The sequence below is a fragment of the Sorangium sp. So ce590 genome, assembly GCF_051521365.1.
Taxonomy (GTDB): Bacteria; Myxococcota_A; Polyangia; order Polyangiales; family Polyangiaceae; genus Sorangium.
Genome location: NZ_CP150346.1, coordinates 4,240,588 through 4,298,258 on the forward strand (window position 1 = coordinate 4,240,588; position 57,671 = coordinate 4,298,258).

A 57,671-nucleotide genomic window follows, 5' to 3' on the forward strand; every position below is an offset into this window, starting at 1 on the left:
ACGGTCTTCCGGACCCGCCGGCCAAAGGCGTCGTACGTGAAGCGCACCCGCCTGCCGTCGGGGAGGACGACCTCCCTGAGCCGATCCTTTGTGTCCCAACCGTAGATCGTCACCTTCTCTCCGCCGCCTCCGGCCCCGCCTTTCTCGATGCGCTGGATACGCCGGCCGCGGCCGTCGTGAAGATAGCGGGCGTTGCCCGCCGCTCTCAGCACGTTCCCCGGGCCGAGCGACCAGCGTTGCGCGAGATCCGGTGATCCTACGCCGCGCACCGCGCCGACGAGAGAGCCCGTGGGGTCGTACGCGAACACCTCCCGGCGCTTGCCGCTCGCCGCCTCCAGCAGCTGATCCGCGCGATCGTAGCGGTACGTCGTGGTGGTGCCGCCCGGGCCGTCGGGCCCATCGCTCACCGACGTCAGGCGACCTGCCGTGTCGTGGCCATACCGCCGCCTCACGGCCAGCCTCGCGGCGCCCGCCGCCCCCGCGGAGATCACCTGCTGCTGCACGAGCCGCCCAAGGACGTCGTGGTCCTGTTCCAGTCGCCAGGCGCCGAAGTCGCGGAGCCGCTCCCGGCCCTCCCCGTCGCGCTGGATGGATACCGCTCGTCCCTCGTGCGTGATCCCCACGAGCAGATCGTCGTCGTCATGGCGGTACTCCGTCCGCTCGCCTCCCGGCGCGACGCGTGCCGTGCGCCGGCCGCAGGCGTCGTACTCGTAGCGGACGGTGCGCCCGTCCTGGCGCTCGGCGATGACCTGTCCCAGCCTGTCCCGCTCGAACTCCGTCACCACCTTCGCCGTCGCGTCGGTGCAGACCGCGCGCACGATCCGCCCGAGCGCGTCCCGCTCGAACGTGATCTGGACGTCGGGCCCGCGGTCCTCCACGAGATTCCCGAGCTTATCGTACGCGAACTCCCGCCATTCGCCGTCGGGATGGTCGATCCGCGTGACCCGCCCCCCGCGATCGCGGCGGTACGTGATCAGCCGGCCATCGAAGGTCCGCTCCGCTACAACGCGATCGGCGCGGTCGTACTCCAGGCGATAGCGCTCGAGCAGCGCATTGATGATCTCGACCGGGCGCTCGTCGGCGTCGTGCAGGAGGGCGACCACCTGCCCATCCGGCGGGACGATCTTCGCCAGGTGCCCTGTTCCGCTGTACTCGAAGCGGGTGGTCCTGCCCGCCGCGTCGGTCGTGCTTGTGACGTTTCCCACCGGATCATACGTCATCGCCAGGCGCGTCCCGTCGGCCCGCACCCTGGCCAGCACCTGGCCGAGCCGATCGTGCTCGGTGTGCGTGACATGGCCCGACGCCTCGACCCGCGCCACGGGCCTGCCGAGCGCGTCGTGGCGGAACCAGGTCGTCTCGCCGCGCCCCGAGGTCTCGGACGCGACGTTCCCGTGCTCGTCGTACGTGAACGTCGCGAGCGCGCCGTTCGGGCCGAAGGCGCCGGCGACGCGCCCGTCCGTGTCGCGCGCCAGGCTGAAGGACGCGCCGGTCGGGAGGGTGACGCTCACCAGCGCGCCGCGGGCGTCGTACTGGTAGCGCGTCTCGAGGCCCGCCGCGTCGACCCGCCGCACCGGCGCGTCGCCCTCGATCTCCCACGCGGTGACGTTGCCCGCGGGGTCGGTCTCCTTCACAAGGTTCCCGCGCGCGTCGTACGCATACTCCATCGCTTCGCCGGCGGCGTTGCCCCGGCGGATCAGGAGTCCATCCTCGTCGCGCCCGCGCTCCGACGCCCAGCCGCCGTCGAACGTCTCCTCGCGCAGCACGATGCCGTCCTTCACGTGATATCGCCGCGCGCGGCTCGTGCCGTGGGTCCGCACCTCGCCCGTGTCGTCGTCGGTCGTCAGGCGGACGTCGTGCAGGCCCCCGTCGCCCCAGGTCCGCACGCACCGGCCGGTCTCCTCGTCGTACTCGTACTGGAACGAGATGCCGTTGCGCGCGGTCGTCTTCACCATCCGGTGCAGGCCGTCGTATTCCCATCGCTTGATGTGCGAGAGCGCATTTGTATGCGAGGCGAGCGTGCCCTCGACATGATAATCGTAATCGAACCAGGTCTGCAGCGCGGGCGCCTCCTCGCTCCCCGGGGCGCGCGCCCAGACCTCGACCCGGACCACCCGGCCTCTCTCGTCGCTCATCACGCGGACCTCGCGACCGCAGCTGTCCGAGATGCGCACGAGCACGCTCCCGCTGTACTCGAGCTCGATCCTGTGGCCGTACGGGTCGGTGATCGAGGCGAGCGCGAACCGGCCGTCCGGCAGCGCGCTGAACTCGCGGACGAGCCGGTCGTCCAGGCTCCGGATCAGGTAACGCTTGCCGGCCGCGCGGAGCTCGAGCCGCCGGCCGCGGTGGAAGCTGACCTCGTCCGGCGCGGGGACCGCGAAGTCGACGGGCAGCCCCTCGTCGTCGTGGAGCCGGATCACCTGCTCGCCCGGCTGCACCCACTGCTCGAAGGAGTGTATCCAGCCGCCCTTGCCGAGCGCCGTCGTCCTCCGCTTGTGATAGCCGGACGAGTAGGTCCGCCGCCATACGAGCTCGATCGGGCCCGGCAAGGTCAGGTCGGTGCCGTCGTCGACGACGAAGCCGGTGCCGACGTCGATCGGATCGCCGACGTTCGTCTGGTTCGCGCGCTCCGGGTGGAACGCTCGATAGTACTCCTCGTTGACCGCGTGCGCCTTCGCGGCCGATTTCGACGCTCGCGCGAAATCGACCTTGTTCAGCAGGGGCACGACCATCTGCGCGATCTGCTGCTGGGCGGTCAGGACGTTCATGTTCACGAGATCGCCCGTGCCGCACACGTTCTTGCCGGCCGCCTTCACGACCATCGAGCCGGTCCGCATGACGGCGATCTTCGTGTCGGCGTGCGTCACGAGGTCGCCGCCGGCGGTCTTCGACGGCGCGTTCGCGGGCGGGTCGACGTCCATCTGGCTGCCCTCGACAAGCGCCTGCGTGTCCCAGATCCAGTAGCTGGAGTTGTGCTCGGTCCCGCTCTTGTTGGCGGTGCGCGCCGTGTACACGAAGGGCGTCGGGACGGGGGGCGCGGGCGGGCTGACCGGGCTGATCGCGCCGGGGGCGACCGCGCCGTGGCCGCTCTTCTTTGTGGCGATCTCCTTCTTGCCGACGCTGCTCATGGTCGCTCCGGTGGGCTCATCTAGGGGATCTCGACGTGCGCGCTCGCCAGCCGCACCTCGCGCGGGGCGTCCACCGTCACGGCGTCGGCCGACAGCTTCACGCGGCCGTCGGCCGACAGCTCCAGCCGCGATTTGCCCGCCCGGAGCACAAGCCGCCGCGGCGCCTCCACGACGACCTCCTCCGTCCTGCGCTCCCTCGTCTGGAGCGCGCCGAAGATGACCGCGTCGCCGCCCGCCATGCCCACGAGGACGATGCTCTGCTCGGCGAGGCACCTGTCGGCGAGCTCGAGATCCACGTCGGGCAGGACGCCCACCTCGATGGGCTCGCTGCCGAAGAGCGAGGCCTCGTACCGCCCTTCGGCGAGCTTCCTCAGCAGCTTCGCGAAATGGGCGCCGCCTCCCAGCGGCGGCGGTGCCTCCGTGCGGCGGCCCAGATTCACCACCTTGCCGGCCCGCTTCATCGTCCTCGCAGAGCTCATTTGACCTCTTCCTTCGTCGTCACGACGCTCGTCGAGTCGCCCTTGAGCTTTCCCTTCACCGTGATCGACGCCGGCGTGATCGTGACCGTGACGCCGCCCGCCTTGAGCACGATCCTCGTCTTCGCCTTGAAGGACACATCGGCGCCCTTGGCCCGGATGGCCCCGCCCGCCTTGAGCTTGATGACAGGTGCCCCCACCGTGAAATCGGCGCCGGCGTGCGCCCGGTACAGCCCCGCGTACTTCTCCGAGAGCACCGACGCGTTGATCGACACATTCTTCGCGCTCACGCTGAGCGGGCCGCCGGCGGTCAGCGTGCTGGCGCCGAGCACGCCCATCGACGCCGTGAGGCCGCCTATCTCGGTCCACGTGCCGCCCACGGCGATGGTCGAGGCGCCGGTCACATGCCGGTTCGTGCTCTGGATCGCGACGACGTTCTCCGCGGCCCCGACGATGCGGCTCAGCGTCGCCGCCTTCATCTCGTAGTCGCCCCCCACCGTCAGCTTCCGCGTGGCGCCCACGCTGACGCTCTCGCTCGCGGCGAAGATCCCGAGCACGCCCGTGGTCGTCACGTCGCGATTGCCGCCCACCGAGTACGTCTGCCCGGACGTGACCGTCGTCACCTGCTGCAACGTCACCGTGCTCGTGTGGTTGCCCCCGACGATGTTCTCCTCGTCCGCCGTCACGCGGACGACCTTGTCGTTCTCGGTCCTCTCGGTCGCGTCCTTCGACGCGGCGAAGTGCATTCCCTCGTTGCCCGCGGCGTCGTCGAACCGGATCTGGTTCTGCTTGCCGCTCCCCCCGGTGCTCTGCGTCCCCCAGTTGGACCGCACCTTCTGGCCCGGCAGGCTCTCGGCCGGGGGCGCTTGCCCGTTGTCGAGGCGCCCTAGCTCCAGCGGGGTATCCCCCGTCGGCGCAGGATCGTTCATGAACCCGACAAGCACCTCCCAGCCGGCCCGCGGCAGGAAGAACCCGCCGCTCAGCGGCGGCTGCACCGGCCGGATCCACGCGCTCGCCGTGTCGTCCTCCGGCGAGAGGCGATCCCAGCGGAAGCGCGCCTTGACCCGCCCCTGCGCGTCGGTGTGCATCTCGGCGCCCGGCGGCCCCATGATCGTCATCGTCTGCAGCCCGCCCAGCCCCTTCGCCGGCTGCCGCCTCGGCCGCGCGGGCCGCGCCGCGGGGACCGCCACGAGCTCGGCCTCGTAGCGCAGATCGCCCGGGCCGTTCGCGGCGAAATCGCTGCCCCGGTGCCGCACCTCCAGGATCCGGAAGCGCCCGTTCTCGTCGTCCCGCGGCGCGTCCTCGAGCTCCACGATGAACCCCACCGCGACGTGCCGGCAGGTCGTGCGCGCCCGGAGGACCACGCCCTCGGTCTGCTCCTCCTCCAGGAGGAGCCGCGCCCGCGCCGCGCCCGCCTCGGGCGACCGATGGCGCCCCGGATACGCGAACCGCTGAAAGCGCTGCTCGCCCACCGACGCCGCCTGATCGACGGTGGGTCGGTCGGGATCGTAATCGGAGACCGCCACCCCGTCGTGCGTCACCCGATGGATCAACCGCACCTCGGTGACCACCTCGCCGGTCGCCATCCCGCCGTCCTGCACCACCCGGAGGCGCGCGCCGCCCGGGAGATCGTGGCAGGCCGACGTGTCCTGACCGAGCACCACGACGTCCTCGGACTCCTGGTGCTCGACCCAGAGCGATATCCCCTCTTCGGCGAGGATCCGCCGCACGAACGCGAGCACCGACTCGAACGCCTGGACGCACTGGATCCGTGGCTCCGGCCGGGCCGGCACGCGGATGTCGAGGGTGAGGCCCGCCTCGAGCAGCAGCTCCTCGGCGATGGTCACCGCGTCCTTCTCCAGGAAGATGCGGTGATCCGACCCGTCCTCGAGCGGCATGAGGCGCGGGACGATCGTCAAGAGCGCGCCGACCCCCGAGCCCTCGATGGCATCGACGACCCCGTGGAACCGCCGCGCCACGTCGCGCAGCGCGTCCTTCGGCGTGATCTCGAGCGTCGCCTTCTTGCCGAGCAGCTCGTCGGGGACGAGCGCCTCGTCCCGCCCGGGAGCGACGCGCGCGAGGACACGCACGCTGCCGCCGACGTGGGTCCGCTCGAAGGCGTCGAACGACTGGACCGCGAGCGGCGGGGCGCCCTCGACGGTCAGCTCGAAGGCGGCCCTCACGGCCCCACCTTGACCTTGTCGTTCTTCTTGACCGACGGCGCGTCGAGCTTGACCGTGGACGACGACTTCAGCGCTCCCGCGAGCTTCATCGTGCTCCCCCCGTTCGCCGTGAGCGTCGCCGCCTTGACCGAGATCGTGCCCGCCTCGAACACGACCTTGCCCCCGCCCTCGATCGACAGGACACCGCCCGCCTGGAGGGTCGCGCGGGCGCCCGCGTTGAAGGCCACCTTGGCGTTCGCGCTCTCGTTCGCGGCCGCGGCGGTGATGCTCTTTCGACCCGTGGTCCCGTCGGCGTAGGCGAGGGCGGCCGTGAAGCTGCGGACGCCGCTCACGAGCTCGGTCCGCGCGCCCGCCACCGACTGGTTGCTCCCGAGCCCCGCGGTCGTGGAGAGCGCCGCGCCGATGACCTGCGTGAAGGCCCCCTGGACCTTCGCGTTGTACTCGTTGCAGCGCAGACTGTAGAGGGCGCCTATCTGCTCGACGTACGCGCCGTCCACGGCCGTCTTGTAGGTGCCTGTCACGCCGATGGTCTCGTTTCCGCCGATGCTCTCCGAGCGCGCCCCCTTGACGACGAGGTTCCCGTCCGCGCCCACGATGATCGATTGATTGCCCCCGATCGTCGTCGTCTGCCCGCCGTCGACGAGGAGCTGCTGCCCTTTCTGGACGGTATCCAGCCGGTTCGCCCCGACCTCGATCGAATGCGAGCCGCCGACCGATACCGTCTGATCCTTCGTCGCATGAACGAAGGTCTGCTCGCTCCCGCCGTCGTCGCCCAGCCGGATCTCGTTCGTCGTCCCGCCGCCCGGCGAGGTCGCCGATTGCAGCGTGCTCGTCGCGCACCGGTCGGGCAGCGCGTAGGGCGGGGCGGCCCCGCCGTTGTAGATGCGCCCGAGGACGAACGGCCGATCGGGGTCGCCGTTCTCGTACACAACGGGGACCTCCCATCCGACGCGGGGCAACATCTGCGGCGCCGTCAGGTTCATCTGCAGCGTCCGCACCCAGCGCGAGCTCTTGTCGTCGCCGACGCCCGAGCGATCCCAGAAGAAGCGCACCTTGATCCGGCCGAGGTCGTCGACGTGGATCTCGTCCCCCGCGGGGCCGGTGACGATCGCGCTCTCGATCCCCGCCACGACGGGGCGCGAGCGCGGGATCTCGGGCCGATACGGGGCCTCCGGGGCGAAGGGGACAAGGGTGGCGCGGCTCTTGTACGGCGCGCCGCGGGGCTGCTCCCGCGACGCCTGAACGAGCTCGTGCTCCACGGCGGTGATCAGGAACCGCCCCGAGAAGCACGCGTCCGCGGCGCCGGTGATCTGCACGACCCGCCCGGCGCGGAGGCGCGCGGTGCCGCTCTCGCCCACGAGCGTCGAGCGATGGCGGCGGAGCTGCTCGAGACGCACCTGGGCCCGCGCGGCCGCCGCCTTCGGGTTCACGAGGCCCGACGGGTACTCGAAGACCTCCAGCGCGCCTTCGCCCGCGTCGCCGTCCACGGGGACATCGGGGTTCTGCACGTTGATGTCGCGCAGGCTCGCCCGGGTCGAGGTGATCGACCAGCTCCGCCGCAGCGCGTGGAAGGACAGCGCCATCGTGGTCCTGCCGCTCGCGTCCTCGAACGGCACGACGGGGCTCGGCCCCTCGATCCCCTCATGGGAGCTCGGGTGATCCCCGAAGACGAGGAGCGGCGTGTCGTCGTCGCGATCGAACCAGCCGTTGATCCCCTCGTCGGCGAGCAGGCGCGCGATGAACGCCCACTCGCTCTCTCCGTATTGCACCGTGGTGTCGCGCTTCGCGTACTGCCCGGCGAGGCGCCACCTCACCTGCGAGGCGGGGATGCCCGCGCGGAGCAGGAGCTCGGCCACGATCTCCTGGGTGGTCCTGTCCTGGAAGATGGCGTGGCCCACGCGCAGGGCGAGCCGCTCGGCGGGCGGCCCGAGCGTGATGCGATAGCGGTCCTTGCCGCGGGAATGGCCCTCGTGGGACGCCTCGAGCGCGACGAGGTGGAATGTCGTCGTGAAGCCGCTCGCGTCGGCCAGCCCGAGGATCGCGTCCCTGTCGACGAGCGCCGCCGTGTCGAGGTGCGGGTCGGGGAGCAGCGCCTCGACAACGAACGCGCCGAGCTCGTTCATGGCCTCCCGCCCGCTGACCCGGACGATCTCGGCGCCGTCGAGCCCTTCCAGCTGGAGCTCTGCCTGGTTGATCACGGGCGCTCCTCTGCCGGCGCCGGCGGAAACACGAAGGGGGGCACGGCGAGCGCGGGCAGGGGCGCGAGCGGGCCGGACATCGCCGCCTCGGCCAGGGCGAGGACCTCGGGATCGGCCAGGCGCGCTCGCCAGAGGCGCGCGAGGCGCAGCTCGTCGCCCGGGGTGAGCCCGGCGCGGCGGGCGAGCTCGCCCGGGTCGACGGCCTCGAGCGCGTGGCGCTGGAACGTCATCCAGGCGCCGATGTCGCGGTCGAGCGGATCGACGGGCCGCGCCCAGAGCGAGAGCGCCCGGCCGAGCGCGTCCTCGTACAGCGCGTCGAAGCGGTCGTCGTCGCCCGCGAGCGCGTCGGACACGCGCTCGCTCCAGAGCTCCTCGGCGCGGGCGAACGCCCGTTGCGGGACGCCGAGCCACGCCAGCACGGCGGGAACGGGGAGCCCGTCGAGCCGCGCCGCCTCCACGACGAGGTAATGCCCGAGCGAGACTCCCTCGATGGGCGCGCGGAGCGCCTCGGGGAGCCGGCCGTCGGCGGGCAGGGCGCGCAGGAGGGCGTCACGCGTCGACATCGAGCCGCGCCTCGCGGAGCAGCGTGTCCCCCCGGCCGAGGGGGACGACGCGCCGGTACGTGAGCTCGACGCGCGCCGCGTCGGGCTCGAGGACGGCCGTGTCGAGCACGAGCCTCAGGGACACAGGCGGCCCACTCGTCCGGCGGAGGTGCGCGACGAGCGGGAGATCGGGGATGGTGACGTCGAACAATCCCTCGGGACACAGCCCGTGCGTGGCGATGACGTCGCCGGCCGCGAGCGGCCGATCCAGCTGCAAACCGGGGTGGGCGACGTGATGGAACCGCCTGTCGAAATCGAGCGGCGGCAGCGGCATCCGCTCGCGCTGCCAGGCCGCGTCCATCGTGCCGGACAGCGCCCGTCGCGGCAGCCACCACATCGGGATGGCGCCGAATCCGGCGGGCGCCGTCGGGTCGGTGTCCGTGATCGGGGATGCGGGATCCTCGATGCACGGGGCCGGAGCCCCGTCGAGCTCCGAGGCCGACTTATGGACGCCGCGCCCCACGGGGTTGTGCCAGTCCACGACGGTGCCGTCCTTCGATTTGCCGCCATAGGCGCGCTCGTAGGTGATCGCGGCGCGCTCGAACCGCGCCGCCGGGGAGATCTTGATGCCGAGGCCGCTCTCGTAGAAGACCCGCTCGCCGTGCACGGTGAGCGACATCGACCGCCCCGGCGCGCGCACGGCGACGTCGAGGCTCGTGACGGCCTTCGTGGAGACCGCGCTGCCGACGATCACGACGTCGGCCCCCGGCTTCTCGCACGAGACGTCGCTGGGATAGCGAATGCTCGACTCGCGCCCTTCCCGGACAGCGGCCTCGTCGGTGGGGACGTCGCTCAATCGAACGGGAGCCTGCTCGTCCAGGAGAGCGAGCCCGGGGCCGCGCTTGCCATAGGTGGCCTTGACCAGGAGAACGACGACGTCGACGCCCCGCTCATCGTGCAGGGGAACGGCCAGAGCGGCGCAGGGCGTGGCGTTTGCGAACATTCGGCGGCGCCTGGCAAGCTATCCGAACGCGCAGGGGGGTACCAAGAAACGCGCCCTGAACCGAGCGTTGACTCAGAATCATTGAGTTTTTCGAACGATGAAGGTCCGCCGAGGAGGGCGGCGCCTCGTTTCAGATCGGCGGCTCTCGACGGCTGTCGACGAGCAGCGCGCGAAGCGCCTTGAACTGAAAGCTCTTTGCCAGCGCGGAGAGCCGCCCCAGCCACGGTCTCAGCTGCTCGTCCTTTTCTTGCAACCGCTTCGCTTCCTCGATCAACTCGAGGACCCTCCCTCGGCTCGACAGATCCAGGAGCCGCGCCAGATCGTCGGGCTGCGGACGGGGCAGCGCGGCGAGCTCGGCCTCGGTGAGGACGGCCGGCGAGGGGAGGGGTCCCCGCCGCTCCTCGCGGATCCAGGAGAGCTCCAGCGAGCGCTCCAGCCGATCGAGCAGCGCCCCCGCCTCGACCGGCTTGGGAAGAAGATCGTCGCACCCGGCCTCACGGCTTCGCTCGAGCTCGCCCCCGGCGACGCTCGCCGACGAGGCGAGGACGACGGTCCGCGCGAGCGCGGGGAGCTGTCGCAGGCGCCGGGTGGCCTCGTAGCCGTCCATTCCCGGCATCGCCAGATCCATCACGACAAGCGCCGGCGTGTGCTCGGTCGCGAGCCTCAGCGCCGCCTCGCCGCCCTCCGCCTCCAGGACCAGAAAGCCGCGCGGAGCCAGCAGATCGCGCAGCACGGCGCGGTTGTCGGCGTGGTCGTCCACCACGAGCACGCGACGTCGCTCGCCTTCATAGCCGGTGATCTGCTCCCACCCGAGCGCCGCGCCCGCGGCGCTCGCGGGAGGTCGCGCCTCCGTGAGGCGCAGCGTCACGGTGAAGACGCTGCCCTCGCCGAGCCGGCTTTGCACCTCGATGCGGCCGCCCATCCGCTCGACGATCTGTCGGGTGATGGTCAGGCCGAGCCCCGTCCCGTCGGCGCGGGCCACCTCGCTGCCGACCTGCTCGAACGGCTCGAAGATGCGCAGCAGGTGCTCGGGCGCGATGCCCGGACCGCTGTCCTCGATCCGAAAGCGCACGGTGCGCTCGGGCCCGCTCTCCTCCAGCACATCGACCTGGAGGCTGACGCGGCCGCGCTCGGTGAACTTGATGGCGTTGCTCAGCAGGTTGAGCAGCACCTGGAGGAGGCGCTTGTCGTCGGTGTGGACGTGGGAGAGCGGCGGCCCGGACACCCGTGAGGAGAACGCGAGCCCCTTGGACTCGGCCCGCACGCGGCAGAGATCGGTCACGGTGCCGATGAGCGCGGGGAGCTGGACCTCCCTCGGGGTCAGATCCATCCTGCCGGCCTCGATCTTGGCCAGGTCGAGGACATCGTTGATCAGCGTCAAGAGGTGCTCGCCCGAGCGGCGGATGGTCTGGACTCCGTTCCTCTCCGCCGGCGAGAGCGACGTCGAATGCTCGAGGATCTGGGCATAGCCGAGGATGCCATTGAGCGGGGTACGCAGCTCATGGCTCATGTGGGCCAGGAAGGTGCTCTTGGCCTGGTTGGCGGCGTCCGCCGCTTCCTTGGCGGCCCGCAGCTCTCGGGTGCGCGCTTCGACCTCTTGCTCGAGGTGCGCGTTGGCCGCCTGGAGCGCCTCGGTCTTGCTCCGCACCTCGGCATAGAGGGTGGCGTTCTCGACGGCGGTGGCGGCCTGGGAGGCCAGCAGCGCGCAGAGCTCGATCCGCGCCTGGGGGAACGCGTCGACCGCGTGCGCATGCTCTAGGTACATCACGCCCGACAGACGCCCCTGGTGGACGAGCGGGACGGCGAGCAACGAGGGCGGCCTCCGGGATCGCAGATAAGGATCGGTGTCGAAGCGAGGGTCGGTGACGGCCTGGCCGAGCACCACCGGCACCTTGCTGCGCTCGACGTACTGCACAACGGAGCTGGGGAGCCGGGCGGAGGCGCCGATGGGCTCGTTCAAGTCGAGCGCGAGGCGCTCGGGATCGAGGGCGAGCTCGGCCTCGACGCGCAGGGTGCCGCCCTGGACCAGGGCGAGCACGGCGCGCTCGGCGCCGGCGTTCTCGGCGAGCAGGCGGAGGATGCGGCCGATGAGGGCGCCGAGGACGAGCTCGCTCGACAGGGCCTGGGTGACGCGGACGGTGGTGGCGACGTCGAGCGCCGCGTTGCCGGTCGTGTCGGTCGTGTTGATGGAGGCCGTCGTGGGGGCGCGCTCGGCGGCGAGAGCCGCCGCGGGGCCCGGGAGCAAGGTCGGATGCTGCTCGTGGAGGTGGGCGACCAGGGCGAGCGCGCCCCAGCGGGTATAGGCGTCGCAGGCCTGGCGCAGGTAGTGGGCCGCGAGGCGCTCGCGGTTCGCCGAGAGATGGAAGTCGGCGCAGAGCTGGGCGGCGAGGGCCTCGACGTGCAGGAAGCCGTGCGCGTGGGCCTGCTCGATGGCGTCGTCGTACGCCGAGAGCGCGTCGTCGGTGCGGCCGTCGAGGCGGGCGCGCTCGGCCTCGAGCAGCCGCAGCTTGTGGCCGAAGTTCTCCGCGCACCCCTCGGTGAAGGTACGAAAGCGCTCGATGGCGTGGTCCAGCGTGGCGAGGAGCCCTGCGCGCTCCTCGTGCGGGCGCGTATCCGCTTGCGGGCGTGTAGACACGCAGCACTTCGCGGCGGCGAGCCCCCGCCAGAGCGGGATGTCCGTCACGGAGGGAGTCCCGTAGACGGCAGGACGGAACCGCTCGGCTTCCTCGGCGTGCTCGAGGGCCCGCGTGTGCTCGCCGAACGAAAGGAACAGATGCACCTCCAGGATGCGCGCCAGCTCGGCCACGAGCCCATTGCCCCTCGCGAGGAAAGAGCGCGAGCTCTCGGTGAGCCAGTCCTGCTCGGGGGTGGGCCTGGGACGCGTCGCGGCGCGGAGAAAGGCGGCGTAGTCTGCGACAAGCGCGAAGAATTGCCGTCCGTGGGCGTCGCCGGCCCGCGCCATCAGGTCTCGCTGCGCCTCCTCCCGCTTCGCCACCTGGTCGAGCGGGCGTCCTCCCCACAGATCCACGTAATAAAGCTCGCCGAGCAAGCCGTAGCTGGTGCCCACGAAGGAGCCGGAGACGGTCGCCGCGCGCAGCGCGGCTTGATAGCAGGACCGGCTCTGCTCCACGGGAGATTCATGGGGCACATACAGCCCTCGAATGAAGGAGCACTCCGGGAAGAAGGGCGAGGCGAGGCGTATCGCCGCCTGCTCTCCCTCCCGCGTCCAGCGCACGCTTCCGCGGTAATCTCCGAGGAAGGCCGATGGCGCGTGGGCGAGTATCCCGATGAAGAACGGCGCCGCGGACGTCAGCGCCCCCCGCTTCATCGCCTGGTGCGTGTTGCGCACCGCCGCGAGGGCGAAGGTGGCGGGGCGCGTGCCGATCACGGCGCACAGCCCCATGGCGGCCTCGAGGGCATCGCAGAGCGAATGCTCGGGGGAGGGATCGGCGGGCATCCGGGTGAAGCCCTCGGGGTGCTCGTCGAGCCATGCGTTGCACTCCTCGAGCAGCTGCTTGATCTGAGCGATGCACGCCTCGTTGCTCTCGGGGTAGTGGATGCCCTGCTCGGCGAGCGCCAGGAGCCCGAGGCTCTCTCCTTCTCGGAGCTGCCCGGCGGCGCGAAACGCGCGCACGCGCAGCTCCTGCGCCGCGAGCCTCGGCGGCGCGGGCAGCGGCCGCGAAAGGAGCGCCAGTGCTCCCCGGTGCACCTCGTCGAACGCGCGCAGCATGTAGTCCGCCTCGATGCGTTCGAGCGCCATCTCCACCGACAGCTGCGGCTCATCCTCCCACGCGCGCTCTCCCAGGAGCCGCTGCGCTTGCTCCGCGAGCGTCGCTTGCAGCTTGTAGGAGCCGTTCGCCTTCGCTGCCCTCGCTCCTCGCAGGTTCAGCTTCGCCAGATCCTTGCGCTCCCCCTCGTTCTCGAGCGCCGCGGCCCCCAGGTTCAGGTGCCTCACCATCTCCAGCTGCTTCTGGTTCGAGCCCCCCTGGCGCTCGAACACCGCCCGGAGCCTCCGGCCGATCGCGAGGTGGGTCCTCGCTCGCTGCTCCGGCGGGATCCGTTCGTAGAACGCCTGCTGCACGCGGTCGTGCAGAAACCTGTAGCGCGCCTCGAGATCGCGGCTCAGGTGCGCCAGCGACTGCGCCAGCGCCTGCGCCTCTCGGTAATGCCCATCGCTGGGGAGCACCAGCCCCGCGAGCACCGCGGGCCACAGGACGGCCCCGACCTCGGCCGGCTCCTTGCCCGAGAGCACCGTCAGCTCCTCGAACGAGAAGCTGTGGCCCGCGCACGCCGCCTGTCCCAGGACGTCCTGCGTGCTCGCTGGCAGCTCCACCACCTTGCGGAGCACGAGATCCACGACGTTGTCGGTGACCGCCGCGCGCTCCACCGCGTCCTGATCCCATTGCCACGCGCCGTCTTCCAGATCGCGCCGCACGCGCTTCTGACGGTGGAGCTCCAGCAAGAGCTGGCCCAGGAAGAAGGGGTTGCCGTGCGTCTTGCGATGCAGCGCACCCGAAAGCGGTCTGACCCGCTCGGGCTCGGCGGACAGCGCGAGCGTGAGCCACTGCGCTACCGACGCCTCGGAGAGCGGCCCCACGGTCAGCCGCGGCGTCGTCACGCCGCTCGCCGATACCGCCTCCACGAGCGTCCACAGCGGGTGGCCCGGCTCCACTTCGTTGTCCCGATAGGCTGCGATCACGAGCAGGTGCTTGCGCCCCACGTCCGTCAAGAGCACCTTGAGCAGCTCCAGCGACGCGGGGTCCACCCACTGCAGGTCGTCGAGGAACAGCACCAGCGGCGGCGAGGCGTCGGTCACGGACCGCACGAAATCGATCCAGCTCAGCTTGAGCCGGTTGTACGCCATCTCCGTCGGCACCTCCGGCACGGGCGCGAGCGTGCCCATCAGCCATTCCAGCTCCGGTACCAGGTCGGCGATCACCCGCGCGTTCGGGCCCAGCGCTCGATCGATGCGCGCGCGCCACGACTCGAACACGGGCTTGGGACTGGCGGTCAGGTTGTTCAAGAGGCCCGAGAAGGCCTGGGCGAGCGCGGCATAAGGGACGGAGCGCCCGAGCTGATCGTGCTTCCCCGAGAGGAGCAGCCCCCGGCCCGCCCTGGCGATCTCGCGGTAGACCGAGCGCACAAGGGCCGTCTTTCCCACCCCCGACGGGCCCGCGAGCAGCAGCACCTCGACCGCCCCGCCCGCGGCGCGCTCGAAGGCCGCGGCGATCTCCCGGCTCTCCTCGTCGCGGCTCACCAGGGTCTGCGGAAGCGAGAGCCTGGGCGAGAAGTCCTTGCGTCCCAGGGCAAATGGCGCGATGTGGCCGCGCTCGGTCCACGCCGAGAGCGCCCGCTCGAGGTCCGAGGCGAGGCCACTGGCCGTCTGGTAGCGCTGCTCGGGGTGCTTCTCGAGGCAGCGCTCGACGAGCCGCGCCACGGCGCCGGGGACGCCCTCGACGAGGCGCGGCTCGTCGAGCGCGGGCGGCGTCTTGGCGAGGTGCGCATGCACCAGCGCGAGCGGGTCCTTCTCGAGAAACGGCCGCCGTCCCGACAACGCCTCGAACAGCAGCACGCCCAGCGAGTACAGATCCGTGCGGGCGTCCAGCCCACGGGCGGTGCGCCCGGTCTGCTCGGGAGAGATGTAGGCGAGGGTCCCTTCCAGCGCGTCGGGCAGGCTCGCCTCGGTCGCCTCCTGGGCCAGCTCCGAGGCGATGCCGAAGTCGACGAGCACGACCTCGGTCCAGGTCTCATCGACAAGGATGTTCTGCGGCTTGACGTCCTTGTGCATGACGCCGGCTGCATGCACGCCCTGGAGCACGCGGCACACGCCCAGGGCGAGGCGCAGGGCAGCCTCGATGTGCAGCCGGCCGCGCTCGGCCAGCACCCGGTCGAGCGAGCGCAGGCCGGCGTCGTGCAGGACCAGCGCCACACTGCCGCCCTGCTGTTCGAGCGCCAGAGGGCGCGCCACGCCGGGTACATCGGCGAGCTTGGTCAGGAGCTGGTGCTCGTGCAGGAGCCGGCCGACGGTGCGCGAGCTCGGCGTCATCGCGACGGGCTGCTTGACGACCACGCGCTCGCCCGAAGGTCTCTTGACGGCGCGCTGGACGCGGGTCTCGAGGCCCTCATAGAGCGTCTCGCCCCATAGATAATCCACGAGCTGCATCATGGTCTCTGTTCTCCTCGGGCGAATTTGTGGCCCTGCACGGCTCTTGGCATCGCTGATCGAGGGCAGGACGCCTCCTCTGCGTCGCGTCGGAGGTTCGAGGGGCGTCAGGGAGCGCCGAACGCCCTCCCGCGCGCCCGGAGCGCGTGCGCCACGCCAGCCTGCACGGTGGCCTTGGTCACCAGCTCACCGAGGCCGAGGGCGAGCCGCACGAGCGCCTGCGCCACCTCGGGGCGGATGCCCGTGATGATCGCCCGCGTGCCGAGCAAGCCGAGGCCCCTCGCCGCCTGCACGAGCATGCTCGCCACGGTCTCGTCGGCCACGTTCACGCCGGTGATGTCGAAGATGAGGAAGTCGGCGCCGCGCTCGCTCGCCCCGCGCAGCGCGGTGTCGACCGCCTGCCTGGCGCGCTCGACGTCCATCGTGCCGACGAGGGGCATCACAAGGATCCCGTCGGTGATCGGGATGAGCGGCGCCGAGAGCTCGCGCAGCCTGTCCCGCTGGGCGGCGATGATCTGCTCGTGCAGCGCCGCCCTCGCGGCCTCGGCCTGCTCGCGCTGCGAGAGCTCCTGCGCGAGCTGCGCGTTCGCCTCGTACAGCTCCGCCGTGCGGCGCTCGAGGGCCCGCTCGGCGGCGTCGCGCTCCCGGATCTCCTCCGAGAGCCGCAGGTTCTGCTCCTTCAGGGCCCGCGTCGCGCTCCGGAGCGAGAGCTGGGTCCGCACGCGCGCCAGGAGCTCGCCTCTCTCGAAGGGCTTTATCACGTAGTCCACGGCGCCCACGCTGAAGCCCTGGATCCTGTAATGCTCATCGGCGAGCGCCGTCATGAACACGACGGGGATATCCCTCGTCGCCGGGTTGGCCTTCAGACGCTTGCAGGTCTCGAAGCCGTCGAGGCCGGGCATGAGCGCGTCGAGCAGGATCAGATCCGGCTCCTCGCGGCCGACCACCGCGAGCACCTCCTCGCCGTCACCCGCCATGGCGAGATTCAGCCCCTCACCCGCAAGCGCGCCGCAGAGCACCTCGATGTTGAGCGGATTGTCGTCAGCGATGAGCACGAGCGCAGGGGATCGGGGCGGCTGCATGACCTCTCTGGAACGGCCAGTAGGGCGTGAGCCGTCCCGACCTGTCAAGGCCTTGCGGCGCGCAAGCCCAGGTCGACACGGATCGCGGCGATTCCCCTTACATATCAAGGGTTTGTTGTGAGATGCGTGCCACCTTTGTGGGGGAGAGAAGCAACCTTCACGACCTGCGGGAGCGCGTCGAATGGCGTCCCGGTTGCCCCTGATTCAGCGAAGAGGCAGGCCTGAGTCGGCATCCGCCTGCTCACGACCTCTGCTCCGGAGGAGCCTTGTGCGTCAGGGCTTCGCCGCGCCCGCCATGAACGCCGCGAACGCGTCCGCGTGGTCGGGGTGCCAGCGCGACAGCGCAGGTCGGTTCTGGATGAGGTCGTCGGCCGCCCACTGGATTCGGCGCTCGTCCATCTCGCGCGTGACCGCGTTGTCCGGACAGAGGATGTAAAAATCGCCGCGGCCCATGCCGGCGAGCATCCTGTCCACCACCTGATCGGCGGTCCACGCTTCAGCGGGCTTCTCCGGGCCTCGCGCGGTCATGCCGGTGAACGTGTATCCCGGGATGAGCAGGTGGGCGGTGACCTTGCTGCCGGCGACGTTGCGCAGCTCGTGAGCGAGCTGCTCGGTCAGCACCTTCACGCCGGCCTTGGAGACGTTGTAGGCCGCGTCGCCCGGCGGGGTGGTGATGCCCTGCTTCGAGCCCGTGTTGACGATGGCGCAAGGGGTGTCCTGCGCCAGCATCGCCTCCGTGAACGCGTGCACGCCGTGGAGCACGCCCCAGAGATTGACCTCGATCAGCCGGCGCCAGCGCTCGTAGTCCTTCCACGGTCCGGCGCCGTTGCCGACTCCGGCGTTGTTCATCAGGACCGCCACCTCGCCGAACGCGTCGTAGGCGACCTGCTTCAGGCGCTGCACGTCCTCGAGCCTGGCGACGTCGGTCGGGGCCGCGCGCACGTCGGCCTCGCCGCCGGCCGCGAGGGCGGCGACGCGCGCGGCGGCCTCGTGCAGCGCCGGCCCGTCGAGATCGGCGAGACAGACCTTCAGGCCCATGCGCGCGAAGCGCTCGGCGGCGGCGAGCCCGATGCCGCCGGCGGCGCCGGTCACCACGGCCACGCGGCCAGGTGTCAATGCGGGATGGTGGTTCACTGGGGATCTCCGTCAGGCGTTGGTCGGGGTCGCGCCGGCCATGGCGCGACGGTCGCCGCGAGTATAAAGGGCGCCGGCGCGTCGAGCCACGATCGTCCGGGGACGCAGATCTATCGAAGGGGCCGCCTTCACTCCACAGCGTGCGGGGCCTTCTCGGCGAAGCGCCCTCGATACTCGGCGGGCGTCACGCCGAGCCGCCGAGAGGACGCCCGCCACAGCGTTCCCCGCGCCGTACCCGAAAGAGGGAATGACGCGGTTCGAGGTGCTCGAGCGTCGAGGCAACCTGCACGTGGTGCGGCAGCCGAGCCCCTGGTCGCTCACGGCGGACCCAGCCGAGCGGATCAAGGACGTGCTGTCGAGCTTGAGGAAGTGACACGCCCAGGTGGCATTCACGTTGCTTGATGCCGCGGGCGAGGCGGGGGCGCGACGGGCATGGACGATTCCAGGCGGGCGGAGGTCGTGGTGATCACGGGGGCGTCAGCGGGCGTGGGGCGCGCGACGGTGCGGCGGTTTGCGCGCGAAGGCGCGCGCATCGGGCTGGTCGCGCGCGGGCGCGACGGGCTCGAGGAGGCGCGGCGCGAGGCGGAGGACGCCGGGGCGAGCGCGCTCGTCCTGCCGACCGACGTCGCCGATTCCGCGCAGGTCGAGGCTGCGGCCGCGGCGGTCGAGCAGCGCTTCGGCCCGATCGACGCCTGGATCAACGTCGCGATGACGTCGGTCTTCTCGCCCGTGAAGGAGATGCGGCCCGAAGAGTACGAGCGCGTCCTCAAGGTCAACTTCCTCGGGTATGTGCACGGAACGCTCGCGGCGCTCGCGCGGATGCTCCCACGCGACCGCGGGATCATCGTGCAGGCGAGCTCCGCGCTCGCCTACCGGAGCATCCCGCTGCAGTCGGCCTACTGCGCGTCCAAGCACGCCATCGTGGGCTTCACCGAGTCGCTGCGCAGCGAGCTGATCCACGACGGAAGCCGCGTGCGCGTGAGCATGGTGCACCTGCCGGCGATGAACACGCCGCAGTTCCTCTGGTCGAAGTCGCGCCTCCCGTACAATCCACAGCCGGTCCCGCCGATCTTCCAGCCCGAGGTGGCGGCCGACGGGCTCTACTGGGCCGCGCACCACGACCGCCGCGACATCAAGGTCGGCTTCCCGACCGTCAAGGCGATCTGGGGGAACCGCGTGATCCCGGGGCTGCTCGATCACTGGCTCGCGAAGGTCGGGTACACGCGGCAGATGACCGATGAGCCCGTGGACCCGGATCGCCTCGACAACCTGTGGGCGCCCGTGCCGGGGGACTTCGGCGCGCACGGCCCGTTCGACCGGCGCGCCAAGGCCTCGAGCCTGGAGCTCTGGTTCGACATCCATCGCTGGTCGCTCGGCGCCGTGGCGCTGTGCGCGGCGGCCCTCGCCGGGGCCGCCGCGCACAGCGCAGCGGCCCGGCGCAGCACCCCCTGGCGGCGCCTCCTCGCGTGAGGGGACCGCCGCCTCGGGCCGCGCCGCCGCCGCGCTCCGGCGTTGACCCCCGCGCTGAGCGACGACTCCAGCGCTGAGCCGAGGCGACCGCTTCACCCCACCACGCGCTGGGCGACGTCCTCGATGTCCGACGCGATCCGCGCGGCGATCGGCAGCGGGCCGCGAGGCAGCGCGGACCGCCCGACGAGCCAGGCGGCGGCCGCGAGCGCGAGCAGCCCGAGCCCCACGGCCGTCGAGCGCGCCGGATGATTGCGGCGCTGCCCCACAGCCAGGGACACCATCAGCGCGTCGATACCGGCGAGCCCCGCGACGCCCGCGACCCCGAACGCGACCGCCGAGCGCGAGAGGGCCGCCGCCGACCGGCGAAGATCGCGCTTGGCCAGCGCGAGCTCCGCAGCGAGGAGCTTCTTCGCCTCGTGGAGCGCATCGGCGGCGAGGTCCTGCGAGCTGCGATCGATTTGTGACGGATCCGTGGATGCCTGGTGTTGCATTCGAGCTTCCCCTGCCGGCGCGAGCGCGCGCCCGGCGCGCCCCGGAATGCATCGCCTGAGCCCGCGCGCGCAGCGGCCGCTCGCACGCGCAACCGCGGCACGCAGCGCGCGGCGCGGCGAGGCGGCACGGATGTCGCACGCCGGCGCCGGGTCGGGCTCACGTTCGAGCTCGCGGGGGGGGAGACTCATGGCCCAGACCGTCGGCGAGTTCCTGCTGAGGCGTCTCGTCGCGTGGGGCGTCCGGCGCGTCTACGCCTGTCCGGGCGATGGCATCAACGGCATCGTGGGCGCGTTTCACCGCGTTCCGGACCTCCGGTTCATCCAGGTGCGGCACGAGGAGATGGGCGCGTTCATGGCGTGCACCGTCGCCAAGGACGCCCACCCAGGGTGACACGGAAGGAGTCGGAGCATGCACCAGACACGGAATAGCGTGACGAGCCCGTGGGGCGAGCGGACGCCGTACTTCGGCGAGCACCAGTGGCCGACGCGGGTCGACGAGCAGACGGACGAGGAGCCGGAGCGATGGGTCCAGTCCTGCTGCGTGCTGTGCACGAACGGATGCGGGCTCGATATCGGCGTCAAGGGGAACAGGATCGTCGGCGTCCGCGGCCGGGCAGAGGACATCGTGAACCGCGGTCGGCTGGGCCCGAAGGGATTGAACGGCTGGGTCGCCAACAACAGCCCCGATCGGCTGACCCGGCCGCTGATCCGCACCGGCAAGAAACCGGGCAACACGTTCCGCGAGGCCACGTGGGACGAGGCGATGGGGCTCCTGACCCGCCGGTGCAAGGACGTGATCGGCCGGTACACGCCCGGCGCGGTCGCCATCTACAACAGCGGACAGCTGTTCCTCGAGGACTACTACACGCTCAGCGTCATCACCCACGCCGGGCTCCGCACGAACCACATCGATGGGAACACGCGGCTGTGCACCGCCACGGCTGGCAGCTCGCTCCGCGAGACGTTCGGCCGCGACGGGCAGCCGTCGAGCTACCGGGACTTCGACGTCGCCGATTGCATCCTGCACGTCGGCCACAACATCGCGGCGACGCAGGCGGTGTCGTGGATGCACATCCTCGACCGCCGCCGGGGTCCGAACCCGCCCAGGCTCGTCGTCATCGACCCGCGGACGACCGACACCGCCCGGGAGGCCGACGTCCACTTGGCCCTGCGCCTCGGCACGAACGTGGCGCTGCTGAACGGGCTCATGCACCTGATCATCCAGAACGGGCACGTGGACCAGGCGTTCGTCGACGCGCACACGGTCGGGTTCGCGGCGCTGCGGGAGAAGGTCGCGGCGTACCCGCCCCGGCGCGTGGCCGAGATCACCGGCGTCCCCGTGGATCAGCTGAACGCCGCGGCGCACCTGCTCGGGACGAGCGAGCGGCTCTTGGCCACCGCGCTCCAGGGTATCTACCAGGCGCACGAGGCCACGGCCGCGGCGTGCCAGGTCAACAACCTCGTCCTGATCCGCGGCATGATCGGCAAACCCGGCTGCGGCGTGATCCAGTCGAACGGCCAGCCGACCGCCCAGAACACCCGCGAGACCGGCGCAGACGGCGAGTTCACCGGGTTCCGCAACATGGAGAACCCGGCGCACGTGGCCGACCTCGCGCGCGTGTGGAACGTCGAGCCGGACGAGATCCCCACCTTCGCGCCCCACACCCATTGCACCCAGCTGTTCCGGCTGGCCGAGCAGGGGTCGATCCGGATGCTCTGGATCATCGCCACGAACCCGGCGGTCTCGATGCCCAACCTGCCCCGCATCCGCAAGACGCTGGCGAAGGAGGATCTCTTCGTCGTCGTTCAGGACGCCTTTCCGACCGAGACCACGCGGTTCGCGGACCTGGTGCTGCCGAGCGCGATGTGGGGGGAGAAGACCGGCACGTTCACGAACACCGATCGGACGGTGCACATCTCGTACAAGGCCGTCGACCCGCCGGGCGCGGCGCGGCCGGACATGGATATCTTCATCGATTTCGCCCGGCGCATGGGCTTCACGGACAGGGACGGTCAACCGCTCATCAAGTGGGACACGCCCGAGGGCGCGTTCGACGCGTGGCGCGCGTGCAGCAAGGGTCAGAACTGCGACTACACCGGCCTGACGTATGCCAAGCTCACTGGCGGCTCCGGCATCCAGTGGCCGGTGAACGACGAGCACCCGGACGGGACCGAGCGGCAGTACACGGATCTGCGCTTCCCGACCGGCGCCGACGAGTGCGGGAGCTATGGGCACGACATCGAGACCGGCGCGGCGATCACGCGCGAGCAGTATGCGGCCAACGACCCGGCGGGCCGCGCGATCCTCAAGGCTGCTGACTGGTTTGCTCCGCCGGAGTCGCCCGACGACGAGTACCCGTTCTGGTTGACGACCGGACGGCTCATCTACCATTTCCACACGAGGACGAAGACCGGCCGGTCCCCGGCGCTGCAGGCGGCGGCCCCGGACGTGTTCGTGCAGATGAGCGCCGAGGACGCCGCGCGCATGGACGTGAGCGAGGGCGACATGGTCGACGTCATCACCCGCCGTGGCCGGGTGCGCGGGGCGGCGAGGCTCGGGGATATCCTCCCGGGGCACCTGTTCATCCCGTTTCACTACGGGTACTGGGACGAGGAGGGGACCGACGGGGCCGAGCCGGACGGGCGGCCGCGGGCCGCGAACGAGCTGACGATGACGACCTGGGACCCGGTGAGCAAGCAGCCGGCCGTGAAGCTCGCTGCGGCCAAACTGCAGAAGGTGAGCGCCGCCCGCACCGCGGTCGCGAAGGTCACCGGCGTGGCGGAGCGGGTCGTCGAGCGGGCCGGCGCCGCGGCCTCGGCGATCGCGTCGGCGATCACGCGTCCTTCCGGCGATGCGCCCGAGCGACAGCGCCTGGCCGACTACCTCGGCCTGCTCCGGCTGGCCCACGAGCGGTTCATCGCGGCGTGCGACGCCGCGTCCGAGCACGCGCTGAACGAGGGCGAGCTGTCGATGGGGCTCTCGCGGCTCCAGGAGCTCTCGCGGCAGTCGCTTTCATGGCTGGAGCCGGCGGCGCGGCCGTACAATCCGGCCCCGCCGGCCGGCGACGCGAACGAGCTCGGCTCCTTGCCGGAGAAGATCCGCCTGAACCGGGCCAGGGAAGGCCACCTCGGGCAGCTCCGGGGGTTGCACGAGCTGTACGTGCTCGCGGCCGACCTGCACATCACGCTCGTCGCCGTGAAGAAGACGGCCATGATGCTGCTCGATCGCGCGCTCATGGCGAGCTGCGACCGGATCGAGGAGAACACCCGTCGCCAGCAGGCGTGGCTCCTGACGCAGGTGAGCGCGCATGCGCCGCAGATCCTGGGCGTCCCGCTCTGACGACAGGAGGGATGATCGCGGACCGAGGCGCGGGCGAGCGCTGACCGATGATGAACCGCACCGCGTCCAGACCAAGGCTCCACGCCGCGCGCGCTCGCCTCGCCAGGGTACCGGAGGCCGTCTGGGCTCCGCTCGCCGGGGCGGCGCTCATGGCGCTCGCTGCGGCCGTCGGGCTCGCGATGGGCAAGCCGTGGCTATTCCCGAGCCTCGGGCCGACCGTGTTCGTTCATGTGACCACGCCGCGGAGCCCGGGCGCGCGGCTCTACAACACGCTCGTCGGCCACCTGCTCGGTATCGTGGCTGCCGCCGCGGCCGTGGCCGTGCTCGGCGCCGCGGCCGAGCCGTCCGTGATGGGTTCCGGACACCTGCTGTCGCGCCGCGCGTGGGCGTCGGTCCTCGCCGTGGCCCTGACGTTGCTCTCGCAGGAGCTGCTCAAGGCGCAGCACGCGCCGGCCGCGGCGACCACGATGCTCATCACGCTCGGCGGGTTCAGGGCGGACTGGTCCGACGCCGCGACGATCACCGCCGGCGTGCTGCTCGTCGCGCTCCCCGGCGAGCTCGTGCGTCGGGCGCGTATCCCGCCGTCGCGCGGGCCTTGATGCGGCCGGGCTGGTTCATGCGGCGCGACCAGGTGGCCGCGTTGCGCATCCGGCGCCAGCAGCCGAGCGCACCGGAGCGCCAGCGCCGCTGAGCCGTCCGCGACGCGCCTCGTGCCCGTGTGGCGTCCTGACGACGCCCTCCGTCCGGAGAGGGCCCCTCCGATGGGGTGGCCTGCACGATGGAAGTACAGCGTCGGCGCTGCCACGCGAGCCGGCGAGCACGCCGATGCGCTGACGGGGAACAGCGATTGCAGCGCGGGACATATGGATCCATCCAGCGCAATCCGGTTCGATACGGAGAGGGTCGCCCGTCCCCTCAGCGAGCGAGGTCACGTCAGCGCCGGCGCAGGTTCCGCGGCGCCCGCGGGGCCTGCCGAGCAGATCGAGCACAGCAAGGAGCGGCTCGCGCGCGACCTGGTCGCGGCCAAGGCGAAATGGGGCGGCATCAAGGGCGAGACAGAGCACACGGCCCGGCGCCTCGCCATCGCGGCGGCCACCGTGGTCGCCGTGGCGGCGGTGGCGGCGGTGGCGATACGCTCCCGCCGTAAACACCGGCGAATCTGGCGGTGACGCCGCGTCGCTCCCGAGGAGCTCGTCCTTCAGCTCCAAGAGCCGCAGGGTGAGCTCGACCCAGGTACCGCTTGCCTACCGCGCTCGCGCGGTGAAGCGGGAGGTGATGGTGTCCAGGATACCCTGAACGTGGATTTCGCGCCCAGAAATCCGATCCGGGGCGTGAGAATCCGGCGCAGTAAAAGGAACACCTTGAAAGAAAGGCTCGGCGTGGCGACCCGTCCGGGTTGCTATGACCAAACGAAGGCACACGCCGAGCACCTCCAAGGTGCGCCGGCGCGAGCCCCGAGTATCGACACCGTCGACCGCGACCTGTGCCGCTTCGACGACGATGCGCTCGAGGCGCTGCACAGCATGGTCGTCGCTCACGGGCTTGCCCTGGTTGCTCGCCGAAAGCACCGATTCGTGCATATCGACGTCGACACCACCGTGGAGCCGCTCTTTGGGGTGCAGGAGGGGGCGCGGCCGGGCCCGAACCCGCGCTACCACGGCCGGCCGAGCTATCATCCGATCCTGGCGCGGATCGCCGAGGCCGACGCCATCGTCGGAGCCAAGCTGCGACCGGGCGACACGAGCTTCGGCGAAGCCGATGTGCCCTTCGTCGAGGAGTGCATTGAACGCGCGCGCGCCGCAGCTCCGAGCGCGGCCATCTACGTACGGATCGATGGCGCGGGGGATTGCAGCGCCTTGATGCATCGCCGTACGCACACGCGACCGGGAGAATGGCAAACAGATCTACCTTTGGGAGGGGCTCGACTACACGGTACAGGTCTTTTTGACCAACGAGCCGGTCGAAGCGCCGGAAGACGTCGCGGCGCGGTATGACCTGCGCGCGGGCATCGAGCCGCTCATTGGCGAGCTCAAGCACGGGTGGGGGTGCGGTCGCGTGCCGAGCCACTGCTTCAACGCCAATCATGCCGCGCTGCTGCTGAAGCTGCTGACGGCCAACCTGATGCGCCGCTATGTGCTGGAGCACGTTCCGCACTTGGCGAGCAGGCGAACACCAGCCGAAATGATCGTGGGGGGTAAGGGGGGCGTGCGCCTTCGTGACGCTCTGGGCGTCAGCCAATTGTAGTTTAAACCGCACTCTCTTGGCTGAGCGCCGCTCGCACGGCGCCTTCGGCTCGCTCGTGCCCCCCTGGACGCGAAATCCACGCTGAAATCGAGCCGACCCTCGGGCAGCACCCGGTGACCCTCCACGTGGAGGGGCGTGTGCCTGAGCTCTTCGTCGATCCGGCCCGGCTGTCGCAGATCCTTACGAACCTGCTCGACAACGCCGCCAAGTACTCCGGTGCCGGCTCGCCGATCCCGCCCTCACGCGTTAGAAAGAGGTGGCCTGCGCCACCTCACTCGCGTCACCCACACGACCAACGGGGAGCGAGCCGCCCACCGATTGAACTATGGCCCCCCTGTCCGCTGCCGTCATGTTCGATCACAGGTCTGTCTTGATCAGCCCGATGCTGGAGCGCATGCGGGCTGATTGACCGAGGCGCGCGGAGCGTGCCGTGTCGCTCGATCCGTGCATGGCTCGCCCGACACGAATGCTTCGTGCGCTCCGATCCGCAGCCTCAGCAGATCCGCGGGAGCTGCTCGCCGGAGAGCAGATCGAGTGTGCGCCGGGTCCCGAGCCGGGTCCTCAGGACAACGCTCCCTTTCCCCTCCCCGACGATCCGACCGATGCGCGCGGCCCCCCGGCCGAGCGGGTGGTCGCGCAGGCTCGCCAGGGCGCGCTCCGTCTGGGCTGCCGGCAGGAATGCGACGAGCCGGCCCTCGCACGCCACGTAAAGCGGGTCGAGCCCGAGCAGCTCGCACGCCCCGAGGACCGCAGGTTCCACGGGGATCTGCGCTTCCTCCACCTCGACGTGGACGCCCGCATCGAGCGCGATCTCATTCAATACGGCCGCGAGCCCGCCGCGGGTCGGATCCCGCAGGCAGTGGACGTCGATCCCCGACGCGATCAGCGCCGCAGCGAGGCCTTCGACCGGCGCGCAGTCGCTCTCCACTGGCTCCTCGAACGCCAGCGCCTCACGCACGGACAGCACCGCGATCCCGTGCCGCCCCACGTCGCCGGACACGAGTACGGCATCGCCCGGCCGGACCCGGCGGGGCGCGATGGCCACGCCCTCGGGCACCACGCCGACGCCGGCGGTGTTGATGAACAGCCCGTCTCCCTTGCCCCGGTCGACCACCTTGGTGTCGCCCGTCACGAGCTCGACCCCGCACGCGTCCGCAGCAGCGCGCATCGACAGCGCGATCTGCTGGAGCTCGCCGATGGGCAGCCCCTCCTCAATGATGAAGCCGGCGCTCAGGTAAGCGGGCCGGGCGCCCGTCATGGCCAGGTCGTTCACCGTGCCATAGATGGACAGCTTGCCGATGTCACCTCCGGGGAAGAAGCGCGGATGCACGACGTAGGTGTCCGTGGTGAACGCGATGGACGCGCCGCCGAGCCGCACCACGGCGCCGTCATGACGGGCCGAGAGCGGAGCGCTGTCGAAGGCGGGCAGGAAGACGTGCTCGATGAGCTCACGCATGAGCCGCCCGCCGCCGCCGTGGGCAAGCTGGATCGTCCTTTCGCGCAGCGGCGCGGGGCAGGTCATCTCGAACCGCGCGGCGGGTCCGCCCTCCGGTAACGGTAGTAGGCCGCGCACGCGCCTTCCGAGGAGACCATCGTGGCGCCCAGCGGAGTCTCCGGCGTGCAGCGCACACCGAACGCGGGGCAGTCCGGCGGCTTGATCACCCCCTGGAGCACGAGGCCGCTCTTGCAGTCGGTCGACGCTCGGGGCTCTGGGTCGCCTGCCGGCGCCCTGCGCCCCGAACCTCGGTCCAATGCTCGGGGCTCTGGGTCGCCTGCTGGCGCCCTGCGCCCAGAACCCCCGAACCGCAGCTGTGCATCGTGGTCCGCGTACGGCGCCCGGAGCCCGAGCCCGCTCCCGGCGATGGGACCGATGCCTCGCCAGGTCCGGGGCACGATCTCGAAGACCTCCCGGATCATGCGCTGCGCGGCCTCGTTGCCGGCCTCGCGCACCGAGCGGGCGTACTGGTTCTCCACGTCGAAGCGGCCCTCCTCGAGCTGCCGGACGCACATGAAAATGCCCTGGAGGATGTCCATCGGCTCGAAGCCCGTGACCACGATGGGGACGCGGTGCTCGGCGGCGAGCGGGCGGTAGGCGTCGACGCCCATCACCGTGCACACGTGGCCCGCGGCGAGGAACCCGTCGACGCGCCGATCCGGCGCCCGGAGGATCACCTCCATCGCGGGTGGCACGAGCACGTGCGACACGAGGAGCGAGAAGTTCCGGATGCCGCGGCGTCGCGCCTGGAACACCGCCATCGCGTTCGCGGGCGCCGTGGTCTCGAAGCCGACCGCGAAGAAGACGACCTCGCGATCCGGGAGGCGCTCGGCGAGCGCGAGCGCGTCGAGCGGCGAGTAGACGACGCGCACGTCGCCGCCCCTCGACTTCACCGCGAACAGGTCGTCGCTCGAGCCGGGGACGCGCAGCATGTCGCCGAACGAGCAGAACGTGACCTCGCGGCGCGAGGCGATCTCGAGCGCGCAATCGATGAGCTCGACCGGCGTGACGCACACCGGGCAGCCAGGGCCGTGGAGGAGCGAGATCTCTGGAGGCAGGAGCTCGTCCAGGCCGAATCGGACGATGGCGTGCGTCTGGCCGCCGCAGACCTCCATGATCGACCAGGGGCGAGAGACCACCCGCCGGATCGCCTCCACGTACGGCCCGACCCGCTGCGCGTCGCGGTACTCGTCGATGAACCTCATCGCGGCTCCTCCCCCTCGCGCGCCGCGCCGAGCTCGTCCAGATAGGAGAGCGTCCATCGCGCCGACGCCTCGTCGATGCGGCTGATGGCGAAGCCCGCGTGCACGATCACATAATCGCCGGGCTCCGCCTCCGGCACGTAGGCGAGGCAGATCTCCTTGACGATCCCGCCGAAGGCGACGCGGCCGAGCCGGAGATCGCCGCCCGCGACGCCGAGGACCTTGCCGGGGACGCCGAGGCACATCGTCACGCCTCCACCGCGTCCGCGCCGCGCCGCGCGGCCACGAGGACCTGGCCGAGCGACAGGCCGCCGTCGCCCGGCGGGTAGAGCCTCGGCGCATAGACCTCCACGCCCCACGCCACGAGGCGCTCGCGGATCGACGCGGCGAGGAGCGCGTTCTGGAAGCACCCGCCCGCGAGCACGATGCGCCCGAGGCCGCTCGCGGCAGCGAGCGCCTCGGCGACGTCCACGAGCGCCGCGTGAAAGCGGGCCGCGATGACGCCGGGCGGCACGCCGTCACGCCGATCGCCCAGCACCGCGTCGATCAGCGGTCCGAAGTCGATCACCGCCGGCACCCCCGGCGCGCTGGCGCGCAGCGGCAGCGGATAGCCCGCCTGCTCGCCGGCCGCCTCGGCCAGGCACTCCAGCTCCATGGCGGCCTGCCCCTCGAAGCTCGCCGCCCCGCGCAGGCCCGCGAGCGCCGCCACCCCGTCGAACAGGCGCCCCACGCTCGTCGTGCGCGGCGAGCCCGTCCCGCGCGCGAGCATGGAGAACAGCGGGCCGAGCTCGGCCTCGCGGAACCAGGCGCGCGCGAGATCCCGGGCGCCCTCGCCGCGGAGCTCCCAGAGCAGGCCGAGCGCGGAGCGGCGCGGCTCCCGCATGGCGCGCTCGCCGCCCGGCAGCGGGAAGGAGCGGAGGTGCGCCGCGCGGTGGAACGACGCCCCGTCCACGACCAGCGCCTCGCCGCCCCAGAGGGCGCCGTCGAGCCCGTAGCCGGCTCCGTCCCACGCGAGGCCGAGGACAGGTCCGTCGAGGCCGTGCTCGGCCACGCAGGCGGCGACGTGCGCGTGGTGATGCTGCACCCGGACGAGCGGCGCGCGGAAGGCCGCCGCGAGCTGCTCGGCGATGCGGCTGGACGCGTAGTCGGGGTGGAGATCGCAGGCGACGCGCTCCGGCCGCACCCGGAACAGGCGCGCGAGGTCGAGGGCCGTGCGCTCGATGAGCGCAGCGCCCGCCGCGGTGTGCGCGTCGCCGAGGTGCTGGCTGACGACCACCTGGCCGTCGAAGAAGAGCGCCGTCGTGCTCTTCAGGTGGCCGCCGAGGGCGAGGATCGGCGGGGCGTCGACCCGCAGCGGGAGAGGCAGCGGGGTGAAGCCGCGCGCGCGGCGAAGGAGCTCGACGCCAGCCGGCCCGACGCGGGCCACGGAGTCGTCGAGGGGGCGCACGATCGGCCGGTCGTGCACGAGGAACAGGTCGGCGATGCCGCTCAGGCGCTCCAGCGCGTCCGATGTGTCGGTGCAGATAGGCTCGTCCGAGAGGTTGCCGCTCGTGCAGACCACGGGGCGACCGACGAGCTCTAGCACCAGCCGATGGAGCGGCGTGTAGGGCAGCAGCGCGCCCAGGCGGGGCGTGCCCGGAGCGACCGCGTCGGCGATGGCGACCCGCGCGGCGGCGGGCGAGAGGCGCCGCAGCAGCACGATCGGCGCCTCGGGACCGCGCAGCGCGTCCGCCTCCGCGGGAGACACGCGGCAAGCGTCGCGCACGGCGTCGAGCGAGCCGAACATCACCGCGAACGGCTTGGCGTCGCGGCGCTTCCGCCGGCGCAGGAGCGCGACCGCGTCCGGCGATGTCGCGTCGACCAGCAGATGGAAACCACCGAGCCCCTTCACGGCGACTACCCTCCCCGCCAGCACCGCGGCAGCGGCCTCGCGGAGCGCGCCGTCAGGCGACCCGGAGCCCCGAATGCCGGGATCCATCGGGTCTCCGGCTGCGGCGACAAGCTGGATACGCGGGCCGCATGCCGGGCAGGCGATGGGCTCCGCGTGGAAGCGCCGGTCCGAGGGGTCCGCGTACTCCGCGGCGCACGCAGGGCACATCGGGAAGCGATCCATCGTGGTCCTGCTCCGGTCGTACGGGAGCCCCGAGAGGATCGTGTAGCGGGGGCCGCACTGCGCGCAGCTCGTGAAGGGGTAGCGGCGGTGGCGGCCGGTCTCGCTGTCCACCTCGCCGGCGCACTCCTCGCAGACGGCGAGATCCGCGGGCACCGACGGGCGCGCACCGCTCCCCGCCTCGCTGCCGAGGATCTGGAACGGGCCGGCATCCTCCTCGGCCCGCCGCTCGATCTCGATGCGCTCGACGCGCGCGGGCGCGCTCGGCTCGCGGGTCAGGCCGGCGACGAAGGCGTCGAGGCTGCGCTCCGGTCCCTGCACCTCGATCTCGACCCTGCCCGGGCGGTTCCGCACCCAGCCACCCAGGCCGAGCGCGGACGCTCGCCGGTACACGAACGGCCGGAAGCCCACTCCCTGGACGATGCCGTACACGCGGAGCGCGAGGCGCGGCACGGCTACTCCACCTCCATGGCATCCAGGCCGAGCCCCAAACGCCCGAGGAGCGTCGCCTGATCGCCGCCGCAGCGCGGGCAAAGCAGCACGTGATGGTCGGGCGCGTACGTGCCGCCGCAGGAGAGGCAGCGCGCCTCGACGCGGTGGAGCCGCAGATCGAGGCGCGCCCCCTCGGCCGGCGTGCCGCGCGCGTGCGCCGCGAAGTGGAGCGAGAGGCTCTCCGGCGAGAGCGCCTCGGCCTCGGCCACCCAGCCGCATACCGAGACGACCCGCGTCGCCCCGTCGGCCGCGGCGCGGTCCAGCGCGGCGGAGAGCAGCTGCCTTGCGATGGACGACTCGTGCATGGACTCACCCTCCGAGGAACGAGAGGACGCGGGCGACAGCCCGGGGGACCGCCGCGGCCACCTCGGGCGACAGGCCGTCCGCCTGCTCGAGCGCTCGGGGCTCCGGGTCGCCTGCCGGCGCCCTGCGCCCCGAACCCCGCTGACAAGGCCTGCTGATGCTCACGCCGACGATGCGGATGTCGGGCGACAGCCGGTCCGGCGCCGTGAGGCGCGCGAGCTCGATGGCCTGCCCCACGCCGAGGCCGTGCGTCGAGACCGGGACGGGGGCGCCGGCGGCGAGGTCCGAGGGCGAGAGCTCGATCACCTCCCCGGACGGCGACGCGAGCACGGCGTCGACGATCACGACCGTCGCCGGCGCCTGGAGGAGCGAGACGAGCGCGCTCGCGTCCCTCGCCTCCACGAGCTCCGCGCCGCTCGGCGGCCCCCGGCGGCGCAGCGCCTCGAGTACGGCGAGCCCGGCGGCGTCGTCCCCGGCAACGCGTTGCCCGAGCCCGATGACCCGCGCGGTCATCGCGGCGCCTCCTCGACGCGCAGGGTGAGGAAGTGCGTCGCGCAGGAGATGCAGGGGTCGTGGTTGCGCACGGCCTGCTCGGCGCGCGCGGTCGCCTCGCGGAGCGGCAGCGACGCGAGCGACGGCGACTGCGCGCAGAGGTCCTCCTCGATCGAGAGCTGGTTCTGCGACGTGGGCGGGACGATCTTCGCGTCCAGGATCGTCCCCTCGGCGTCGAGCGTGTAGCGGTGGTACAGGAAGCCGCGCGGCGCCTCGGAGCCGCCGTAGCCCGTGCCAGCGCGGACCGCGGGAGGCGCGACGAACGGCGCCGGCGGGGGCGCGTACGCCTCGATGATCCGGATCGACTCCTCGAACGCCTGAAGGATCTCCACGAGGCGCACGAGCAGGCTCCGGAACGGGTTGCGGCACGGGACGGCGAGGCCGGCGGCGCGCGCCGCGTCCTGGACCTCGGGGAGCAGGCGATCGAAGCTCAGGTTGAAGCGCGCGAGCGGGCCGCACAGGTAGCTGCCGCTGTGTTCGGACGTCCGGGGCTCCGGGTCGCCTGCCGGCGCCCTGCGCCCCGAACCCCGGTCCAACGCTCGGGGCTCCGGGTCGCCTGCCGGCGCCCTGCGCCCCGAACCCCGGATCTTCGACCTCAGCGCGGTCGACCAGGAGACGTGCTCCTCGACGAAATGGGCGTCGTAGTCGCGCACCTCGATATCGAGCCCGCCCGAGGAGACGAGGCGCCCCTCGGCGATCGCGTACACGTCGTCGCTGCGGAGCGCGACGAACTCGTAGGGTCGCTCGAACACTGGGCACGGCAGCGTCGCCATCCAGGAGAGGCACGCGCGCGTGCGCTCACTCCCGGCGCGCAGCTCGGGGAGCAGGCCCTCGAGGTCCGCGCGGGACGGCGCGCTGTAGAAGCCGCCGACGCGGGTGTTGACCGGGTGGATCTCGCGGCCCCCGAGGAGCGCGACGATGGCGTTCCCCGCCTTCTTGATGGCGAGGCCCTTCGCGACCCAGTCGCGGTGGTCGCGCGCCATGGCGACCGCGTCCGGGTAGCCGAGGAAGTCGGGCGCGTGCAGCAGGAAGACGTGCAGGGCGTGGCTCTCGATCCACTCGCCGCAGTAGAGGAGGCGCCTGAGCGCGCGGAGCTCCGGGCCGAGCTCGATGCCGAGCGCGTCCTCCATCGCGCGGCACGCGCTCGTGATGTACGCGACCGGGCAGATGCCGCAGATGCGGGACGTGATGTCGGGGGTCTCCGCGAAGCCCCGGCCGCGGAGGAACGCCTCGAAGAACCGCGGGGGCTCGAAGATCGAGAGGCGCGCCTCCTTCGCCCGCCCGTCCTCGATCACGAGCGTCAGCGAGCCCTCGCCCTCGACGCGGGCGAGGTAGTCGACCGAGATCGTGCGCGTCTCAGCGCTCATGCCGCTCGCTCTCCTCGCGGAACGCCGGGGCGTTCGCGTTGAAGGTGCGGTGGAGCCGCACGAGGTCGCGCTCCGGCACGCCCGCCGCCCGGAACGCGCGCGAGAGCGACTCCATGTTCGGCGCCTCCATGGGCCCGAAGCAGCCGTAGCAGCCGCGCTGGTAGGTCGGGCAGAGCGCGCCGCAGCCCGCGTGCGTCACCGGGCCGAGGCAAGGCGTCCCGGTCACCATCACGCACACGTTGCCGCGGCTCTTGCACTCGACGCAGACGCTGTGGCTCGCGACATTGGGCCGGCGCCCGTGGAGAAAGGCGCTGATCACCTCCAGGAGCTGGCGCTTGTTCACCGGGCAGCCGCGCAGCTCGAAGTCGACGGGGACGTGGTCGGCGATCGCCGTGGAGGTGGCGAGCGTCTCGATGTACGCCGGAGAGGCGTACACGACAGATAAAAATTCCTTTACATCCGCGAAGTTACGCAGCGCCTGGATGCCCCCGGCCGTGGCGCAGGCGCCGATGGTGACGAGCGCCTTCGACAGGCGCCGGACCTCGCGGATCCGCTCGGCGTCGCCGGGCGTGGTGATCGACCCCTCGACGAGCGACAGGTCGAACGGCCCCGCGCGCTCGAGGCTCGTGGCCTCCTTGAAGTAGGCGATCTCGACCGCATCCGCGAGCGCCAGGAGCTCGTCCTCGAGGTCGAGGACGCTGAGCTGACAGCCGTCGCACGAGGCGAACTTCCACACGGCGAGCTTCGGCTTCGCGCGGCGCGCCATGGCGCTCACAGCTCCCGGACCGCGAGCAGCGGTTCCACGCGGTCGTAGCGGAGCACGGGGCCGTCCTTGCAGACGAAGCTCGGCCCGAGCTGGCAGCGGCCGCAGATCCCCACCGCGCACTTCATGTTCCGCTCCAGCGAGGCGTGGACGCGCTCGCCGGGGACGCCGCGACGCTCGAGCTCGCGCGCCGTGAAGCGCATCATCACCTCCGGCCCGCAGACGAACGCGACCGCGCGGCCCGGATCGAAGTCGGCGAGGCGCAAGAGGGCCGGCACGACCCCGACGTGCCCGCGCCACCCGGGGCCTGCGCGGTCCACGGTCACGAGCACCTGCAGGTCGGCTCGACGGCTCCAGCGCTCGAGCTCCCTGCGGTAGAGCAGGTCCTCGGGCCCGCGGGCGCCGTAGAGCAGCGCGACGCGGCCATACGCGGCCCGGTGCCGGAGGATGTGGCAGAGCGCCGGCCGCAGCGGCGCCATCCCGAGCCCGCCGGCGAGGAGCAGCACGTCTGCGCCGCGCGTCTCGTCGACGGGCCACGGATTCCCGAACGGGCCGCGCAGCCCGAGCTCCATGCCCGAGCGGAGGCGCCCGAGCGCGCGCGTGACCGGGCCCGCCTCGCGGATCGTGTGCAGGAGCCGATCGGGCCGCGCGGGATCCCCGCTGATCGAGATCGCGACCTCGCCGACCCCGAAGGCGTAGAGCATGTTGAACTGGCCGGGCGCGAAGACGAGGCCGCCCGGGCGGCCCGGCAGGTCGATCGTCGCCGTGAAAGTCGCCGCCGTCTCGCGGTGGACGCGCCGCACGCGCGCCGGCTCCGGCGCCCAGGGGTTCGGCATCGCGGCGTCCGGCGCGAAGGGCAGCGGGATGTTCCGCGGCACGAAGGTCATGGCTCGGCCCTGTAGACGTCGAGCCGCTGCAGCCGCACGCGCTCCAGCCGCGCGTAGAGCTGCCGCAGGAGGCGCAGGGACACGGCGTACCCGAGCGCGGGATCGGCGTCCGAGCACGCGCGCAGGTGCGCCGCGTCGAGCCCGAGCGAGCGGACCGGCGTGACCGCCCGCGCGTCGAGCACCCATCGCCGCGGCGGGAAGAGCCAGTGCAAGCCCAGGATGTCCCCGCCCGCCAGGCTCTCGACCTGCACAGGGTCGCGGCCGGGGCGGTGGATCTCGAGCGTCACACGTCCCTGCGCGAGCAGGTGGAGCGTGTCTGCCTCGCCTCCCTCCCGGAGGAGGAACGCCCCCTCCGGGAAGCTCCGCGCAGACGCGCCCTCGGCCAGGCGCGCGAGGTGCGCGGCCGGGAGCCCTTCCAGGAACGGATGGGCTCCGAGAATGGGCAGGAGCTCCTCGGCCTTCATCGGCGCCTACACCTTCCCGGCGGCGACCGCGCCGCCTCCGGCCCGGATCGCGGCCGCCTCTTCGGTGATGTCGATCCCGACGGGGCACCACGTGATGCACCGGCCGCAGCCGACGCAGCCGGACGTGCCGAACTGATCGATCCACGTGGCCAGCTTGTGCGTGAGCCACTGCCGGTAGCGGGCCCGGAGCGAGGCGCGGACGCTGCCGCCGTGCAGGTACGAGTGGTCGAGGGAGAAGCACGAGTCCCAGCGCCTGAATCGCTCGGCCGTCTCGCCGGAGGGACCTGCGAACGTGGAGTCCCGGCCCTCATCGAGCGGGAGGTCTGTCGCGTCCTCGATCGTGCTGCAGAAGCACGTCGGGCACGCGAGCGTGCAGTTCGTGCATCCGAGGCAGCGCTCGGCCACGTCATCCCAGCGGGGGTGCTCGAGGTTTCGATAGAAGAGCTCCTTGATGCCGTCTGTATCGAGCGTCCTGCCCATCTGGGTCGCTGTGCGGCGCGAGACCTCGAAGGCTGCGCGGGCGTCGTCCTCGCCCGCTCTGGAAGCGCCAGCGCGAGCGAGCAAGGAAGCGCCGGCGTCGCTGCCCACCTCGACGAAGAAACGGTGGCCATCGTCGAGGAGCTCGGTCAGCGCGAGGTCGAAGCCACGCTCCGCGCGCGGCCCCGTACGCATCGACACACAGAAGCACGTCCCGCCGGCCTGTCCGCACTGCACCGCGATCACGAAGAGGCCCCTGCGGCGCGCCACATAGTCGGGATCCGGATGCGGGCCGTCGACGAAGACGCGGTCCTGCACGTCCATCGCGGCAAGGTCACACGCCCGCGCGCCGAGGATGGCGAGGCGCGGAGGGGCCTCGGCCTCGTCGGTCCGCGAGATGGATCCGCCTCGCCGCCTGAGCTGCACCAGGCGAAGCCGGGGGACGAACAGGAGGTGCTTGAGCGACCGCGGCCCGACCGCGTAGCCGAACAGAGCCTCGTCCGCGCGCCTGGCGAGCCGGTAGCGGCCGGCATCCTGCTGCTCGGTCCAGCCGGCGGGGAGCTCCTCCGCGCCCTGGATTTCGTCGTACACGATGGCCCCGCCGCGGAGCGTGGGACCGATGAGGCGGTATCCCTCCTCCCGCAGGCCCTGGAGGAGCGCGGCGATCCCCGGCCGGTCGAGCACCGCGCGATCGCCAGGATGAAAGCCGGTCTCTGCGCCGCCCATGCGGGGCCGGTGAGCACGGTCCGTGCCGCTCGATTCGAGCAGCAGACGACCAGCGCGCGTACGGCGGCGGGTCCGCTTGTTGCTCCGACGCACGCACGGGCGATCGAGCGTGCCGCCGGCGCGGCAGCGGCGAGCGGATTCATCCCGCTCTCGACGAGGAGATACGGTGGCCGAGCACGTCCTCTGGTTCGATTCGCTGTCCCGCAACGATGTCGCGTCCGCCGGCGGAAAAGGCAGCAACCTCGGGGAGCTCACGCGCGCCGGCCTGCCCGTGCCTCCGGGCTTCGTCATCACCGCGGACGCGTACCTCGCGGCGATGGACGCCGCGGGCGTGCGAAAGCAGCTCGTCGAGCTCTTCACCGAGGCCGATCCGAGCGACCCGGCCGGGCTGCACGCGACCTGCGCCGCGCTGCGGCGCCTCGTCCGGGCCGCGCCGCTCCCGGCCGAGATCCAGGCGGAGATCGTCGACGCCTACCGGAGGCTGGGGCTCGACGCCACCGTGGCCGTCCGGTCGTCCGCCACCTCGGAGGACTCGGCCTCGACCTCGTTCGCCGGCATGCACGAGACGTACACCGACGTGACCGGCGAGCAGGCGTTGCTGGATCGCGTGCGCAACTGCTGGGCCTCCGCCTTCGGCGAGCGCGTGGTCAGCTACCGGAAATCCCAGCGCCTGACGGAGGAGCCCGCCCTGGCGGTCGTCGTGCAGCGCATGGTGAGCTCCGAGCGCTCCGGCGTCATCTTCACCGCGGATCCCGCGACGAAGGATACGTCACGCCTCGTCATCGAGGCGGCGTTCGGGCTCGGCGAGGTCGTGGTCGGCGGGCAGGTCGAGCCGGACACGTACACGGTCGCGAAGCGCGGGCCGCGGCTCCTGGAGGCGCGCGTCGGCCACAAGGCGTTCAAGCTGGTGCGCGCGCCGGACGGCGGAGAGCAGCGCGTAGATCTGCCGGAGGACGAGGGCGCGCGGCGCGTGCTCAAGGACGACGAGGTGCTCGAGCTCGCGCGCCTCGCGCTGCAGGTCGAAGAGCATTACGACGCCCCGCAGGACATCGAGTGGGCCGTCGAGGGCGGGGCGACGTACCTGGTGCAAACCCGCCCGATCACCACCCTGGGTGCGCCGCACCCTGCCCCCGGAGAGCTCCTCGTCTCGGGGCTCGGCGCGTCCCCGGGCACGGCCTCGGGGACGGTGCGTGTGCTCCGCTCGCCGGAGGAGGGGCAACGGCTGAAGGCCGGCGAGGTCCTCGTGGCGCCCATGACGTCGCCCGACTGGGTGCCCGCGATCCGGCGCGCGGCGGCCCTCGTCACGGACAGCGGCGGGATGACCTGCCACGCCGCGATCGTCAGCCGCGAGCTCCGCATCCCCTGTGTCGTGGGCACGCGCTCCGCCACGCGGACCCTGCGGGACGGCGAGATCGTCACCGTCGACGGCGCGCACGGCAAGATCCTCGAAGGGGTCCGGGCCGCCGCGGACGCGCCCGGCGCCGCTCCGGACGGGGCGCCCGCGGATGCGGCAGCCGGGCCCGCCGCAAAGTCCGAGGCGCCGGCCGAGCGCGTGCCGGCCGCCGTCGGCTCGCGCTCGGCTTCGCCGGCGGTGCTCGGCACGCGGCTCTACGTGAACCTGGCGATCGCCGAGCGCGCCGAGGAGGTGGCCGCGTTGCCCGTGGACGGCGTGGGGCTGCTGCGGGCCGAGTTCATGCTGCTCGACGCGCTCGGCGGCGTGCACCCGAAGGCCCTGATCGCGTCCGGCGGCCGCGACGAGTTCCTCCAGAAGATGTCGGCCTCGCTGCTCCGCATCACCCGCGCCTTCCAGCCCCGTCCGGTCATCTACCGGACGTACGATTTCCGCACCAACGAGTTCCGCGGCCTCAAGGGGGGTGAGCAGTTCGAGCCCGCCGAGGAGAACCCGATGATCGGATACCGCGGCTGCTACCGGTACGTCCGCGAGCCGGAGCTGTTCGCGCTCGAGCTCGAGGTGCTCGCCCGCGTCCGCGAGGAGACGCCGACCCTGCATGTCATGATCCCGTTCGTCCGCACGCGCTGGGAGCTCGCGGCCTGCCTGGAGCTCATCGACCGGAGCCCGCTCGGCCGCCAGCGCGGGCTGCACCGCTGGGTCATGGCCGAGGTGCCCTCCGTCGCGTTCTGGATCCCGGAGTACGCGCGCATGGGCATCGACGGCGTCTCGATCGGCTCGAACGATCTGACCCAGCTCATGCTCGGGGTGGACCGCGACTCCGCGGTATGCGCCGAGCTGTTCGACGAGTCCGACGCGGCGGTGCTCGACGCCATCGGGCGGATCATCCAGGCGTGCAGGGCGGCAGGGATCACCTCGTCGCTCTGCGGCCAGGCGCCGTCGAACCGCCCGGAGTTCGCCGAGCACCTCGTGCGGCTCGGCATCACCTCGATCTCGGTGAACCCGGACGCCGAGCCGGCGGCGCGCCAGGTCATCGCGGCGGCCGAGCGGCGGCTCTTGCTCGATGCGGCGCGGCGGGTGAACTCTTGACCACCAGCGACATGCCTGGCCGAGGTCCTTGAGCATCGCCCCGCCGAGCCCCCCTGGCTCGACGGCGGTCTGAGCCGCCGCGCGCGGTCCCGCCCGGCGGACGGTTTGCGCTCGCCCGCAGCCGCTGCAGGCGCGCGCTCGGGCGCGGCGGGGCCCGATGCCGTCGGCATGGCGCAGGCTGCGCACTGGATCAGGTCTATCGCCCCGCCCCGATGAAGAGGGGACCGTGTGCGCCGAGCTCCGGCCGGTGGACCGCTTCTTGCTGAAACCCGTGGAGCACGGGAGAAGGCGCACCATGCAGCGAACGGTCACGGACTGGCAAACACGCTTCGCCGACAAGATCACGACCGCCGAGCAAGCAATCCGCGCGATCCCGCGGGGGCGCCGCATCCTCGTCGGCTCGGGCGCCGCAGAGCCGAGCGATCTCGTGAACGCAATGGTCGAGTCCGGCGACCACCTCGCCGACAACGAGATCGTCCACCTGATGACCGAGGGCCCCGCGCCGTACGTCCGCCCCGGTCTCGAGCGGCGCTTCCGTCACACGGCGTTCTTCATCGGCCAGAACGTCCGCGAGGCGATCCACGAGGGGCGCGCCGACTTCATGCCGGTCTTCCTCTCCGAGATCCCGGATCTGATCCTGTCGCGCCGGGTACGCATCGACGTGGCCCTCATCCAGGTGAGCCCCCCGGACGCCCACGGCTTCGTCAGCCTCGGCGTCTCCGTCGATATCGTCCGCGCCGCCGTCGACGCGGCCGATCTCATCCTCGCCGAGGTCAACCCGCGAATGCCCCGCACCCACGGAGACTCGTTCTTGCACGTGGACCGGATCGCCCACCTCGTCCCGGTCGACCGCGAGCTGCCCGAGCGCGAGGCCGAGCCGCTCGACGAGATCGACCGCGCGATCGGCCGCCACGTGGCGTCGCTCGTGCCTGACGGCGCCACGCTCCAGACGGGCATCGGCAAGATCCCGAACGCCGTGCTCGCCGCGCTCGGCGGCAGGAACGACCTCGGCGTCCACACCGAGATGCTCTCCGACGGCATGATGGATCTCGTCCGGCGCGGCGTGATCACGAGCCGCAGGAAGACCCTCCTGCCAGGGAAGCTCGTGACGTCGTTCCTCCTCGGGAGCCGCGCCCTCTACGATTGGGCCCACGACAACCCCGTCATCGAGATGCGCGGGTCCGCCTTCACCAACGATCCGCTGACGATCGCCAGGAACGACAGGATGGTCGCCATCAACGCGGCCCTCGCCGTCGACCTGACCGGCCAGGTCGCCGCCGACACGCTGATGGGCCGCTTCTTCTCCGGCATCGGGGGCCAGGTCGACTTCATCCGGGGCGCCGCGCGGAGCCGCGGCGGCAAGCCGATCATCGCGCTCCGATCCACCGCGAAGGACGGCAAGATCAGCCGGATCCAGCCGGCGTTCGAGCAGGGCGCCGGCATCGTGACGAGCCGCGGGGACGTGCACTACGTGGTGACGGAGCACGGCGTCGCCGATCTCTGGGGCCGGAACATCCGGCAGCGCGCGCTCGCGCTCATCGAGATCGCCCACCCCGACCACCGCGCCGACCTCCTCGCCGCGGCCAAGCAGCGCCGCTACGTATTCGTCGATCAGGTCATCTCGCGCGCGGATTACCCCTGGCAGGAGACGCGCGCCGCGCGCCTGCCGTCGGGCGAGGAGCTGCTCTGCCGGCCGGTCCGGCTCTCCGACGAGTCCGCGCTCCAGGACCTCTTCTATCGACTCTCGGACGAGAGCACCTACCGCCGCTTCATGAGCCACAAGCGGGAGCACCCTCACGAGGAGATGCAGCAGCTAGTGAACCTCGATTACGATCAGAACATGGCCATCGTGGCCTGCGCCGGCCCGGAGCACGAGACCATCATCGGGATGGCCCGGTACGACGTCGATCAGAAGAACAACCTGGCCGACGTCGCCTTCGTCGTCCGCGACGAGTGGCAGGGTAAGGGGGTCGGGACCCTGCTCATGCGGCGGATGGCGGAGATCGCGAGAGCCCGGGGGATCTCGGGCTTCGAGGCGGACGTCCTGCTCACCAACAAGGCGATGATGCGGGTGCTCGAGAAGAGCGGCCTGCGCCTCTGCCTCGATCTCCAGGCCGGCGTTTACCACGTCACCGCTCACTTCGAGGCGGCCGCCGCCGGCGCGCCGGCGGGCGGCCCGAGCAGCTCCGGACCGCGCCAGGCATGACTAGCGGACCGTGCGCCAGCACGGCGCGCCGCAGCGCATCGGCGAGCGCCATCACCGCGGCGCCCCCGGGCAGCCACAGGAGCCACGCCGATCCTATCGGGACCATTGCGAAGAGCCGGTTCAGCCCCGGCACGTAGATGAGGGCGATGGTCAGCGCGACCTCGATCGAGAGCCCCGCGGCTACCCACGGGTTCGACCAGAACGCGAGGCGCTTCCCGAGGGGCCCGTCGCGCTGCGCGAACAGACACCCTATCTGACCCGAGACGATCCCGACGAACGTCATCGTCGCCGCCTCTCGCTCCAGCCCGCGAAACGGCTCGAGCGAGTCGAATGGCCTCCAGCCGTGCGCCCAATAAAAGCCGAAATACGCCAGAACGCCGAGCAGTGCCTCAACGGTCCCGTAAAGGAAGAAAGTCCGCAGCCCGAGCGCCCGGGTGAGGATCGGCTTTCGGGGCGGTTCCGGAGGCACCAGCAAGTTCGCGGGCGACGGCGGCTCCACGCCGAGCGCCAGCGCAGGGAGCACGTCGGTCCCCAGGTCGATCGCGAGCACCTGCACGATCGCGAGCGGGAGAGGGATCGGGAAGAAGATGTAGAGAAGGAACGGGACGAGCTCTGCGACGTTGCTCGTGAACACATAGCTCACGAAGCGGCGGATATTCTGCTTGATGGCCCGGCCTTCCTCGATCGCCGCCACGATCGTGGCGAAGTTGTCGTCGGACAGGATGATGTCCGACGCCTGCTTGGCCACCTCCGTGCCGCGCAGGCCCATGGCCACGCCGACGTCGGCGGCGCGGAGCGCGGGGGCGTCGTTCACGCCGTCGCCAGTCACCACGACCACCTCGCCGGACCGCCGCAGCACCTGCACGACCCGCAGCTTCTGCTCCGGCGTCGTGCGCGCGAGGCTCGCGCCGGCCTGGAGCAGCTCGAGCAGCGCCCGGTCGTCCATCGCGTCGATCTCGGGCCCTTCGACCATGCGATCCGCCGCATCCAGCCCGATGGCGGCGGCCACCGAGCGGGCGATCGCGGGGTGATCGCCTGTCAGGATCACGACCCGCACGCCCGCGCGCCTGCACGCGGCGATCGCCGTGGGGACCTCCGGCCGCGTCGGGTCGTGCAGGCAGGCGAGGCCCAGGCACGTGAGCGGGCCGCTGGCCGCCTTCACGGCGAGCAGGAGGACGCGCTCACCGCGCTCGGCCGCGCTCACCACCGCCTCGTCGAGACCTGCGGGCGCCGGTGCGCCGGTCAGCGCGACGACCGCCTCGGGCGCCCCCTTCACGAAGTCCCGCGTGGCGCCGCCTTCCGCGCACGTCACCGCCATGTAGCGCCGGCGCGCGTCGAACGCGGTGTCGGCGATCCGCGGCCACCGGGCGCGCGCCTCGGTCAGCTCCACCCCGCCGGTCGCGGCCCAGCGCGCGAGGGCCACGTCGACCGGATCGCCCTCGTAATCGCCGCCCGCCGGCGCCGGGCGCGCGTTGTTGCACAGCGCGGCCGCGACCCGCGCCGCCTGTTCCGCGTCCAGGGGCGCGCCGTGCGCGGGGATGAAGCAGCGCACCGAGAGCGCGTTCTGCGTGAGGGTTCCCGTCTTGTCCGTGCAGATGGTCGTCACCGACCCGACCACCTCGACCGCGGAGAGGCGCCGCACCGGGGCCCCGCGCGCCGCCATCCGCTGCGCGCCGATCGCGAGCGACACGCTGAGCGTCGGGAGCAGCCCCTCGGGGACGAGCGCCACGATCACGCCGATCGCGAACGTGAGCGCGCCGAGCGGGCCGACGCGGTGGAACGCCTGCGCGAGCACCAGCGTGGCCGCGCCGGCGATCACCGCGATGGCCGCGGTGACGTGCGAGAGCTGCGCGACCTGGCGCTCGAGCAGCGAGCCTTCGCGCCCGCCCTGCTCGAGGAGCCTGGCGATCTTGCCCGCGGCGCTCTCCGCGCCCGTCGCGAACACGAGCGCCTCGCCCGCGCCGGTCACCACGGACGCGCCGCTCGGGAGCAGGCTCGGGAGCGTGAGCTCCTGCGCGCCTCGGCCCGGCGAGGTGATCGGCGCGGCGTCGCGCTCGACCGGGGCCGTCTCGCCCGTGAGCATCGAAAGGTCGATCGAGAGGCTGTCTGCGCCGAGCAAGATGCAGTCGGCCGGGACGATCTCACCGGCGCCGCGCGACGGCTTTGCCTGTCCGGCCGCGGCGAGAGGAGGAACAGGAGGAGACGAGCGACTCACTTCCGCGGGCCTCGGCACTCGCGAACGGAGTAGCAAGTAGCAAGCCCCGGGTCCGCGGGGCGATGGTGGGATAGCCAGCTGTGCGCGCGCTGAGCATGCGCTGCTGAGAGCGGCCGGGGCGAGCTGCTCAGAGCGCCGCGCCGAGCTCCTGTCGCCGGCGAGCATGAACAGATCGGCGTGCGGGGAAGTCATCCCCATCGGCGTGTCCACGCTGGCGCTTCAGGCAGCGTGGCCCTCGTGCAACAATCGACCGATCAGGGAAGGGTACGATGTCGCCAGAAGAGATCGAGATCGAAGCGTCGAGCGGCCACGACGAGGCGGTCGTCTACAGGGCCTCGCCTTGCCAGGGCGGGTGCTGCGCGCCCCGCCCTGCGCCGGGCGAGCTCGTGGAGCGCGCTGCGCTCCGCGTGGCGCGCGCAGCCGATCTCAACGAGCTCTCCGGGCTCCTGCTCGACCAGGCGATGGAGCTTGGCGCGCGCGCTGCCTACCTGCTCCTGACCTCCGAGGACACCGGCGAGCTCGGGATCCATTCCCACCGCCACCTGCCCGCCGACATCCGTCTCTGCCTCGCGCGGGTGGCGCGGGGCGCGCCGCTGCTCGATGCATGGGCGGCGAGCTCGGGTCGGATTCAGGTGATGACCGATGTGCGCTCCCTCGATCCAGGGCCATCCATGACGCGTGACCTCTGCGCGCGGACCGACGCACAGAGCGTGGTATCGATGCCCCTTTGCGTCCGCGAGCGCTGCCTCGGCGTCCTCTCCTTTTGCCTGCCCCACCCTTACCCCCGCGCCGGCGTCGATCTCGGCGCGCTTGCCGCGCTCTTCGCGATCGGCCTGGACAGCGCCCTCGCGCGCCAGGGAAAGGCGCGCGCCGACGCCCGGATCGAGGCGGTCCAGCGGACCACCGCCGACATCGGCGACAGCTTCGATCTGCCGGCGGCGCTCCAGCGCATCGTGGACCGGACGCGCGACATCGCTGGCGCGGAGTACGCGGCCCTCGGTGTCTACGCCGGCGACGACGCGCCCTTCGATCTCTGGATCTGCAGCAGCGCCACGGCCGAGTGGGAGAGATCGTCGGCGCAAGCTCCCCGCCCGCGCGGGCGACTCCAGGCGGTCCACCGAGACAGGACGCCGCTGCGCCTCCCGGAGCTCTGCGAAGACGAGCGCTTCGATGGCTTCTCTCCCGAGCACCCACCGCTCAAGAGCTTCCTTGGGATACCCCTCCTCCAGGATCAGCAGCTCGTCGGTGTCCTGTACCTCGCCAACAAGATCAGCGCCGCCACGTTCACCGAGGAGGATGAAGGTGCGGCGGCCCTGCTCGGACAGCACGCCGCGTTCGCGCTATCACGGGCGCGGACCTCGGGCCGCATGGCCCAGGAGCTCCAACGCACAAAGCACCAGGAGCGGGCGCTCCGCGAGAGCGAGCAGCGCTTTCGGGCGATCTTCGATGAAACCCTCCAGTTCGTCGGCCTGCTCTCGCCGGAGGGCATCGTCCTCGAGAACAACCGCACCGTTCTCGAGTTCTGCGGGACCACGGAGGCAGAGACGATCGGCCGTCCTTTCTGGGAGCTGCCGGGGTGGAGTCTCGAGCACAAGGCGCGCGTCCGCGCCGCGGTCGCCGAGGCCGCGGCGGGCCGGCTCGTGCGGGACGAGCTCGATGTGATCGGAGCGAGCGGGCGGCGGTGCATCGATTTCTCCATCAAGCCCATCACCGATGACCGTGGCAGGGTGGTGATGCTCATTCCCGAGGGACGCGACATCACCCAGCGCAAGCAGACGGAGCAGGCGCTCCGCGAGAGCGAGGAGCGCTTCCGGCTCAGCTTCGAGAACGCGCCCATCGGCAAGGGCATCATCGCGCTCGACGGACGGTTCATCCGCGTCAACCGCGCCTACTGCGAGATCGTGGGCTACGCGGCCGACGAGCTCTCGAAGCTCCGCTTCCAGGACATCACCCACCCCGACGACGTGGACACCGACGTGGGCTTGGTCGAGCAGCTGCGCTGCGGTGAGATCCCGCGCTATCAGCTCGCCAAACGGTATATCCACAAGGACGGAAGGGTCATCCCCGTCATCCTGCACGGTTCCGTCGTGCGCCGCGCGGACGGCGAGCCCATTCACTACATCGCCCAGGTGGAGGACGTGACGGCGCGCAAGCGGGCCGAGGAGGAGCGGGAGCGCCTGCTCGCGCAGCTGGACGCCGAGCGGAGGACGCTGCGAACCGTCTTCGACAGCGCGCCGATCCCGCTCCTGCTCATCGATCGAAACGACCCAGAGCGCGTGCTCGCCAACCCGCACGCGCGCGAGCTCACCGGGGGCGTGCCGGAGCGGGGCAAGCACGTCGGTCGCGTGCGGCGCCCGGACGGCACCGCCCTCACGCTGGACGAGCTGCCGTCGAGCCGGGCGATGCGTGGCGAGACGATCCCCGGCGAGGAGCTCCTCGTCGCCACGGCGGACGGCTCGTACCGGACCATCCTCGTCGCCGCCGCGCCGCTCCGCGACGGCGCGGGGAAGATCACGGGCGCCATCGTCGCTGGCGAGGACATCAGCCCGTTGAAGGAGCTCGCGCGGATGCGCGAGGAGTGGACCAGCGTCATCGCCCATGACCTGCGTCAGCCGATCACCACGATCGTCCTCAAGGCCGCCGTGCTCTCGAAGCAACAGCAATGCAGCGACAAGGCGCAGCACATCCTGGCCAGCGCGATGCAGCTCAACCGGATGATCGACGATCTGCTCGACGTCTCCCGCCTCGAGTCGCATCGGCTGGATCTCAGGCGCATCGAGGTCGATCTGCCAGCGCTCATCCGGGCGACGGTGGAGCGGACGGCGGACGCGACGAGGGGACATCGGGTCGACGTCGAGGTGCTGGACGGGGTCCCGCCACTTCTGGCCGATCCCGGGCGCCTGGAGCAGGTGCTCACCAACCTGCTGTCCAACGCGGCCAAGTACGGCGCGCCCGAGACGCCGATCAGGATCGAGGTGGAACGGCGGAGCGGGGAGGTGCTCGTGGCGGTCGAGAACGAGGGGAAGGGCATCGCGCCGGACGAGCTGCCGAGGCTCTTCGCCCGCTATTACCGGACGCGCGAGGCGAAGGCCGGAGGCGCCGCCGGGCTGGGCCTCGGGCTCTACATCGTGCGAGGGCTCGTCGAGGCCCATGGGGGGCGGATCTGGGCGGAGAGCGCGCCCGGGAAGACGACCTTCCGGTTCACGCTGCCGCTGACCTAGCGCCGAAGCGCGTGCCTGTTGATCCATCGCATCGCGCGACGCCGCCGCGGCGATGGCACCACGGAGTGTCCGGACACTGCTGGTGAAACACCTGCGCGCTTCGTTCGCGTCGACGCAAGAACTGCAGGTTCGCTGCCCATGACCGCCGCTGCGGCTCCTCGGCGACGCCGCCGCGCCAGATCTCGATGAAGTCCGGCGGGAGGTCCCCGCGCGGGTTCCCCGGGCCGGGAGTTGGGCACGGAAACCAGGCTTGCGTGCTCCGCACGGCCGGGGTCAGGTAGCCTGGGCGTGGCGTGATGTGGCCGGGGCCGTCGTTGGCACGTGCCCTGCAATATCAACATGGCGATACGGAAATACGGATACGGACCACCACGTTTCACGTGGAGCGCGGCGTCAAGCCCCCTGGCACCTGGCGCGCCTTGCACGCTCGGGACGGCTCGCCAGCAGCACGAGATCCTCAAGCGATGCCGATCGTGTGACCGCGATCACCACATCGTGCAACTGTAACCATCGACACAACACAGTGTCCACAACCTCGTCTCACAGGGGGCATGCCGTGAGCCCAGCGCGACCAACGCTTCTCGAGATCGTGGTCAAGACGGTCGTGACCCATTCTGTCACATACACGATCGTGGGCCTTTTGGCGTCGTCGCTGCTCGATTACACGCGGTTCTTTGCAGAGTCCAGCCTGAACCTCTTGATGCGGCCGACGAGCGATCCCTGGGTGATGGCGGGACCGCTGTTTCAGCCCATCAGGGGGATCGTGTTCGGGGGAGTCTTCTACATGCTGCGCGAGCCGTTCTTCGGGACGAAGAGCGGCCGGCTGGTGATGTGGAGCACGCTGGTGGCGATAGGCATCCTCGGCACGTTCGGACCAGCTCCGGGCTCGATCGAGGGGATGCTCTATACGACATTACCGGCATGGGTCCATCTCAGGGGGCTTCCAGAGGTTCTCCTGCAGTCCCTGTTCCTGTCGTTGCTGCTGTATTACTGGGTGAACAATCCGCAGAAGCGGTGGGTGCGCTGGACGATGGGGATTGCTTTCTCGATTCTCTTGGCTCTCCCCATCATCGGCCTGCTGGCCCGTCAGCCGCAGTAGTCCAGTCCACCTGCTGAGACGATGCGGGCGGAGCCGTCCCGCCCGCTCGGTCCCGAATGCCTCGTTTGTCCGGCGGCTGCTCCGGCACGCCAGCTCGGCTTGCCCGAGGGCGACCCGCCCGCGCTCGAGGCGGGCACGGCGCGACCGGCGAGGCCGGGCAGGAGGCGCGGTGAGCAGCGCTGGATGCTGACTCCCCGGCGCCGTTGCTCCGCTCGCACGACGAGCCGGGACGCGCCGCACGCCTCGATGGCCCGAGCCATGCAGCCCGTGGGGCCATGGCGGGGTGGACCATGCCCAACCTCGATCTCGTACCCAAACAGGAAATCTCCAGCTTCCGCAAGCTGGCGATCGGCACCTGGCACACCGCGTACGATCCATCGGTGTACGGCACGCTCACCCTGCGCATGGATCGCGCGCTCGACTACATCAAGGCGTTCCGTCACAGCACCGGCCGCCGGCTCACGGTGACTCACCTGGTGACCAAGGCCTGCGCCGAGGCGCTGCGCCGCTGCCCCGACGCCAATGCGATCTTGCGCTGGAACAAGATCTACCTCCGGCGCGGCGTCACCGTCTCGGTGCTGGTCGTGCAGGCGGTCGGCGGCGACGGCGAGGTGGACCTCACCGTGACCACGATCGAACGGGCCCATGAGAAGAGCCTGGTGCAGATCGTCGACGAACTGGACCGGACGATCGAGCGCGCGCGCCACCGGCGCGACAGGGCGGTGGAAGAGACGAAGCGCGCGATCCGGCACATCCCGTTTCTCTTCATGAACGCCTTTCTGCGCCTGCTCTCGTTCATGATGTACACGCTCAACCTGGACCTGTCGAAGCTGGGGCTGCCCCGCGACCCGTTCGGCGCGGTCACGGTGACCAACATCGGCTCGCTCGGCCTGGAGAACGCCTACGTGCCGCTCGTGCCCTACACGCGGACGCCGGTCCTCGTGGTCCCGGGCGCGGTGAGGGACGAGCCGGTGGTGGAGGACGGCAAGGTGGTGCCCGGCAAGGTGATGCGCGTGAGCGCCACGTTCGATCACCGCTTCATCGACGGCCTCCACGCGAGCGTGCTGGCGCGCACCGTGCGCGAGATGCTGGAGGACCCATTCCGCTGCTTCGACCGGCTGGACGCGGACGTGCCCACGCCTGGCTGACGTACGTCGCATCTCCGGGGGCGTCGCCGCGCTGCCGGCACGCATACGCCGGCGCTACGTTCTCAGGCGCGGCTCGGCAGCGTCGGGCGCTGGCTCGGCGACGACCAGCTCGCACGACGGTGAGGAATCCATGTACATCAATTATCTCACGCTTGCGCTCGTCACGGCGGCGGCGGCGCTGGCGCTCGGGGCCTTTGCTCGGGGCCTTCGGGGGCCTCACCAACCTGGTGCTCGCGCTGGCCATCGCGCGCCACGGGATGACGCAAAACCCGGCGCTCGCCGCGGCGATGTACGGCGCGAGCGGCCTCGGACTGCTGCTCGCTCCGGCGATGGACAGGTCCGCGCTGGCGAGGCGCGCAGCAGGCGCGCTGCTCGCGGCTTCGGCGGCGCTGTTCGCGCTGTTCGGCTATATAGCCTACGTGAGGCACCCCGGCCTCGAGTGGTTCGGAAGGTGGGTGCCGACCGAGACGCGCTCGCTGCGATAGCCGTCCACGGACGGCGCACATCACATCTCCTCGAGCTCCTTGCCCTTCGTCTCGGGGATGAAGGCGACGACGAACACCAGCGAGGCCGCCGCGGCGGCGGTGTAGAGCCCATAGGCGACGCCCAGGCCGGCCTTCTTGAGCGCGGGGAAGGTCGCGGTCACGAGGAAGTTCGCCAGCCATTGCGCGGCCGCCGCGACCGAGAGGGCGAGGGCGCGGATGCGGTTCTCGAACATCTCGCCGAGCAGCACCCAGGTCACCGGACCCCAGGACGCCCCGAAGCAGAAGACATAGAGGTTGGCCGCGACGAGCGCGACAGCGCCGGCGGCACCCCTCAGGACGGCGGCGGCACCCCTCAGGACGGGGTTGCCCGCGGCGTCCTCGCCGGCGGCGCCGAACACGGCCGCCATGGTGCCGAGCGTCAGCGCCATGCCGATGGAGCCCGCGACGAGCAGCGGCCTGCGCCCGACGCGGTCGACGGTCGCGATGGCGACGAGGGTGGTCACGATGTTGGTGACGCCGGTGATGACCGTGATGGCGAGGGAGCTCCGCTCCGAGAACCCGACAGCCTGCCAGAGGACGCTCGAGTAATAAAACGTGGATTTCGCGCCCAGAAATCCGATCCGGGGCGTGAGAAATCCGGCGCAGTAAAAGGAACGCCTTGAAAGAAAGGCTCGGCGTGACGACCCGTCCGGGTTGCTATGACCAAACGAAGGCACACGCCGAGCACCTCCAAGGTGCGCCGGCGCGAGCCCCGAGTATCGACACCGTCGACCGCGACCTGTGCCGCTTCGACGACGATGCGCTCGAGGCGCTGCACAGCATGGTCGTCGCTCACGGGCTTGCCCTGGTTGCTCGCCGAAAGCACCGATTCGTGCATATCGACGTCGACACCACCGTGGAGCCGCTCTTCGGAATGCAGGAGGGGGCGCGGCCGGGCCCGAACCCGCGCTACCACGGCCGGCCGAGCTATCATCCGATCCTGGCGCGGATCGCCGAGGCCGACGCCATCGTCGGAGCCAAGCTGCGACCGGGCGACACGAGCTTCGGCGAAGCCGATGTGCCCTTCGTCGAGGAGTGCATTGAACGCGCGCGCGCCGCAGCTCCGAGCGCGGCCATCTACGTACGGATCGATGGCGCGGGGGATTGCAGCGCCTTGATGCATCGCCGTACGCACACGCGACCGGGAGAATGGCAAACAGATCTACCTTTGGGAGGGGCTCGACTACACGGTACAGGTCTTTTTGACCAACGAGCCGGTCGAAGCGCCGGAAGACGTCGCGGCGCGGTATGACCTGTGCGCGGGCATCGAGCCGCTCATTGGCGAGCTCAAGCACGGGTGGGGGTGCGGTCGCGTGCCGAGCCACTGCTTCAACGCCAATCATGCCGCGCTGCTGCTGAAGCTGCTGACGGCCAACCTGATGCGCCGCTATGTGCTGGAGCACGTTCCGCACTTGGCGAGCTGGCGAACGCCGTGGCTGCGCTGCGCGCTGATCCTCGCTCCGGGAAGATTGGCCCGGTCGGGTCGGGGCACGACCCTGCACGTGCCGGCGTGCTCGCAGCTCGCCCGCTCGCTCAATTGAGCATGGAACCAGCCGAAATGATCGTGGGCGGTAAGGGGGGCGTGCGCCTTCGTGACGCTCTGGGCGTCAGCCAATTGTAGTTTAAACCGCACTCTCTTGGCTGAGCGCCGCTCGCACGGCGCCTTCGGCTCGCTCGTGCCCCCCTGGACGCGAAATCGGCGCTGAGCCCCCCTCTCGGCGGAAGAGCCGGATGGTGGAAATCTCCTTGTCCGGATCTGGCGAGGGCCCCCCGGACCGACGGGTCCGGGGGCTACTCTACCAGGAAGATCATTGATCTTTTCTTCCCGCCTTCCCGCCTTCGTGTTCAAATCCGGCCACCACCCGGACGTAGATCATGGGCGCGACGACCGCGCCGTCCTGTCACGAGCGCGCTCGCGCCTTCCCCAGCGCCGCCCACCCTTCCGGGAGCGAGAGCGCGAACACGGCCATGTTGGCCGCCATGGCGACGAGGCAGTACGCGCACCAGGCCCTCTCCCGCCTTCGCATCTGGACGAGGAGCCATCCGGACACGGCCGCCTCGACGGCCGCTTTGGCCGCCACGGCGGCGGGGATCCAGGGGGTGTTCCTGGCGCGCTCGGCGCCTCCCCAGCCAGCCAGCGCGAGGTTGGACGCGAAGGCGCTCCCGGACCTCGCGAGACGGCACGACGACTTGCAACCTGTGTACCTCACGTCGAAGGACGACGTCTGCGCGGTTTGCCCGCCAGGCGCGCCCTGCTGCGAGGGCGAGGCAAGGCTACCTGAGCCCGGGCGCCGCCGAGGATGGCGGAGGCCGCGAGCGGTCGCTCCACGGACGCGTCATGGCCCCGCGCGCCGGCGGATCGACCCGGCCTCGACGTAGATGTGCTTCACATCGGGTCGCTGGCTCCGTATCCGCGCCTCGATGCGCTCGATCGCCTCCGCCACCCCGGAGGCCGTGAGCGCGGAGTCGAACTCGATGCGAAGCACGACCAGGACATCGTGCGGACCGAAGTGCATCGTCATTGGCGGCCCCACCGCCGACACGCCAGGATCCGCCTCGGCGAGCGCGCGGACCGCGGCGAGGAGCTCCCTGTCCGCGCTCTCCCCCACGAGGAGCCCGTGGCTCTGGCTGGCGAGGAAGACCGCGACCGCCGCGAGCACGAGGCCGATACCGATCGACGCCGCCCCGTCGAGATAGGGGTTTCCCAGGCGGTGCCCGAGCCAGACGCCGAGGAAGGCGATGGCGAGCCCGGCGAGCGCGGCGGAGTCCTCCAGGACGATCGTGAACGTCGTCGGGTCCTTGCTGGACCGCATTGCCGCGAGGTAGCCCTGTCCTGCTTTTCTCTTGAACTCGTGGACCGAGATGGCGAGCGACGTTCCCTCGAAGACGGCCGCTGCGCCGAGGACAACGTAGTTCCACGTTGGATCCTCGATCGGGCGCGGGTGCAAGAGGTGCAAGATCCCTTCGTAGATCGAGACGCCGCCGCCTGCGGCGAAGATCATGATGGCGACGATCAGCGTCCAGAAATAGAGCTCCTTGCCGTGGCCGAACGGATGATCGGCGTCAGGCGGTCGGGTGCTCCGGTGCTTGCCGAGCAGGAGGAGGAGCCCGTCTGCGGTATCGACGACGGAGTGCACGCCCTCGGAGAGCATTGCCGAGCTGCCGGTCACGGCGGCGGCGATGAACTTGACCGCCGCGATCGCCACGTTGGCGCCGATGGCGCCATAGATCGCGATCCTCGATTCTTTCGCCATGCTCCGCCGATCCTCCCAGCGATGCGCAGGCCGCGCCAGGATACCCTCCTGTCGTGCAGGAGAGCCGCGCCGGCACGGCTGTTGCGTCGACGCGGCCGAGCAGCTCCGCGATGCCCGCGTTCTGGGACGACGAGCTCGGCGCGGCGATGCGCCAGGAGCGGCGCGCGGTGCACGAGGAGGGGGTGGTGGAGGCGCTGCTCGAGGATCTGCGGCGGGGCGAGGGCGGGCGCTGAGAGGGGCGCGTCTCGACGCCCGGGGTCAGCGCCCGAGCGCGGTCGCGATGGAATGCGCGGCGCGCAGCGCGAGGGCGGCGATGGTGAGCGTGGGGTTCACGGCGCCGCCGGTGGGGAAGACGCCGCTGCCAAGCAGGTAGAGGTTGTCGTGGTCGTGCGCGCGCAGGTCCGGGTCGACCACCGAGGCGCTCGGGTCGGCGCCCATCCGGTAGGTGCCCATGACGTGCCCGGCGCCCTCGTGCTCGAGCCGGTGCTCGCGGAACGTGACCCCGAGCGCATCGAAGATCCGGTCGTGGACCGCGCGCGCGGCCGTCATGCCGTCGCGGGTATAGGGGTCGACCCGGTAATGAAGGCGCGGCCGCGGCAACCCGAGCGCGTCGCGCTGATCGAAGGCGGGCGTGACGCGGTTGTCGGGATCGGGGAGCTGCTCCATCAGGCTGGACACGCAGAGCTGCCGGGTGCAATGCCACGCGAGCTCGGCAGCGAGCTGCTTGCCACGTAGACCCTTGCGCACGAGATCGGCCGCGGCGACCCCCGGCCCGCCGATCGGCCACTGCCACCCGCTGTTGCCGAGCTCCACCCGGAACGCGGCGCGCACCCCCCGAGAGGCGCTGTTCCGCGTGACGTCGATTCCCCCCGTCGACAGCGGTCCGCGGGGCTGCCCGAGCGCTTCCCCGGCGAGCGCCCAGCTCAGCTGGATGGGGTGATCCATGAGGTTGCGCCCCACCTGGCCGCTCCGGTTCGCGACCCCGTCCGGCAGCGCGTCGGTCCGGGACATCAGGAGCAGCTTCGGCGTCTCGATCCCGTGCGCCGCCACGATGTAGACCTTGCCCGAGGCCTCGTGCTCGGTGCCGTCCGGGCGCTTGAACAGGACACGTGACACGCGTCCGTCAGGGCCGACGCCGACGGCGGTGGCGATGGCCTCTTCCACGATCCGCACGCCGGCCAGCTCGGCCTTCTTCACGTGCACCGAGGCGTCATAGCGGGCCACGATCGGGCAGATCGGGATGCAGGAGTTGTTGCCGCAGCACGCGGGCCGGCCGTCGTACGCGGCGCTATTGCGCGCCTGCGCCGTGGCGGTCACCCGATAGCCGAGGGCCGAGATCCTGTCGGCGATGCGCAGATCCGAGTAGCTGTGGGGGATGGGCGCCAGCGGGTAAGGCGTGCTGCGCGGCGAGCCGAGGCTGTCGTCGCCGGCCACGCCCATCTCGATCTCGCTCTCGACGTACCAGGGTTCGAGCGCGTCGTACGCGATGGGCCAGTCGACGCCGACTCCATGAAGGGTCTTCATCCGGAGATCGTCGGGCAGGAAGCGGAGGGCGGTCCCGAGCCAGTGCCAGGTCGTCCCGCCGACGACCCGCAGGTACGTGCTCTTGAAGAGATCCGGGCCCTCCTGCACGTAGTACCCGCCGGGAGCGCGCTCGCGCGGCGCAGGCGCGGCCACGGAGCGCGGAAAGGGGGCCTCCAGCGTCTTGACCACGGCGCTCCGGAACGCGCTGGCGGCCTTGTCGCGGTCGACCCGCGGCCCCGACTCCAGCACAAGCACCCTGGCGCCCGCCTTCGCGAGCCGGTAGCCGGCCAGCGTCCCCGCGATGCCCGCGCCCACGATGACCACATCCGCTCGCAGCCTGTCCCCCATACAGAGCTCCTTCCGGGCGGCGGCAGCGCGCGCCGACGCCTCATCCCGCGGGCGGCTCTCCCCAGAACCCCATCGCCCCGCCGCAGGTGCCCGGCGCGCTGGCGTAAGGGAGCGATCTCCACGCGAGCGAGCCCTCGTAGGTCGCCAGCGCGCGCCCGTCGGCCGCGTCGTACTCGCCCGTGTACCAGAGCAGGAGGATCTCGTCCGCGAGCGCCCGCAGGCGCCTGTCGGCGAAGACGCCCCGCGCGGTCAGCTCATCGAGGGTGCACGCCGGAGCGTCGCCGGCGAGCCCCGCCCTGGCATAGAGGTCCTCGAGCGCCGCGGCCTGCTCCGGACGTGCGAGGAGGCAGTCGAGGTAGATCTGCGCGTGGTCCCGGGCGAGGTCGCCCACCCCGGTGAGCACCGTGGACAGGGCGAGGAACCGGTCGAGCGGCGTGGCGGCCCGGCCGCGGATCACGTGCCCCGCGAGGCCGGCGGCGGCGAGCAGCGTGGAGATGAAGAGGGCGAAACGGCGCCGGCCCATGCGGACGATGGCGCGTGAGGAGGCGGTCGAGGTGCCCGACGTCAATCGCGATCTCGCCTGGTTCACGAGGTTCGCTCCCATCCATTCTCTGCGTGACCGTCTCTGCCTGACCACTCCCCGTCCGTCATGGTCGTTCCCCCTCGGTCTTCATGGCCCTCGGGAGGCGACCTCGAGCCGCTCATCAATAAGGGCAACTCAGCACTTCCGGCGCGCTCGTGCCATAGGTGCTCACGCCCGAGATGACGTTGTCTTCCGGATGAAAGAGCACCTGGGCGCCAGCCGGCCCCGTCAACCAGCATTGCTGCTGGATCGATCGCGATTGCCTCCCGCGCGAGGGCTCGCACCGGGCCACCGTACCGCCGCGGATCGTGACGTCGCTAGCCTCGATCCTGATGCCGGGATAGGAACCTGACGTGTGGCGTAGAATATTGTTGAAGACGAGCGGATCCTCCAGGGTCACATCTCCTACCCGGACCGAGCTCGCGGGCAGCGTCGTCCGCGAGGTCAGGAACACGCCGTAGTACCCGTTTCCCCAGGACCAGATGTCCCGGAGCGTCACGCCGGTGCCCGCCTCGACGTGCACGCCGTGGGTCCCGTTGTAAGCGGACCTGACCCTCTTGATCCGGATCCCCGTCGGACGGTCCTCCTCGACGCCGCTCGCCAGCATGACGCCGGCGCCGCCGTTGTGGTGAAAGTAGCTGTCCTCGACCAGCACGTTCTCCGCCACCGCGCTCGGGATCTCGGGGCTTCGGCGGGGCAGGGTGGAGATCCACAGGCCGTGTCCGCCATTGTCCGTCCTGGAGCCGTTGCCGGGATGGATCATGTTGTGATGAACCTCGCAGTTGCGCACGGTCACGTTCGCGGTGACAATTTTGAACGCGGTGGCGCCGAGCGGGCCGTCGATGTTCTTGATCTCGCAGTTCTCCACGAGGATGGGCGGCGTGTCGTGGTACCCGGCGATGGAGGACAGATAGATGCCGCCCTTCGGTACGCCGTCCACGATCACGTTCCGGATGACACCCCCGGTGCCCCAGGTGAAGCCGATGCCGTCCAGGTTGCGTGGCTTGCAGGCAGGCAGCTGGGGCACGAGGGGCGAGTACCGCATGATGACGTTCTCCACCCTGCAGTCCGAGCAGGTGTTCAGCTGGATGCCGCCGTTGGCTGTCTTGCGTGGTCCCTCCGTGAGCGCGATCTGCAGGTTGCGGATCCAGAGCCCCCTGACCGCCTCGACGACGGTCCCGTCCCGCCTGATGACCCTGCTGACCTGGATCGCCCCGGGGTACTGCTCCGGATTGCAGGGAATCGCCACAAGGGTCGCGGTCCCGGGATCGCCTGGGTCGGCGTCGGGAGACAGCTCCGGCCCCACCAGGGTCAGCGCGTCGTAGTGAGGCCGCAGGGGAGTGCGCAGCACGTAACGCCCCGCAGCAAAGGCCACGGTGCGCCTGCGGGCACTCAGCGACGCCGCGCATTCGATGGCCCTCGCGATGCCCGGACTGTCGTCGACGCTCGTGCTGTGGTCGACGGAGGCGTCGGCGGAGAACGGCCATTCCGCCGGCCTCGCCAGGTAGGGAAGGACGTCGACCACGCCGTCCGGGTCAACAGATCCTGGCAGGCAGCAGCGCGCCCCCTGGCAAGCATTCAAGTCCTCGTGCAGCGTCCTGGTCCCCAAGCAGACGCCGCTGGCGGGGCAGAAAGGCCCCGTGCAGAGCGGAGATTCCGTGGCGTAATCGGGGCAGGCGAGCCCCGTCGCCTCGTCTGCCACGAGAGGCGGCTCGGCGTCGGGCGCATCAAGACTGCAGAAACCCGCGGACCCGGCGCTCTCTACCTCTACCGCGGAAGGGTGAAATCCCCACTCAGCACCAGCCTGGCCGGAGATGTCCGAGACCGGGGTGGCTCCAGCTCGAGCGGAGACGAGCGCGAACAAGGCTCCGATCCAGGTCTTCACAAACCGCTGGTCCAACAACACACATGCCTCCGTTCTCGAACGAGGGTCGAGTCGTCACTGATCAGGTGCAGTGAGCGAGCGCAGAAGTCGAGCAGAGCACTGCTTTGCTAGTGAAATATTCGCCCCCTCCGGGGTGGCCGCGACGCGAGCACAAAGACGTTCCGCTCGCCGCGTCCGGCCTGAGCGATTTTCCTGAGCGGCGCGCCTCTCGCGGCGCGGCGGCCCGTCCCGGCGGGAGCGGAGCGGGCAAGCCAAGGACAGGGACACCGGGAGCCGGGGCGAGCTGGCTGACGGCTACGGGGGAGCGAAGCTGTCCGTGACAGTTACGTTCGAGAGCGATATGCTCATTGCGTGGGACGCACCGGATGCGCCGTCGCGCATGCCCGCGTGCATCTGGCCGCGTTGCGTCCTCTGGATGTGGCGCAGAACGTCACGCCGCGTCTGCGATATGCCACGTGGCTTGTCACGCTCAGCGCCTCCGCGCAAGCGCTGAGACGCCGCGATCGAGCGTGCCGCGGCGTCCTGCCCTGCGAAGGCGATGGGCCGACGAGCCGACGGCGGACGCGCGAATTTTGTGAAGGACGGGCGCGCGCGGCGGCCTCCGGTCGAGAGGACAGGACACCGCGTGAGCCGCTGTCGTCGATCACCGCGCCACATCGCGAATTGACGAGCTGTAGCGATCACCTCCGTCCGCGTCGAGGATCGCTGTTGCCGGTCTCGATAGACCGCAGGAGCTCGATGTGCCCTCGCCCCACGTTCGCGGGTTCGCGGGCCAAACCGCCTCAGCTCGCCCCGCAAGCGACCATCAGCTGACAGAAGGCGACGAGCATCATCGCGCCGATCGTGAAGCAGCCGAATCGCCGGCCCTCGCCGCT

40 protein-coding genes and 4 pseudogenes (2 of these 44 only partly in view) are annotated in these 57,671 nt (G+C 71.2%); 15 read left to right on the forward strand and 29 right to left on the reverse strand.

The window, feature by feature from the left end:
- The 9 genes from WMF28_RS15895 to WMF28_RS15935 form a co-directional block, all read right to left on the reverse strand.
- Positions 1-3,125: the 5' portion of a DUF6531 domain-containing protein gene (locus tag WMF28_RS15895; protein WP_437603082.1), read on the reverse strand. Its footprint begins 892 nt before the window's first position; only the first 3,125 of its 4,017 coding nucleotides appear in the window; its start codon is at positions 3,123-3,125; the stop codon falls past the left edge of the window.
- A 20-nt stretch (positions 3,126-3,145) separates the two neighbouring features.
- Complete coding sequence (locus WMF28_RS15900; RefSeq protein ID WP_437603083.1) at positions 3,146-3,604, reverse strand: hypothetical protein; 459 nt, start codon at positions 3,602-3,604, stop codon at positions 3,146-3,148.
- The gene (locus WMF28_RS15905; RefSeq protein ID WP_437603084.1) at positions 3,601-5,784 is read right to left on the reverse strand and encodes a type VI secretion system Vgr family protein; all 2,184 of its coding nucleotides are present in this window, start codon (positions 5,782-5,784) and stop codon (positions 3,601-3,603) included. Before WMF28_RS15905 ends, WMF28_RS15900 begins: the two co-directional genes overlap by 4 nt.
- Entirely contained in the window at positions 5,781-7,982 is a 2,202-nt protein-coding gene (locus tag WMF28_RS15910) for a type VI secretion system Vgr family protein (protein ID WP_437603085.1), read from the reverse strand. Before WMF28_RS15910 ends, WMF28_RS15905 begins: the two co-directional genes overlap by 4 nt.
- Positions 7,979-8,545 (reverse strand): hypothetical protein, encoded by a 567-nt coding sequence (locus WMF28_RS15915; RefSeq protein ID WP_437603086.1) that lies wholly within the window; start codon positions 8,543-8,545, stop codon positions 7,979-7,981. The genes WMF28_RS15910 and WMF28_RS15915 overlap by 4 nt, the downstream gene beginning before the upstream one ends.
- Positions 8,532-9,527: a DUF2169 family type VI secretion system accessory protein gene (locus WMF28_RS15920; protein ID WP_437603087.1), complete on the reverse strand. Its 996-nt coding sequence runs from the start codon at positions 9,525-9,527 to the stop codon at positions 8,532-8,534. The genes WMF28_RS15915 and WMF28_RS15920 overlap by 14 nt, the downstream gene beginning before the upstream one ends.
- 130 nt (positions 9,528-9,657) lie before the next feature.
- On the reverse strand, positions 9,658-15,693 hold the full coding sequence (locus tag WMF28_RS15925; RefSeq protein WP_437603088.1) for an AAA family ATPase: 6,036 nt from the start codon (positions 15,691-15,693) through the stop codon (positions 9,658-9,660).
- Positions 15,694-15,797: 104 nt separating this feature from the next.
- Complete coding sequence (locus WMF28_RS15930; RefSeq protein ID WP_437603089.1) at positions 15,798-16,772, reverse strand: response regulator; 975 nt, start codon at positions 16,770-16,772, stop codon at positions 15,798-15,800.
- Between the two features lie 273 nt (positions 16,773-17,045).
- On the reverse strand, positions 17,046-17,888 hold the full coding sequence (locus WMF28_RS15935; RefSeq protein ID WP_437603090.1) for an SDR family NAD(P)-dependent oxidoreductase: 843 nt from the start codon (positions 17,886-17,888) through the stop codon (positions 17,046-17,048).
- A gap of 265 nt (positions 17,889-18,153) precedes the next feature.
- Here WMF28_RS15935 and WMF28_RS15940 point away from each other — a divergent pair, with 265 nt between their 5' ends.
- Together WMF28_RS15940 and WMF28_RS15945 are read left to right on the forward strand one after the other, a co-directional pair.
- A complete protein-coding gene (locus tag WMF28_RS15940) occupies positions 18,154-18,279 on the forward strand; it encodes a hypothetical protein (RefSeq protein ID WP_437603091.1) in 126 nt (41 codons plus the stop codon).
- Between the two features lie 59 nt (positions 18,280-18,338).
- Positions 18,339-19,376: an SDR family oxidoreductase gene (locus WMF28_RS15945; RefSeq protein ID WP_437603092.1), complete on the forward strand. Its 1,038-nt coding sequence runs from the start codon at positions 18,339-18,341 to the stop codon at positions 19,374-19,376.
- Positions 19,377-19,468: 92 nt separating this feature from the next.
- Here the strand turns inward: WMF28_RS15945 and WMF28_RS15950 are convergent, their stop codons facing one another.
- Positions 19,469-19,867 (reverse strand): phage holin family protein, encoded by a 399-nt coding sequence (locus WMF28_RS15950; protein ID WP_437603093.1) that lies wholly within the window; start codon positions 19,865-19,867, stop codon positions 19,469-19,471.
- A gap of 187 nt (positions 19,868-20,054) precedes the next feature.
- Between WMF28_RS15950 and WMF28_RS15955 the strand changes: the two are divergent.
- The 5 genes and pseudogenes from WMF28_RS15955 to WMF28_RS15975 all read left to right on the forward strand — a co-directional run.
- A pseudogene (locus WMF28_RS15955) lies at positions 20,055-20,240 on the forward strand (thiamine pyrophosphate-binding protein); the annotation flags it as partial.
- A gap of 36 nt (positions 20,241-20,276) precedes the next feature.
- Positions 20,277-23,207, forward strand: coding sequence for a molybdopterin oxidoreductase family protein (locus WMF28_RS15960; protein ID WP_437603094.1), 2,931 nt, complete (start codon positions 20,277-20,279; stop codon positions 23,205-23,207).
- Positions 23,208-23,254: 47 nt separating this feature from the next.
- Positions 23,255-23,806 carry an HPP family protein gene (locus WMF28_RS15965; RefSeq protein WP_437603095.1) on the forward strand — a complete coding sequence of 184 codons (552 nt, stop codon included), beginning with the start codon at positions 23,255-23,257 and terminating at the stop codon, positions 23,804-23,806.
- A 162-nt stretch (positions 23,807-23,968) separates the two neighbouring features.
- Positions 23,969-24,376, forward strand: a complete 408-nt coding sequence (locus WMF28_RS15970; protein ID WP_437603096.1) for a hypothetical protein — start codon at positions 23,969-23,971, stop codon at positions 24,374-24,376.
- A gap of 285 nt (positions 24,377-24,661) precedes the next feature.
- A pseudogene (locus tag WMF28_RS15975) lies at positions 24,662-25,382 on the forward strand (transposase); the annotation flags it as partial.
- Positions 25,383-25,944: 562 nt separating this feature from the next.
- On the opposite strand, the gene hypE reads toward WMF28_RS15975, so the two are convergent.
- From hypE to WMF28_RS16030, 11 genes are read right to left on the reverse strand one after another with little or no spacing between them, the layout of a single operon-like run.
- Complete coding sequence (hypE, locus tag WMF28_RS15980; RefSeq protein WP_437603097.1) at positions 25,945-26,973, reverse strand: hydrogenase expression/formation protein HypE; 1,029 nt, start codon at positions 26,971-26,973, stop codon at positions 25,945-25,947.
- On the reverse strand, positions 26,970-28,151 hold the full coding sequence (hypD, locus tag WMF28_RS15985) for a hydrogenase formation protein HypD (protein WP_437603098.1): 1,182 nt from the start codon (positions 28,149-28,151) through the stop codon (positions 26,970-26,972). The genes hypE and hypD overlap by 4 nt, the downstream gene beginning before the upstream one ends.
- Positions 28,148-28,393: a HypC/HybG/HupF family hydrogenase formation chaperone gene (locus WMF28_RS15990; protein ID WP_437603099.1), complete on the reverse strand. Its 246-nt coding sequence runs from the start codon at positions 28,391-28,393 to the stop codon at positions 28,148-28,150. The genes hypD and WMF28_RS15990 overlap by 4 nt, the downstream gene beginning before the upstream one ends.
- Positions 28,394-28,395: 2 nt before the next feature.
- Positions 28,396-30,711, reverse strand: coding sequence for a carbamoyltransferase HypF (gene hypF / locus WMF28_RS15995; RefSeq protein ID WP_437603100.1), 2,316 nt, complete (start codon positions 30,709-30,711; stop codon positions 28,396-28,398).
- A gap of 2 nt (positions 30,712-30,713) precedes the next feature.
- Complete coding sequence (locus tag WMF28_RS16000; protein ID WP_437603101.1) at positions 30,714-31,055, reverse strand: hydrogenase maturation nickel metallochaperone HypA; 342 nt, start codon at positions 31,053-31,055, stop codon at positions 30,714-30,716.
- Between the two features lie 4 nt (positions 31,056-31,059).
- Positions 31,060-31,566, reverse strand: coding sequence for a hydrogenase maturation protease (locus WMF28_RS16005; RefSeq protein WP_437603102.1), 507 nt, complete (start codon positions 31,564-31,566; stop codon positions 31,060-31,062).
- Positions 31,563-32,972, reverse strand: coding sequence for a Ni/Fe hydrogenase subunit alpha (locus WMF28_RS16010; protein ID WP_437603103.1), 1,410 nt, complete (start codon positions 32,970-32,972; stop codon positions 31,563-31,565). Before WMF28_RS16010 ends, WMF28_RS16005 begins: the two co-directional genes overlap by 4 nt.
- Positions 32,962-33,738 carry an oxidoreductase gene (locus WMF28_RS16015; RefSeq protein WP_437603104.1) on the reverse strand — a complete coding sequence of 259 codons (777 nt, stop codon included), beginning with the start codon at positions 33,736-33,738 and terminating at the stop codon, positions 32,962-32,964. The genes WMF28_RS16010 and WMF28_RS16015 overlap by 11 nt, the downstream gene beginning before the upstream one ends.
- Before the next feature lie 5 nt (positions 33,739-33,743).
- Positions 33,744-34,622 carry an FAD/NAD(P)-binding protein gene (locus tag WMF28_RS16020; RefSeq protein ID WP_437603105.1) on the reverse strand — a complete coding sequence of 293 codons (879 nt, stop codon included), beginning with the start codon at positions 34,620-34,622 and terminating at the stop codon, positions 33,744-33,746.
- A complete protein-coding gene (locus WMF28_RS16025; RefSeq protein WP_437603106.1) occupies positions 34,619-35,086 on the reverse strand; it encodes a cyclic nucleotide-binding domain-containing protein in 468 nt (155 codons plus the stop codon). The genes WMF28_RS16020 and WMF28_RS16025 overlap by 4 nt, the downstream gene beginning before the upstream one ends.
- Before the next feature lie 6 nt (positions 35,087-35,092).
- Positions 35,093-36,289 (reverse strand): 4Fe-4S dicluster domain-containing protein, encoded by a 1,197-nt coding sequence (locus tag WMF28_RS16030; RefSeq protein ID WP_437603107.1) that lies wholly within the window; start codon positions 36,287-36,289, stop codon positions 35,093-35,095.
- 166 nt (positions 36,290-36,455) lie between these two features.
- On the opposite strand from WMF28_RS16030, the gene ppsA reads away from it, so the two are divergent.
- Positions 36,456-38,789, forward strand: a complete 2,334-nt coding sequence (gene ppsA, locus WMF28_RS16035) for a phosphoenolpyruvate synthase (protein ID WP_437603108.1) — start codon at positions 36,456-36,458, stop codon at positions 38,787-38,789.
- 295 nt (positions 38,790-39,084) lie between these two features.
- Positions 39,085-40,995, forward strand: coding sequence for a GNAT family N-acetyltransferase (locus WMF28_RS16040; RefSeq protein WP_437603109.1), 1,911 nt, complete (start codon positions 39,085-39,087; stop codon positions 40,993-40,995).
- On the opposite strand, the gene WMF28_RS16045 is transcribed toward WMF28_RS16040, so the two are convergent.
- Positions 40,919-43,210, reverse strand: coding sequence for a cation-translocating P-type ATPase (locus tag WMF28_RS16045; RefSeq protein WP_437603110.1), 2,292 nt, complete (start codon positions 43,208-43,210; stop codon positions 40,919-40,921). The genes WMF28_RS16040 and WMF28_RS16045 overlap by 77 nt on opposite strands.
- 269 nt (positions 43,211-43,479) lie before the next feature.
- Between WMF28_RS16045 and WMF28_RS16050 the strand changes: the two genes are divergently transcribed.
- The 4 genes from WMF28_RS16050 (at position 43,480) to WMF28_RS16065 (ending at position 49,163) form a co-directional block, all read left to right on the forward strand.
- Positions 43,480-46,431: a PAS domain S-box protein gene (locus WMF28_RS16050; protein ID WP_437603111.1), complete on the forward strand. Its 2,952-nt coding sequence runs from the start codon at positions 43,480-43,482 to the stop codon at positions 46,429-46,431.
- Positions 46,432-47,020: 589 nt separating this feature from the next.
- Positions 47,021-47,530, forward strand: coding sequence for a hypothetical protein (locus tag WMF28_RS16055; protein ID WP_437603112.1), 510 nt, complete (start codon positions 47,021-47,023; stop codon positions 47,528-47,530).
- Positions 47,531-47,820: 290 nt separating this feature from the next.
- Positions 47,821-48,678: a 2-oxo acid dehydrogenase subunit E2 gene (locus tag WMF28_RS16060; protein WP_437603113.1), complete on the forward strand. Its 858-nt coding sequence runs from the start codon at positions 47,821-47,823 to the stop codon at positions 48,676-48,678.
- Between the two features lie 152 nt (positions 48,679-48,830).
- Complete coding sequence (locus WMF28_RS16065; protein ID WP_437603114.1) at positions 48,831-49,163, forward strand: DUF981 family protein; 333 nt, start codon at positions 48,831-48,833, stop codon at positions 49,161-49,163.
- A gap of 20 nt (positions 49,164-49,183) precedes the next feature.
- On the opposite strand, the pseudogene WMF28_RS16070 reads toward WMF28_RS16065, so the two are convergent.
- A pseudogene (locus WMF28_RS16070) lies at positions 49,184-49,777 on the reverse strand (MFS transporter); the annotation flags it as partial.
- 137 nt (positions 49,778-49,914) lie between these two features.
- On the opposite strand from WMF28_RS16070, the pseudogene WMF28_RS16075 reads away from it, so the two are divergent.
- A pseudogene (locus WMF28_RS16075) lies at positions 49,915-50,743 on the forward strand (transposase); the annotation flags it as partial.
- A gap of 360 nt (positions 50,744-51,103) precedes the next feature.
- Here the strand turns inward: WMF28_RS16075 and WMF28_RS16080 are convergent.
- Together WMF28_RS16080 and WMF28_RS16085 are read right to left on the reverse strand one after the other, a co-directional pair.
- Positions 51,104-51,412, reverse strand: a complete 309-nt coding sequence (locus WMF28_RS16080; protein WP_437603115.1) for a vitamin K epoxide reductase family protein — start codon at positions 51,410-51,412, stop codon at positions 51,104-51,106.
- Positions 51,413-51,538: 126 nt separating this feature from the next.
- A complete protein-coding gene (locus WMF28_RS16085) occupies positions 51,539-52,456 on the reverse strand; it encodes a cation diffusion facilitator family transporter (RefSeq protein ID WP_437603116.1) in 918 nt (305 codons plus the stop codon).
- A 53-nt stretch (positions 52,457-52,509) separates the two neighbouring features.
- Here WMF28_RS16085 and WMF28_RS16090 point away from each other — a divergent pair, with 53 nt between their 5' ends.
- Positions 52,510-52,689: a DUF2399 domain-containing protein gene (locus WMF28_RS16090; RefSeq protein WP_437603117.1), complete on the forward strand. Its 180-nt coding sequence runs from the start codon at positions 52,510-52,512 to the stop codon at positions 52,687-52,689.
- A gap of 25 nt (positions 52,690-52,714) precedes the next feature.
- Here WMF28_RS16090 and WMF28_RS16095 read toward each other — a convergent pair whose 3' ends face one another.
- The 4 genes from WMF28_RS16095 to WMF28_RS16110 form a co-directional block, all read right to left on the reverse strand.
- Complete coding sequence (locus tag WMF28_RS16095) at positions 52,715-54,328, reverse strand: GMC family oxidoreductase (RefSeq protein ID WP_437603118.1); 1,614 nt, start codon at positions 54,326-54,328, stop codon at positions 52,715-52,717.
- Positions 54,329-54,368: 40 nt separating this feature from the next.
- Complete coding sequence (locus WMF28_RS16100; RefSeq protein WP_437603119.1) at positions 54,369-54,932, reverse strand: sugar dehydrogenase complex small subunit; 564 nt, start codon at positions 54,930-54,932, stop codon at positions 54,369-54,371.
- A gap of 100 nt (positions 54,933-55,032) precedes the next feature.
- Positions 55,033-56,436 (reverse strand): right-handed parallel beta-helix repeat-containing protein, encoded by a 1,404-nt coding sequence (locus WMF28_RS16105; RefSeq protein ID WP_437603120.1) that lies wholly within the window; start codon positions 56,434-56,436, stop codon positions 55,033-55,035.
- 1,142 nt (positions 56,437-57,578) lie between these two features.
- Positions 57,579-57,671, reverse strand: the 3' end of a protein-coding gene (locus WMF28_RS16110; RefSeq protein WP_437603121.1) for a hypothetical protein. Its footprint extends 630 nt past the window's final position; only the last 93 of its 723 coding nucleotides appear in the window; its start codon lies beyond the right edge, outside the window — the gene reads right to left on this strand; it ends in the stop codon at positions 57,579-57,581.

Excerpts from the sequence above, each read along its gene's own strand:
- WMF28_RS16030 (WP_437603107.1), bottom strand. The coding sequence starts at position 36,289 with ATGGGCGGCGCAGAGACCGGCTTTCATCCTGGCGATCGCGCGGTGCTC.
- WMF28_RS15920 (WP_437603087.1), bottom strand. The coding sequence starts at position 9,527 with ATGTTCGCAAACGCCACGCCCTGCGCCGCTCTGGCCGTTCCCCTGCAC.
- WMF28_RS16025 (WP_437603106.1), bottom strand. The coding sequence starts at position 35,086 with ATGAAGGCCGAGGAGCTCCTGCCCATTCTCGGAGCCCATCCGTTCCTG.
- WMF28_RS15950 (WP_437603093.1), bottom strand. The coding sequence starts at position 19,867 with ATGCAACACCAGGCATCCACGGATCCGTCACAAATCGATCGCAGCTCG.
- hypD (WP_437603098.1), bottom strand. The coding sequence starts at position 28,151 with ATGAGGTTCATCGACGAGTACCGCGACGCGCAGCGGGTCGGGCCGTAC.
- WMF28_RS16015 (WP_437603104.1), bottom strand. The coding sequence starts at position 33,738 with ATGGCGCGCCGCGCGAAGCCGAAGCTCGCCGTGTGGAAGTTCGCCTCG.
- WMF28_RS15960 (WP_437603094.1), top strand. The coding sequence starts at position 20,277 with ATGCACCAGACACGGAATAGCGTGACGAGCCCGTGGGGCGAGCGGACG.
- WMF28_RS16085 (WP_437603116.1), bottom strand. The coding sequence starts at position 52,456 with ATGGCGAAAGAATCGAGGATCGCGATCTATGGCGCCATCGGCGCCAAC.
- WMF28_RS15930 (WP_437603089.1), bottom strand. The coding sequence starts at position 16,772 with ATGCAGCCGCCCCGATCCCCTGCGCTCGTGCTCATCGCTGACGACAAT.
- WMF28_RS16050 (WP_437603111.1), top strand. The coding sequence starts at position 43,480 with ATGTCGCCAGAAGAGATCGAGATCGAAGCGTCGAGCGGCCACGACGAG.
- WMF28_RS15945 (WP_437603092.1), top strand. The coding sequence starts at position 18,339 with ATGGACGATTCCAGGCGGGCGGAGGTCGTGGTGATCACGGGGGCGTCA.
- WMF28_RS16060 (WP_437603113.1), top strand. The coding sequence starts at position 47,821 with ATGCCCAACCTCGATCTCGTACCCAAACAGGAAATCTCCAGCTTCCGC.
- WMF28_RS15965 (WP_437603095.1), top strand. The coding sequence starts at position 23,255 with ATGATGAACCGCACCGCGTCCAGACCAAGGCTCCACGCCGCGCGCGCT.
- WMF28_RS16100 (WP_437603119.1), bottom strand. The coding sequence starts at position 54,932 with ATGGGAGCGAACCTCGTGAACCAGGCGAGATCGCGATTGACGTCGGGC.
- WMF28_RS16095 (WP_437603118.1), bottom strand. The coding sequence starts at position 54,328 with ATGGGGGACAGGCTGCGAGCGGATGTGGTCATCGTGGGCGCGGGCATC.
- WMF28_RS15925 (WP_437603088.1), bottom strand. The coding sequence starts at position 15,693 with ATGATGCAGCTCGTGGATTATCTATGGGGCGAGACGCTCTATGAGGGC.
- WMF28_RS15940 (WP_437603091.1), top strand. The coding sequence starts at position 18,154 with ATGACGCGGTTCGAGGTGCTCGAGCGTCGAGGCAACCTGCACGTGGTG.
- WMF28_RS16020 (WP_437603105.1), bottom strand. The coding sequence starts at position 34,622 with ATGACCTTCGTGCCGCGGAACATCCCGCTGCCCTTCGCGCCGGACGCC.
- WMF28_RS15915 (WP_437603086.1), bottom strand. The coding sequence starts at position 8,545 with ATGTCGACGCGTGACGCCCTCCTGCGCGCCCTGCCCGCCGACGGCCGG.
- WMF28_RS15990 (WP_437603099.1), bottom strand. The coding sequence starts at position 28,393 with ATGTGCCTCGGCGTCCCCGGCAAGGTCCTCGGCGTCGCGGGCGGCGAT.
- hypE (WP_437603097.1), bottom strand. The coding sequence starts at position 26,973 with ATGACCTGCCCCGCGCCGCTGCGCGAAAGGACGATCCAGCTTGCCCAC.
- WMF28_RS16005 (WP_437603102.1), bottom strand. The coding sequence starts at position 31,566 with ATGACCGCGCGGGTCATCGGGCTCGGGCAACGCGTTGCCGGGGACGAC.
- WMF28_RS16000 (WP_437603101.1), bottom strand. The coding sequence starts at position 31,055 with ATGCACGAGTCGTCCATCGCAAGGCAGCTGCTCTCCGCCGCGCTGGAC.
- WMF28_RS15970 (WP_437603096.1), top strand. The coding sequence starts at position 23,969 with ATGGGGTGGCCTGCACGATGGAAGTACAGCGTCGGCGCTGCCACGCGA.
- WMF28_RS15900 (WP_437603083.1), bottom strand. The coding sequence starts at position 3,604 with ATGAGCTCTGCGAGGACGATGAAGCGGGCCGGCAAGGTGGTGAATCTG.
- WMF28_RS16010 (WP_437603103.1), bottom strand. The coding sequence starts at position 32,972 with ATGAGCGCTGAGACGCGCACGATCTCGGTCGACTACCTCGCCCGCGTC.
- WMF28_RS16040 (WP_437603109.1), top strand. The coding sequence starts at position 39,085 with ATGCAGCGAACGGTCACGGACTGGCAAACACGCTTCGCCGACAAGATC.